Source organism: Aeromicrobium sp. EU05-FHT14F07 (assembly GCF_058790455.1).
Window position 1 is genome coordinate 1 of sequence record NZ_JBYTCR010000020.1, and the last position, 56276, is coordinate 56276.

The following is a 56276-nucleotide window of genomic DNA, read 5'->3' on the forward strand; positions in this document are numbered from 1 at the left end:
CTTGCGTCCAACGCGGGCCACAGCCCGAGAACCCAGCCCACCGGCCCGCCAGCCGCCCGGTCGAGGCCCTTTCGGAGCGCAGGTCGACGAGAAGCCGCGCCAGCGCAGCCCCACCCGATCGAGAAGCCACGCCAACGCAGCCCCACCCGACCGAGAACCCGCACAGCGCACCCCCACCCGACCGAGAAGCCGCACCAACGCAGCCGCAGGACGAGCGGGGGGAAAGCACCAGACCCCCCGACCGAGGGCCGGGGGGTCTGGGCTGGTGCTGGTAGCCCCGACGGGATTCGAACCCGCGCTACCGCCTTGAGAGGGCGGCGTGCTAGGCCGCTACACAACGGGGCCACGGTCCACGAGGGACCATGTGAGCAGTGCTGCCGCGCCGAGGCGCGGACGGACTGTCTCGTACCCCGTACCGGATTCGAACCGGCGATCTCCGCCTTGAGAGGGCGGCGTCATAACCGCTAGACCAACGGGGCGCGGACCGGGCGCAAACCCGATCTTCGCTGGGGTACTAGGACTCGAACCTAGAATGGCGGTACCAGAAACCGCTGTGTTGCCAATTACACCATACCCCATGGGGGTATCGGATCCCGCTCTCTCGACCGGTGTCCGAACCAGGGAGAAACCTTACCCGACGTCGTCTCGGACTCTCAAACCGGGTCCCGGGGCGACGCCGGCCGGCCTCAGAGGACGGCTCGCAGCCGCTCCAGGGTGCGCGTGCGGCCCAGCAGCTCGAGCGACTCGAACAGCGGCGGGGAGATCCGGCTGCCCGTCGCGGCCACCCGTACCGGCCCGAACGCGACCCGAGGCTTGAGACCGAGGTCGTCGATCAGCGCCGCGCGCAGCGCCCCCTCGATCGTCGGCGTCGACCACTCCACCGTCGAGCCGATCGACTCCAGCGCCGCGAGCGCGGCGCGGACCACGTCGAGACCCTTCTCGTCCAGCTGCTTGGCGGCGTCGGCCTCGTCGATCGTGAAGACGGCGTCGTCGACGAACAGGAAGCGCAGCATCGCCACCGCCTCGGTGAGCAGCGCCATCCGCTCGTGCACGAGCGGCACGGCCGCCGCCAGCATCGCCGCCTCCGACTCCGTCGGCGGGTCCTGCACCAGGCCCTCCTCCACGAAGAACGGCACCAGACGGGCGCGGAGCTCCTCGTCGGACAGCAGTCGGACGTGGTCGCCGTTGATCGCCTCGCACTTCTTCAGGTCGAACCGAGCGGGGTTCGGGTTCACCCGGGAGATCTCGAACGCCTCGACCATCTCCGCCAGCGTGAAGACGTCCTTCTCGACGCCGTCGACGGCCGGGAGCGACCAGCCGAGCAGCGCCAGGTAGTTCAGGAGCCCCTCGGCGAGGAAGCCCTGGTCGCGGTAGCCGAGCAGGTTCGACTCCGGGTCTCGCTTCGACAGCTTCTTGTTGCCCGCGCCCGTCACGTACGGCAGGTGCCCGAAGCGCGGGACCATGCCGTGACCGAGGCCGATCTGCGCGAACGCCTCGTACATCGCGATCTGGCGCGGTGTCGAGCTGAGGATGTCCTCCCCGCGCAGGACGTGCGTGATGCCCATGAGCGCGTCGTCCGTCGGGTTGGTGAGCGTGTAGAGCGGCTGGCCGTTGGCGCGGACGATGACGAAGTCCTGCACGTTGTCGGCGCCGAAGGTGATCGGGCCGCGCACGAGGTCGTCGAACGTCCAGTCCTTGGCGGGCATCTTGAAGCGGATCACCGGCTGGCGACCCTCGGCCTCGTAGGCCGCCTGCTGCTCGGGGGTGAGATCGCGGTGCAGGCCGTCGTAGCCGCTCGGGCGACCCGCCGCGCGGGCCGCGTCACGACGCTGCTCCAGCTCCTCGGCGGTGTCGTACGCCTTGTACGCGAGACCGGCGTCGAGCAGACGCTGCGCGACGTCGGCGTACACGTCCATCCGCTGGCTCTGGCGGTAGGGCCCGTTCGGGCCGCCGACCTCGACGCCCTCGTCCCAGTCCAGGCCCAGCCAGCGCATCACGTCGACGAGCAGGTCGTAGGACTCCTCGCTGTCGCGGCTCGCGTCGGTGTCCTCGATCCGGAACACGAAGCGACCGCCGCGGTGCCGCGCGTACGCCCAGCTGAACAGGGCCGTGCGGGCCATGCCGACGTGCGGGTTGCCGGTGGGCGAGGGACAGAACCGGGCCACGACGGGGACGTCGTCACCGACCGTCGGGATCGACGCGGTACTGACGTCACGCGCGACGAGGGGGCTGTCAGTCATGGGAGACCACCTGGTTGGAGAGGGTGCCGATGCCCTCGACGGTCACGCTCACCGTGTCGCCCACCTGGACGGGGCCGACGCCCTCGGGCGTGCCGGTGAGGATGACGTCGCCGGGCAGCAGCGTCATGAAGGAGGAGACGTAGGCGACGATGTCGGCCACCGAGAAGACCATGTCGCTCGTGCGACCGTCCTGGCGCAGCTCACCACCCACCTCGCAGGTGACCCGCAGGTCGGCGGGGTCGAGGTTGGTCTCGATCCAGGGGCCCAGCGGGCAGAAGGTGTCGAAGCCCTTCGCGCGGGCCCACTGGCCGTCGGTGCGCTGGAGGTCGCGGGCGGTGACGTCGTTCGCGGCGGTGTAGCCGAACACGACCTTGTCGACGTCCTCGACGGCGACGTCCTTGCAGATCCGTCCGATGACCACGGCCAGCTCGGCCTCGTGGTGCACCTCCGAGCTCTGCGCCGGGTAGACGACGGGGTCGCCCGGACCCACGACGCTGGTGTTGGGCTTGAGGAAGACCAGCGGCTCCGCCGGCACCTCGCCGCCCATCTCAGCGGCGTGCGCGACGTAGTTCTTGCCGACGCACACGACCTTGCTGCGCGGGATGACCGGCGCCAGCAGCCGCACGTCGTCGACGGCGATCTTCTGTCCCGTCAGCTCGTACCCCGCGTACAGCGGGTCACCCTTCAGGACGGCGATCGTGGGCGTCCCGTCCTCGTCGCCGACCAGACCGAATCGGGGGTCGTCGTCCCCCGCGAACCTCGCAACACGCATGCCCCGACCCTACCGAGCGGGGGCCCGGGCTACTCGACCGGACGGGCCGACTCGATCGTGATCGGCTTCGCGGGCGCGCCGTCGCCCACGCCACCCTCGGCGCCCACCGCCGCGACCTTCTTCAGCGCCGCCATCCCCTCGGGCGACATGGTGCCGAGCACCGTGTAGTCCGGCGGGAACTGCGAGTCCGCGAAGTTCAGGAAGAACTGCGACCCGTTCGTGTCGGGGCCGGCGTTCGCCATCGCGACGCTGCCCGCCGGGTAGGTCTCACCACCCGTCAGCTCGTCGGCGAAGGAGTAGCCGGGACCGCCGCTGCCCGTCCCGGTCGGGTCGCCGCACTGGACGATGCCGTAGGGCACCTGGGCGGGGTCGCTCACGCGGCTGCAGGGCGCGTCGTCGTAGTAGCCCTGCTCGGCGAGCGAGGTGAACGACGTCGCGGCGCAGGGTGCCTTCGTGTTCAGCTCGACCGGCACCTCCGCGCCGTTGATCGTGAGGACGACCGAGGTCGCCGGCTTCGCGTCGGCCGCGGGCGGGTCGACCTTCTTGGCCGCCTCTCCCCCGCGCACCCAGTCGCACGCGCCCGACGACGCCGCCCCGTCGGCGTCGTCCTTCGAGCTGGACGAGTCGTCACCACCGCAGCCGCTGAGGGCGACGGAGGCGGTGAGGGCGAGCAGGACGGCAGTTCGACGCAGGCGCATGACGGGATCGTAGAAGACGCGGGTCAGAGTCGGGCGTGCACCGCGCGGAAGCGCTCGACGGACGGGGCGTCCGGGTCGGGCCCGGCCTCGACCACGACCTCCACCAGCCCGGGCGCGAGATCGGGCGGGGCCGGCGCGTCGTCGACGACCACCAGCAGACCCGCCTCGGCGACGCACGGGACGACCTGCGCCGACGTCGCCGCGTCGGCGACGACGAGCGCGAAGCGTCCGTGCCACGCGTCGGGGAGGTCGCCGGCGGCGAGGTCGACCACGTGCACGGGGGGCGGGGCGGCGTCGTCCGGGGTGACCGGGTCGAGCACGAACACCTCGTAGCCGAGCGTGGCCAGGTGGATCGCGTCGGCCACGGAGTCCGCCGCGGCGACGAGGGCTGCGAGGCCGTCGCCGGCGACGCCGGCTGTGGTGGTCCAGTCGGTCAGCAGGCGGCGCGGTGCCGCCTTCGGTCCTCGCACAGGGGCTCCTCCTCGTCCGGTCATGCCGATCCGAACCGTCGTTGACGTCGGGCGTACTCCTCGACCGCGGCCCACAGGGCGAGCCGGTCGACGTCGGGCCAGGCGATGTCGGAGAACACCAGCTCGGCGTAGGCCGACTGCCAGGGCAGGAAGTTGCTCGTGCGCTGCTCGCCGGACGTGCGCCAGAAGAGGTCGACGTCGGGCAGGTCGGGCTCGTCGAGATACCGGGCGAAGGTGCGCTCGGTGACGCGGTCGGGGTCGACCTTCCCGGCCTTGACGTCGCGCGCCAGGGCCGCGGCGGCGTCGGCGATCTCGGCGCGTCCGCCGTAGTTGACGCACATGGTCAGGCTGAGGGTGTCGTTGTGCCGTGTGAGCCGCTCGGCGTGCTCGAGCTCGTTGATGACGCTGCGCCACAGCCGACGCGGACGACCGGCCCAGCGCACGCGGACGCCGAGCTCGTGCATCTCGTCGCGGCGACGGTGCACGACGTCGCGGTTGAAGCCCATGAGGAAGCGCACCTCCTCCGGCGAGCGCTTCCAGTTCTCGGTGGAGAACGCGTACACGCTGACCGCCTCGATGCCGAGCTCGATGGCCCCCTTGACGACGTCGAGCAGCGCGAACTCACCGCGCTTGTGACCCTCGGTGCGGGGCAGGCCGCGCTCCTTGGCCCAGCGCCCGTTGCCGTCCATGACGACCGCGACGTGGCGCGGCACCTGGTGCGGCTCGAGCTGCGGCGGTCGCGCCCCGGACGGGTGCGGCTCGGGTGCGCGCGGCGCCGGGCGGGCGCTCGGGGGACGTCGGGGTGCGGGGGTCATGGCTCCAGGGCGTTTCTCAGCGGTCGACGTGCCCCATGGAGCGCAGTCCGTGCTCCAGGTGCCACGACAGGTACGCGCTGACGATACCGGCGGCCTCACGTCGGGTGCGGTCGTCGGCCTGCTCGACGACGGGCCAGTCGCCCGCGAGCAGCGCCGCGAGCAGCGTGAGGGTGACGGCCGGGGGTGCCGACGAGCCCGGGAGCCGGCAGCCGTCGCACAGCACGCCGCCGGACGGGACGTGCAGGTTGCGGTGCGGACCCTCCAGCCCGCACCGGGCGCATGCCGAGAAGCTCGGCGCGTAGCCGGCGACCGCCAGGGCCCGCAGCTGGTAGGAGTCGAGCAGCGTGCTCGGCGGCTGTCGCCGCGCGGACAGCGCGGCGAGGGCGCCCACGAGCAGCTGGTACTGCTGCACGGCCGGCTCGCCGTCGTGGGGCGTCAGCCGCTCCGCCGTCTCGAGGATGGCGGTGCCTGCGGTGTAGGCCGGGTAGTCGAGGCCGAGGTCGCGGGCGAACGCCGAGAGGGTGACCACCTGGGTGATGACGTCGAGCGTGCGCCCCTCGGCGAGCTGGAGGTCGACGTGCATGAACGGCTCGAGACGTCCGCCGAACCGCGACGACGTCTTGCGCACCCCCTTCGCGGCAGCACGGACCAGGCCGCGCTGACGCGTGAGCAGCGTGATGATCCGGTCGGCCTCGCCCAGCTTGTGGGTGCGGAGCACCACACCTTGGTCGCGGAAGAGGCTCACTCCCCCATTCTGCCGTCCGACGCCCACGGAACCGGGCCGCCACCAGCCCTCCGTGCCACGATGCAGCCGTGACCTCGCCCGCACCGACCCCCTCCGCCGCGGCCGTGATCGGCGTCGACGGGTGCCGCGCCGGCTGGGTGGGCGTGCGCTGGTCCGCCGACGGCGGGACGTCGGTGCACGTGGCCGGCACGCTCGGCGACCTCGTCGGGGGTCTCGTGGCCGCGCACGGACCGGTCGACGTGGTGGGCGTCGACATCCCCCTGCACCTGCCGACGGACGCGCCGCGGGCCGCGGAGCGCGAGGCGCGGCGGCGGCTGCCGGGTCGGGCGTCGACCGTGTTCGGGTCCCCGTCCTCGGCCGCCATCGACGCGCCCGACTACGCGGAGGCGAACCGGCTCAACCGCGAGGCGATGGGGCTGGGGCTGAGCCGTCAGGCCTTCGGGCTGTTCCCGGCCATCCGCGACGCTCGCGCGTGGCTCGCCGGCTCGCCGGGCGTCCGTGTGGAGGAGGTGCACCCGGAGTCGAGCTTCGCCACCCTCGCGGGCGAGCCGCTGCTGGAGCGCAAGAAGACCGCGGACGGCGCCGCGCGACGTCGCGCCCTGCTCGCCGAGGTCGGGCTCGGACTCCCGCTCGTCGCGCCCCGGGGCGCCGGTCTGGACGACCTCCTCGACGCCGGCGCCGCCGCGTGGTCGGCGCGTCGGGTCGCGCAGGGCACCGCCGTCCGGCTCCCGGAGGACCCGGCCGACGGCGCCCCGATCTGGGTCTGACTCAGCGCGCGGCGAAGCGTCGGTCGAAGCGGTCGACCTCGGCCCGGTCGGAGGTGTCGATGCCGAGCCGCTGCGCGGCGCGCTGGACGCGCGGGCTGTCGAGGTCGGGTGCGCGGAACTCCTGCGGCTCGATGCGGCGGTCGGCCGTCGTGTGGGTGCGAGCCCGGTCGGTGAGCTCGCCGGACATCGCGTCGGCCTCCTCCTCGGTGGCGGAGGTGACCCGCACCGCCGTGGACGCGACCCGGGACCCCACGAGCGGCGCGTAGCCGTCGCGGTGGCCGAGGACGTTCGGGTGGTAGGACTCGTCCACCGGGTTCGACAGGCCGTTCAGCCACTCCGGGTCGTCGCAGACGGCGTGGCCCGTGAACGCCGACGTGGGGTTGGCGAACCGGAACCCGGCCGCCGACGCCCGTGCCGACAGCAGGCTGTTGAGACGGTCCGCGGTCGCGTTGAGGCGGGTCTGCTCCTCGGGCGAGAACCAGGTGAGGGCGTTGCAGTCCTCCCCCATGAAGACCCGCGGGTACCCGACCACGACGACGTCTGCCGACGGTGCGCGCGTGTCGACCTGCGCGTACAGCGAGGCCAACGCCGACGGCAGCGTGCCGCTGATGGTGGCCTGCGCCTGGTCGATGGCCGCGTCGCAGTCGCTCGCCCAGGCGGGCAGCGCGCACTCGGTGAGCACGTCGGCGAAGCCCGCGTCGTTGCCGCCGACCGAGATCGTCACCTTCTGCGTGGCGGCCGACAGCGCCCCGAGCTGGGTCGCGCGGACGTCGGGGATGGTGGCGCCGGAACAGGCGCGCAGGTCGAGCGACCAGCCGCGCGCCGCGGCGACGAGCGCCGGGTAGGACTGCGCCGAGCGTCGGCACTCGGTGCCGTCGTCGAGGTAGGACCGGGTGCCGAGCCCGGAGGAGTAGGAGTCGCCGAGCGCGACGTAGGTGACGGCCTGCGCGCTGCTCGGCGCGACGGTCAGCCCCAGGGCGAGGACCGGGCCGGCGCACCAGGCGGCGAGCCTGACGAGTCGTGACGGTGGACGTGTGGTGGTGTGCATGATCCCCCCGAACCATGTGACGTGTCTGACACGTTCAACGTAGGCGCGGGGTCGGACAGCGTCCAGGTCGCGCGGGTGAACAGTCCGTGCCCAGCAGCGCCCCGCTGGTCGAGTAGGCCGAGCGAGCTTGCGAAGCTCGGGCGTATCGAGACCACCCGGCAACGGATCAGCGTGGACCGGCCCCCAGCGACCGCCTGGAATGGTCTCGACCTCCGCCAGCTCCTTCGTCGCGGCGTCGACCACTAGACAAGCGGAGGGTTCTGCTGGTCGAGTAGCGGGCACGCGCGAGGAACGAGCGCCGTGCCGCGTATCGAGACCACCCGGCAACGGATCAGCGTGACCCGCTCCCCAGCGACCGCCTCGAATGGCCTCGATACGCCTCCGCCAGCTCCTTCGTCGCGGCGTCGACTACTCGACCAGCGGAACCCTCCGCTGGTCGAGTAGTAGCGACGGCGAGCGCAGCGAGCTCGTCGCTACGTATCGAGACCACCCGGCAACGGCTCAGCGCGGGTGGGACGTCAGGACGGGGGGAACCGGTACACCTCGCCGGAACGCTCGGCGTCGTACAGCGCGTACGGGTCGTGCAGCGTGCGGCCGAGCGCCTCCTGCATCCAGGCGGCGTCGCGGGCCGCCGCACGCTGCCGGGCGTCGGCCGTGCCGTCGCTGGTGAGGTTCGACGCGAAGATGCCCGCCGCCGACTTCGGCAGGAAGTCCTCGTAGACGATCGGCTGCAGCCGACCCCGGTCGTCGCGCCGGTAGTACGCGAGGCCCTGCGCGTGCAGCTCCTCCTCGGTGCGGGGGAAGGCGCGGAAGCCTCGGCTGTCGTAGAGGTCGCGGCCCGCGGGCGTCAGGGCCACGCCCCGGGCCTCGACCTCGCCGAACCGCACGCGCAGGTGCGCGTCGACGACCGAGCCGTCGGGCTCGCGGAACCGACGGGGCTCGGCCAGTGCGCGGAACGACGTCTGGCGCAGCAGCACGTCGACCCCCTCCCCCGGCTCGACCCGCGGGGGGCCCTGGATGCGGTCGATCATCTCGACGCCGAGCTCGCCCATGCGCGCGTAGAGCGCGTCGATGTCGAGCACGCGGGGCGTCAGGTGGTTGATGTGCGTGGACCCGACGCCGCCGATGTCGGCCGCGACGCTCGAGATCGACTCGAGGTGCTCGTACCAGGCGCGGTCGACCGGCTCGTCGGACAGCGCGAACGACGCGGTCGCCAGCTCGAGGAACCGGTCGGCCCGCTCGTGCGTCAGGTCGCCCTCGGACTCCATGCGGTCCGCGAGCTCGAGCAGCTCGGCGGGGAAGAGCGTGCGGGCGTCGAGGAACTCGCGCAGCCGCGCCTCGGTGCGCTCGTCGAAGAAGCGGCGGTCGTCGACGACGAGCACCGAGGTGAAGACGCGGAACGGGTTCTCGGCCAGCTCGGCGCCCGCGAGGGGTCGGAAGGCCGTGCTGACCACCGGGATCGGCGGGGTCGCCTCGCGCAGGTCGTAGAACCCGACGGGATGCATGCCGCAGGCGCCGAAGATCCGCGCCACCTGCGCGAGCTCCGCCTCGGTACCCACCCGGATCGCCCCGTGCCGCTCGGCCGTGACGCGACGGATCGAGCCGAGCCGTTCGGCGTCGTCACCGCGGCGGGCGAGCACGTCGGCATTGACCTGCTCGCACGCCTCGACGAGCGTCGTGTACGCCGGCACCTCGGAGCCGTAGAGCTCGGACAGCGCGGCGGCGAACCGGGCGCGCAGCTCCGTGGCACCGACGCGGCTCACACGAACTCCACGCCCTGGGCCAGCGGCAGCTCGGTGGAGTAGTTGACCGTGTTCGTCGCGCGACGCATGTAGGCGCGCCACGCGTCGGAGCCGGACTCGCGACCGCCGCCGGTGTCCTTCTCGCCGCCGAACGCGCCACCGATCTCGGCACCCGACGGGCCGATGTTGACGTTGGCGATGCCGCAGTCGGAGCCGACCGCCGACACGAACGTCTCCGCCTCGCGCACGTCGAGGGTGAAGATCGACGACGACAACCCCTGGGCGACGTCGTTGTGCAGCGCGAGCGCGTCCTGGAAGGAGGAGTAGGTCAGGACGTAGAGGATCGGTGCGAACGTCTCCTCCTTGACGACGTCGGTCTGGCCGGGCATGTCGACGATGGCGGGTTGCACGTAGTAGCCGCCGCCGGTCGCGTCGCTGGCGGCGACGTCCTGCGCGCCGCCGGTGACGAGCGTGCCCCCGTCGGCCTGGGCGCGGCTGATCGCGTCGCCGAACGCCCGGAACGACGCCTGGTCGACCAGCGGGCCGACGAGCGTGGTCGGCTCCAGCGGGGAACCGACGGGCAGCGTCGCGTACGCCTTGGCCAGACGCTCGACGAGCTCGTCCTTGATGCTCTCGTGGACGATCACACGACGCAGCGACGTGCACCGCTGGCCGGCCGTGCCCACGGCGGAGAACACGATGCCGCGCACCGCGAGGTCGAGGTCGGCGGACGGCGCGACGACGGCTGCGTTGTTGCCACCCAGCTCGAGCAACGAGCGGCCCAGGCGGGCGGCGACGCGCGGAGCGACCTCCTTGCCCATGCGCGTCGACCCGGTGGCCGAGACGAGCGGCACGCGCGGGTCGTCGACGAGCGCCTCGCCCACCTCACGGGCGCCGAGCACGACCTGCGACAGGTGCTCCGGCGCGCCCGTGCGGCGGGCCGCCTCGGCGGCGAGCGCCTGGCACGCGAGCGCGGTGAGCAGCGTCTTCTCCGACGGCTTCCACACCACGGCGTCGCCGCACACGAACGCGAGCGCGGCGTTCCACGACCACACCGCCACCGGGAAGTTGAAGGCGCTGATGACGCCCACGACGCCGAGCGGGTGCCACTGCTCCATCATCCGGTGGCCGGGCCGCTCCGTGGCGATCGTCAGGCCGTGGAGCTGCCGGGAGAGTCCCACCGCCAGGTCGCAGATGTCGATCATCTCCTGCACCTCGCCGAGACCCTCGCTGAGGATCTTCCCGGCCTCGATGCTGACGAGCGCCCCAAGGTCGTCCTTGTGCTCGCGGAGCAGCTCGCCGAGCTCGCGCACGAACTGGCCGCGCACCGGTGCCGGGACGGTCCGCCACTGCAGGAACGCCTCGTGGGCGCGGCCCACCACGTCGGCGACGTCGGTGGCGGTGTGCGACGCGAGCCGGCCGATCTCGTGCCCGTCGATCGGCGACGTCGCGGACAGGTCGGCCTGCACCCCGTCGGGCACGGCGTCGAAGGGGTTGCCGGCGCCGAGTCGCTGCAGGATGTCGAGGGCGCGGGTGGTGACGTCGCTCATGCGGGAGAGACCTTTCCGTGGGAGGCGAACAGCTGTCCGGAGGTGGTGGCGAAGAGGTCGGCGAGGCGGATGTCCTCCTGCGCGACGAAGCCGGCGTGCGGCAGGACCCCGTCGGCGACCAGCTCGACGACGGAGACGGCGGACGCGGCCGTGGTCCAGCTGATGGCGCGCCAGGTGCGGCCCTCGATCTCGATCGGCAGGTAGCCGCGGACGTAGTTCTCGCGGAACGGCTGACCGGCCTTCGTCCCCTCGACGGCGGCGTGCAAGTAGACGATGTCGTCGTTCACGGGCGGCTTGGCGTCGACGAGGATCCGGCCGACCTCCTCGCGACGCTCGCGCAGGTTGAGCTCGTCGAAGAGGAAGTGCATCTGGTCGAAGTGCCCGGGGTAGCGCAGGGTCTTGTAGTCGAGCCTGCTCACGCGGCCCTCGTAGGTCTGGCACATCGTGCCGAGACCGCCGGACGTCAGCGCGGCCTCGAGCTCGATGCCGCCGATGAACACGCGCTCCTTCTCGGTCATGGCGGGCACCATCTGGCGGCGGCCGGAGCGCAGGACCTCGCAGTCGTTGAGGTACTCGTTGACGACGCCCTCGGCCGACCAGTTGAACGCGTAGCCGAGCAGGCCGGTGGGGTTCTGCGGGAGGGCGCCGACCTTGAGCTCGATGTTGCGGATCCGCTCGAAGCCCTGGGCGAGCGACGCACCGACGATGCCGATGAGGCCGGGGGCCAGGCCGCACTGCGGCACGAACGCCGACTCCGGTCGCTGCCTGCTCAGCTCGACCACGCGGTTCGTGGTGGGGACGTCCTCGGTGAGGTCGAAGTAGTGCGTGCCGGTGTCGTAGGCGGCCTCGGCGACGGCGATGTTCAGGTGGTAGGGCAGGCAGGACACGACGGCGTCGACGTCGGTGAGCGCCTTGCGGACGGCGGTGGCGTCGGCGACGTCGACGACGTGCGACGCGAAGTGGAGGTCGTCGCGCGGGACGGCGTCGTAGCCGACGACGTCGAACTGGGCGCGGACGAGCAGGTCGGCCACCAGCTCTCCGACCTTCCCCAGACCGAACACCGCGACGGTGTTGAGCGAACGGGACACGGGACCTCCTGTGGCCGGCGACGGATCGCGTCGCGTGGGTGAGGCGTCGAGGGGTGCTCGACGTCACACGATGCTAGCCAGCAGGAGGGCCCGTGTCTGTACCGGCTGGACGGTCCAGCGGTGACGATCCGGTGAAGTTCGTCGGACGGACCACCCTCCCCCGCTGAGCGTGACGTTCGCGGGCCGGATCGGGTCGCGACGACCCCGAAACGTCACACTCAGCGGGGAGGGGGGGCGGCCTGGCGGGCGTGCCGGGCCGTGGGCGGCGTGCTAGACGGTCGGGATGGTCTGCGCCTCGGCACGGTTGGCGGCGGAGACGACGGCCCGCAGCGAGGCGGTGACGATGTTGGCGTGGATGCCCACGCCCCACACGATCTCGCCGGCGATCTCCGCCTCGACGTAGGCGGCGGCGAGGGCGTCGCCACCTGCCGAGAGCGCGTGCTCGGTGTAGTCGAGGACGCGGATGTCGGCGCCGGCCTGGCGCATCCCATCGACGAACGCGTCGACCGGACCGTTGCCCTCGCCCTTGAAGGAGCGCTCCTCGCCACGGACGACGAGGTCGACGACCTGCTGGTCGTGGCCGTCGGACGACGTGGTGGACGTGAAGGTCACGAGGGAGTACGGCTCCTCGCGCTCGAGGTACTCCTGACTGAACGCCGTCCAGATGCCGTCGGCGGAGATCTCGCCGGCCTCGCCCTCGGTGAGGCTCTGCACGACCCGGCTGAACTCGATCTGCAGGCGACGCGGCAGGTCGAGCTGGTGCTCGGTCTTCAGCAGGTAGGAGACGCCGCCCTTGCCGGACTGGCTGTTGACGCGGATGACGGCCTCGTAGGTGCGGCCGACGTCGTGCGGGTCGATGGGCAGGTAGGGCGCCTCCCACGGCACCTCGGACACGTCGACGCCCTGCTCGGCGGCGATCCGGTCGAGGTCCTCCAGGCCCTTCTTGATGGCGTCCTGGTGGGAGCCGGAGAAGGCCGTGTAGACGAGGTCGCCCGCGTACGGGTGGCGCGGGTGCACCGGCAGGCTCGTGCAGTACTCGACGGTGCGGCGCACCTCGTCGATGCCGATGCCCCCGGCCGTGAAGTCGATCTGCGGGTCGATGCCCTGGCTGAACAGGTTCATGCCGACGGTGACGAGGTCGACGTTGCCGGTGCGCTCGCCGTGGCCGAACAGGCAGCCCTCGACCCGGTCCGCCCCGGCCATCAGGGCCAGCTCGGTGGCAGCGACGGCGGTGCCGCGGTCGTTGTGCGGGTGCAGGCTGATCGCGACGTTCTCGCGGTGCTCGACGTTGCGGCCGAACCACTCGATCTGGTCGGCGTACGTGTTGGGCGTGGCCATCTCGACGGTGGCCGGCAGGTTGAGGATGATCTCGCGACCGTCCTCGGGCTGCCAAACGTCCATGACCGCGTTGCAGACCTCGACGCTGAACTCCAGCTCGGCGCCGGTGAAGATCTCGGGGCTGTACTGGTACCCGAACGCGGTGCCGGGCATGTGCTGCTCGGCGTGCTTCATGACCAGCTCGGTGCCGCGCGTGGCGATGGCACGCACCTCGTCCTTGGAGGCGTTGAACACGACGCGACGGAAGAGGGGCGCGACGGCGTTGTAGAGGTGGATGTTCGCGCGGCGGGCGCCGGTCAGCGCCTGCGTGGTCCGCTCGATGAGGTCCTCGCGCGCCTGGGTCAGCACCGAGATCGTGACATCGTCGGGGATGACGTCCTCCTCGATCAACGAGCGCACGAACGCGAAGTCGGTCTCGCTGGCCGACGGGAAGCCGACCTCGATCTCCTGGTAGCCCATGCGCACGAGCAGCTCGAACATGCGGCGCTTGCGCACCGGGGTCATGGGGTCGATGAGGGCCTGGTTGCCGTCGCGCAGGTCGGTGGAGAGCCAGCGCGGGGCCTGGGTGATGGTCGCCGACGGCCAGGTGCGGTCGGGCAGGTCGATGGGCGCGAACGGGCGGTAGCGCCCGAACGGCATGGGCGAGGCCTTCTGCGGCGAGACGACGTTGTTGGGCAGGGTCATGATCGGTGTCTTCCTCGGGGTGCTCGTCAGGGGTCGTGCGGTCGGTGCATGACGAACTCCGCGCCGAGGGGCCCGACCTAGTGGACCTCGACGCGGCAGAGAAGGAGTCGGCTCGCGTACATCGCGGCCAGCCTACCCCACCGTCCGCGGCGACCACCACGCTGCGGCCGTGGGCGGCCTCGGACAGACTGGGGCCATGAGCAGCGACACCAGCAGCGACGACCAGTCCACGGCGGGCTCCTACGTCACGAGCGGCGAGGAGTTCGACCGCGACATGAACTACATCCCCGACCGCATCACGCGGCAGGGGGGCGCCCCGGTCGACGACCGCGCGGGCACCGGCAAGCCGCCCGTGGACGACGCGCCGACCTGGCCCGTGGAGGCCGGCCGGTACCGGCTCGTCGCCGCGCTCGCGTGCCCGTGGGCGACCCGCACGGTCATCGTCCGCCGCCTGCTGGGGCTGGAGGACGCCCTGTCGCTCGGGCTCGCCGGACCGACGCACGACAAGCGCAGCTGGACCTTCGACCTCGATCCCGACGGGGTCGACTCGGTGCTCGGCATCCCGCGCCTGCAGGACGCGTACTTCGCGCGCTACCCCGACTACCCGCGCGGTATCACCGTGCCTGCCGTCGTCGAGATCGAGAGCGGGAAGGTCGTCACGAACGACTTCCCCTGGATCACCCACGACTTCTTCTTCGAGTGGACCGACCACCACCGCGAGGGTGCACCGGACCTCTGGCCCGACGCGACGCGCGACGAGATGGAGGAGGTCATGCACCGGGTGTTCACCGAGGTCAACAACGGCGTGTACCGCTGCGGCTTCGCCGGCTCGCAGGAGGCCTACGACTCCGCCTACGACCGCCTCTGGACCGCGCTGGACTGGCTCGAGGAGCGGCTGACGACCCGGCGCTACCTGATGGGCGAGACCATCACCGAGGCCGACGTGCGGCTCTTCACGACGCTGGCGCGCTTCGACCCGGTCTACCACGGGCACTTCAAGGCGAACCGTCAGACGCTGGCGACGATGCCGGCGCTGTGGGGCTACGCGCGCGACCTCTACCAGACGCCGGGCTTCGGCGACGCGACGGACTTCGAGCAGATCAAGCAGCACTACTACGTGGTGCAGACCGACATCAACCCCACGAGTGTCGTGCCGAAGGGTCCGGACCTCTCCGGATGGACGACGGCGCACCACCGCGAGCAGCTCGGCGGGTCGCCGTTCGGCGACGGCACGCCGCCCAGCTGAGCGAGCGGGCGAGACGAGCGCAGGTCAGAGGAGTCGGCCCAGGCGCCGGGCCGACTCGACGACCTGCGTCCCGAGCTCCTCGAAGCGCGCCGGGACGATGCGGATCGAGGGCCCGGACACCGACAGCGCGCCCACGACACCGCTGCGCGACACGATCGGTGCCCCGAGCGAGCTGATGCCGGTCGACAGGCCGTTCTCGTTGATCGAGTAGCCGCGTGCGCGCACCGCGGCGAGCTCGGCGCGGATGGCCTCGGGCTCGACGAGCGACGCCGGGGTCCGCGGCTCGAGGGGACCGGCCAGGTAGCGCTCGACCACGTCGTCGGGGCAGGCGGACAGGTAGGCCAGCCCGGTGGCGGAGGCGTGCAGCGGGATCCGCTCCCCCAGCGGCAGGAACGCGCGGAGGGCGTGGGAGGTGTCGAGCCGTTCGAGGAGCACCAGCACGTCGCCGTCGGGCGCGCAGAGGTGGACGGTCTCGGTGGTGACCAGCTGCAGGTCGCTCATGAGCGGCAGCGCGAGGTCGCGCAGGCTCTGGCGGCCCCCTGCGCCGCCGCAGACCGAGAGCGCCCGCAGGCTCATCGACCAGCGTGCGCCCGTGCCTCCGGACGACTCGACCCAGCCGACCTCCTGCAGCGTCTGCAGGCAGCGGTGCACCGTGCTCTTCGGCAGGTCGGCGGCCCGCGCGAGCTCGGACAGCCCGACCGGCTGGAGTTCGGCGACGCGCTCCAGCACCGAGAACGCGGTCACCACGCTGGCCGTCGTCATGCGGTCCTCCTCGGTGATCCGCGCGGCGCGTGGTCGTGTGGTGCTTGCCCTTGGCCGCAGTGTGCTCTACGTTACACGCCCGTCCCGATCTCCGGCCCACTGTTCCATCAGGTGGACCGAACGGGAGCCGTCCCCCACCTGGAGGCGCCATGACCGCCCAGCTCGTCGCCCTCGGCATCTTCGTCGCCGTGTTCGCGATCGCCGCAGCCCGCAACGTCAACATCGGCATCGTCCTGTTCCCCGTCGCCGCGCTCGTCGGCCTGTGGATCGCCGACCTCAGCCTGGAGGAGGTGGTCGCGGGCTTCCCGCTGTCGATCCTCGTGCTGCTCGTGGGGGTCACCTACTTCTTCGGCATCGCCCACAGCAACGGCACCATCGACTGGCTGATCGAGACGTCGCTGGCGCGGGTCGGCGACCGGGACGCCGCCCTGCCCACCACCTTCTTCGCGCTCACGGCGCTGGTCTCGGCGATGGGTGCGCCGCTCGGCGGCCTCGTCATGGCCCCGATGGGCATGAGTGTCGCCCACCGCCGCGGCATCGACCCCATGCTCATGGCCCTGTCGATGGGCTGCGGGCTCAGTGCCGGCGCGTTCGCCCCCACCAGCCTGTTCGGCATCATCACGTGGGGCACGGCCGACGCCGCGGGCATCGCCTTCAGCCCGCTGCTGCTCTTCGCGGTGGCCGTCGTGATCAACGTCGTGCTGCTGGCGGTGGCGCACGTGCTCTTCGGTCGCGGTCGGCGCCGGTCGCGGGCCCCGCGCCTGGAGCGGGTCATGGTCGCGCGTGGCGCCGCGCTGCCGGAGTACGGCCAGTCGTCGCTCTCCCTCGACGACGACGCCCCGGCGGAGGTCCGGTCGCCCGGTCGGGCCACGCCGCACCAGGTGCTCACGCTGGTGCTCATGGTCGCGCTGGTCGTGGCGGTCGTGGTCATGGCCCTCGGGGGCCTCGAGCCGGACATCGGCGTCATCGGCTTCGGCCTGGGCGCGCTGCTGGCGCTGGTCGACCCCGCCGCGGGGAAGGCCGCCATGAGCCGGATCGACTGGGGCTCGGTGCTCCTGGTCGGCGGCATCATCACCTACGTGGGCGTGCTGACGCAGATGGGCGTCATCGACCTGATCGGCGAGCGCGCTGCCCATGTCGGCGCCCCTGTCGTGGCGGCGCTGCTGCTCTGCGCGGCAGCCGGCCTGATCTCGGCCTTCGCCTCGACCACCGGGATGCTCGCCGCGCTCGTGCCGCTCGCCCTCCCGCTCATCGCCGACGGCGGCATCCCCGGCTGGGCGATGATCTGCGCCATCGGCGTCTGCGCGTCGATCGTCGACGTGTCGCCGTTCTCGACCGTCGGTGCGACCTACGTCGCCACGACCGTCGACCCGGAGGCCCGTCCCCGCATGACGAGCCTGCTGACGCGATGGGGGCTGTCGATGGTCGTCGTCGGTCCCGTCGCCCTGACCCTGACCCTCATCCTCCCTGGCATGGTGCTCTCATGACGTCCTCCTCCCCGACGACCTTCCTCCGCGCACTGCGTGACCTCGACCTGCCCGACCACCCGGAGGCCGTGGTGGTCGACGGTCGGGCTCTGTCGCGCGCCGGCCTCCGGGCGGTCGCGGTCGCGTTCGGCGCACGCCTGCCGGACGCCGGACCGGTCGCCGTGTGCGCCGAGCCGACGCTGGAGACCGTCGTGGCCGTGAGCGGCTGCCTGCTCGCCGGCGTGCCCGTGGTGCCGGTGCCGCCCGACGCCGGTCCGGCCGAGACCGCGCACGTCGTGACCGACTCCGGCGCGACCTGCTGGGCCGGGCCGCCGCGCGAGGGCGTGGACCTGCCGGTCGTCGAAGTGCCGACCGTGGCCGACGACGTCCCGGCCCGGGACCGACCCGACGACCTGCCCGCCCCGGTCGCGGAGACCGAGACGGCCATCGTGCTCTACACGTCGGGGACCACCGGGGCGCCGAAGGGCGTGGTGCTGAGCCACCGGGCCCTGCGGACCGGCATCGAGGGGCTCGCCGACGCCTGGGGCTGGACGGGCCACGACGTCGTCGCGCACGGCCTTCCGCTGTTCCACACGCACGGGCTCGTGCTGGGCGTGCTCGGGTCGCTGCACCTGGGGTCGCGCGTCGTGCACACCGGCCGCCCGACGCCGCAGGCCTACGCGGCGACGCCCGCCACGGTCTACTTCGGCGTGCCGACCGTCTGGACCCGCGTCGCGCGCGACCCCGAGGCCGCGCGCGCCCTGTCCGGCGCCCGGCTGCTCGTGTCGGGCAGCGCCCCGCTGCCCGTGCCCGTCTTCGAGCGGCTGCGCGAGCTCACGGGCCACGCGCTCGTGGAGCGCTACGGCATGACGGAGACCATGATCACGCTCAGCACACGCGCCGACGGCGAGCGCCGGCCCGGCTGGGTCGGACTCCCGGTGGGCGAGGCCCGCACCCGCCTGCGTGCCGAGGACGGCCGCGAGGTGCCGGCGGACGGCGAGACCGTCGGCCGGCTGGAGGTCAGCGGCCCGATGCTGTTCGACGGCTACCTGAACCTGCCCGAGACGACCGCCGAGGTGCTGGGCCCCGACGGGTGGTTCGCCACGGGCGACCTCGCCGTCGTGGACGCCGACGGCTTCCACCGGATCGTCGGTCGCGAGTCGGTCGACCTCATCAAGTCCGGGGGCTACCGCATCGGCGCCGGGGAGATCGAGACGTCCCTGCTCGCCCTGCCGGAGGTGCAGGAGGTGGCCGTGCTGGGCCTGCCCGACGAGGACCTCGGCCAGCGCATCGTCGCCTACGCGGTCGTCGCGCCGGAGGATGCGGACGACGCCCTCGCCGCACGCATGGTCGAGCACGTCGCGGCCGACCTGTCGTGGCACAAGCGGCCGCGGGAGGTCCGGTTCGTGCCGTCACTGCCGCGCAACGCCATGGGCAAGGTGCAGAAGAAGCTCATGCTCGACGTGCCGGGCTGAGTCAGCGTCGCCGCAGGAGCGACCGCGGGAGCAGCAGCGCCCGCAGCCGCTCCCCGCGCGACCCGGCCGCGCGGACCCGTTCGACCACCCGGCGGGCGGCGTCGCGCTCGTCGGCGACGTCGGTGCCGGGCCGGGCGTAGCGCGAGCGCTCGACGGCGGTGAGCACCCGGCGCAGGTCCTCGGGATCGGCGCGAGCACCGACGACGTCGACGAGCGCCCGGGGCGTCCCGGACCGTGGGACCTCGAGCCCGACGTCGACGGCCGACGCCTCCACCTCGCGCCACCACGGCTCCGGGTCGGAGGCGGCCAGGCGACGCCGACGCAGCAGGCTGCGCAGCAGACCGGGCAGCAGCGCCGCGAGCAGGAGGACGACCGCGACGGTGAGGGCGGTGCGGGGGGCCGTCGGGGCCTGGGAGTCGGCGGCCGAGGCCTCCGGCGTCACCGAGCCCTCCTCGGCGGCGGCGTCGCTCGGTCGCTGCGAGGGCTGGTCCTGGGGTGCCGCCTGCTCCGCGCTCTCCGGCGTGCCCTCCGGCTCCTCGAAGCCGGTGCGCGAGCCCACGCCCGGCGTCGGCTCGAAGCCCACCCAGCCGACCCCGTCGAAGTAGATCTCGGGCCAGGCGTGGAGGTCGTCGGACGTGACCTCGTACTCGGTGTCGCCGTCGTCGTCGACGCCGGCGGCCTGGCCGGGCGCGTAGCCGACCGCGATCCGCGACGGCATCCCGAGCTCCCGGGCCATGACGGCCATCGCGGAGGAGAAGTGGACGCAGTAGCCGGCCTTCTCCTGCAGGAAGGTGCCCAGCACGCCGACGCCGTTGCCGTCGTAGTCCTCGGCCACCGGGGCGGTCTCGGAGTAGACGAAGTTCTGGCGGAAGTAGTCCTGCAGCGCGAGGGCGCGGTCGTAGTCGTTGGTGGCGTCGGCGGTGACCTCGCGCGCCGTCGAGGCGACGATCGGCGGCACGTCGTCGGGCAGGGCGGTGTAGTCGGCGGGGACGGCGCTCGACGAGGTGACCAGCGCCCGCATCTGCTCGGCCGTCGGCAGGCGCTCGAGGCTCGTGACCGTGTACTGCTGGTCGCGCGTGGTCGAGCTGTCGGAGCTGATGGTCAGGCCCGTGCGACGCAGCGACCACGCACCGCGCAGCCCGTCGACGTCGAGCACCGGGTACGGCACCGGGAGCATGCTGCTGCGCAGGTCGGCGATCCGGACGGTCGTGGTCTCCTCGCTCGTCTCGACCTGGGGCTCGATGCCGATGCGGCTCTCGAACGGGTCGCCGTCGTCGCCCGTGGCGGGACGCCAGGTGCGCCCCCGGAAGTCGCGCAGCGTGGCGACCTTGAGGTACGGCGGGTCCTGCAGCGTGGTCGTGTAGCGGGCGGAGACGGTGGTGCTGTTGCGACGCAGGTTCTGCCCCAGCTGGAGCATCGGGTTGATGCCGCGTCCGAACACCTGGGGCGGCGGCTCGCCCCAGGGCTTCGCGACGGCGGTGACGTCGGGAAGGACGGGCGGCAGCAGCGCGCCGACGAGCAGGGCCGACCCACCGAGCCCGAGGGCCGGCACCAGCGACGCCCAGCCGGCGGACGTCGTCGCGGTGCGGGTGCGCAGGAGCGCGAGCCAGCACGCCGCGGCGCCCGCGAAGACCCAGACCGACGGCGTCTCGCCCGAGACGAGGGCCGGTGCGGCGTACACGGCCACCAGCACGACCCCGGTCAGGAGCACGCCGACGCGGGCGCGGAGCACGACGTCGAGCACCAGGACGAGCAGGCCGAAGGCACCGGCGAGCAGCAGCACGAGCGGACGTGCGGCAGCCGCCGGCGCCGCCTCCTCCATGACGAGCACCTGGGCCCGCGACAGTGCCTCGCCGAGGCCCTGGAAGGTGGCTGCGGTGGGCAGCGGTCCGGCGAACGTCGCGGGCACGAAGACCCACCCGAGCACCACCACGAGCACGAGGAGCCCGACCGGGACGGCGAACCGCGGCGCGAGACTGCCGAGCACGGCGCAGACGAGGGCGACCAGGCCGGCGACGAGCGTCGTGGTCACCCACCAGTCCCGCCCCTCGACGACCGTGTCGTACCCCAGCAGGAGCACGGCGAGGGCGCCGACGACGAGGAGCTGGTCGAGCCAGGGACGTCGCGGCACGGCGGCGGCGCGACGCCGGGTCGAGGCCTCAGGACGCAGCACGGGTGCGACTCACCCCCAGCTGCGACCAGACCTCGGCCACGTCGTCGTGGGCGGTGTACGGGACGTGCCGCCACCCGGCGCGCTCGAGCACCTCGAGCGCAGGCCCGCGCGTCCCGGCGGCCACGAGGGCGAGGACGCTCGTGGCGCCGGCCAGCGCCTCGGTCCAGGCCTGGGCGCGCGCGACGTCGGGGCGGCCGAGCACGGCCACGACGGTCCGCTCCCCCGGGTCGGCATCGGCAGGGTCGACCCCCGCCACCGGCTCGAGGACCGCGAGGTCGACGAGGGCCTCCTCGACGGCCTCGGTGTGGTCGAGCAGCCGGTCGACCGCGTCGTCCGGAGCGCGGAGGGTGACGGCGAAGCCGGCGCGCACGAGGTGGTCCACCATCGAGGCGGCCGCGCTGACCGCCCACTCCAGCTCGGGCGAGTACGACCACCCGTCGCGCTCGCGGGCGGTGCCGAAGGAGGCCGCGTCAGGATCGACGACGACGCCGATCCTCGGGTCGTCCTGCTGCTCCTCCTGGCGCACCATGAGCTCGCCGCGGTGCGCGGTGGCCTTCCAGTGCATCCGCTTCAGCGCGTCGCCGGGCAGGTAGCTGCGGGCGACGAGGTCGTCCTCGCCGATCCCCGCGCGGTGCGCCGCACCCTGCGCGGCGACTCCCTCGTCCAGCCCGCGGGCGGATCCCGCGTCCAGCGCGTGCCGCCGAGGCAGGACCACGAGGTCCTGGGCGTCGCCGAAGGTGTGGCGCCGCAGCACGAGCCCGAACGGGTCGACCACCTCGACCCGCAGCGGACCGAGCGCGTGCCGGCCCCGCCGCAGCCCCTGCACGGGGTAGCGGAACCGCACCCGCGAGCGTCGCGTGCGGCTGCCGCCGAGCGGGGGCAGCACGCCGCTGGCCTCGGCGCTGAGGCCGTACGGGACGGTGTCGGTCCAGCGCGCCTCGAGGGCCGGAAGCATCGACAGGTTCGTCACCTGCACGGTGGCGGTCGTGGTGTCGCCGGGCGAGAGCACCTCCGGGGCGAAGCGGCGCTCGACGACGACGCGTGCCTGACCGACGAGCACGAAGACGGCGGCCAGCACGACGGCGCCGAGCAGCATCGCCGAGACGCTCAGCAGGGCGGGCAGCGACAGCAGCGGTGCCGCCGCGAGCAGCACCGCCGACGTCGCGAGGAACCCGGCGCCGCGACGCGTCAGTCGCAGACCGGGCCGTCGCAGCTGTCGCAGGAGGCTCATGCCCAGGTCACCCGCCGGGGGGTCATCGGGGCTCCACCGCACCCTGCGGGACCGGCGTCTCGGCCACGATGCGACGCACCGTCTCCTCCACGGGCGCCGAGCCCCGGGCCGGGACGAGCCGGTGCGGGAGCACGAGCGGCGCGAGGGCGTCGACGTCGTCGGGCAGCACGTAGTCGCGGTCGTCCAGGAAGGCACGCGCCTTCGCGACCCGCACGAGCTGCAGGGTGGCACGGGGGCTGGCGCCGAGCCGCAGCGCCGGGTCGGCGCGGGTGGCCCGCGTGATCGCCACGCAGTACCGCTCCACCGCCTCCGACGCGAAGACCGCACGGGCCTGCGCGATCATCGCCCGGACGTCGTCGATCGTCACGACCGGCTGGAGCCGGTCGAGGGGGTTGTCGACGTCGCGGTCGCGCAGCATCTCCAGCTCGGCGTCGACGTCGGGGTAGCTCATGGAGATCCGGGCGGTGAACCGGTCGCGCTGGGCCTCGGGCAACGCGTACGTGCCCTCCATGTCGTAGGGGTTCTGCGTGGCGATGACGCTGAACGGCGTCGCCAGCCGGTGGGTGCGACCGTCGACCGTGACCTGGCGCTCCTCCATGGCCTCCAGGAGAGCGGACTGGGTCTTCGGCGAGGCGCGGTTGATCTCGTCGCCGATGACGATGTTGGCGAACACCGCGCCGGGCTTGAACTCGAACTCGCCCTTCTGCTGATTGAAGGCCGAGACGCCGGTGACGTCGGACGGCAGCAGGTCGGGCGTGAACTGGATGCGGCGCACGGAGCCGTCGACGCTGCGCGCGAGGGCGCGGGCGAGCACGGTCTTGCCCACGCCGGGGACGTCCTCGATCAGCAGGTGGCCCTCGGCGAGCAGCACCACGACCGCGGTCTGCACTGCCTCGGGCTTGCCGTCGACGACGGACTCGATGTTCGTGAGGACACGGCGGGCGGCGGCTCGGGCGTCGTCCATGGGACTCCCTCGGTCGGGTGCGGGGGTCGGTCCATCATCCCCTGCCCCCCACAACGCCGCAGGACGACGAGGAGTTTCCGCGTTTCGTGGACTTGGCGACGGTTTCTCGGCCGAGGACCGTCGTCAGGTCCACGAATCGCGCCCCGGGGCGGCGCCAGCGTGACCTCGATCGGCGATACTGACGCGCATGGCTCTCGACACCGGGTCGCCGCGGTGAGCACCCTCCTGCTCGTGCTGCACACGCCCACGACCGCGACCCGTCTCCTCGGCGAGGAGATCGCGGCGGGAGCCCGGGACGACGCGATCGAGGGCGTCGACGTCCGCGTGCTCTCCCCTGACGCGACCTTGGCCGACGACCTCCTCGCGGCCGACGGGCTCGTGCTGCTCTGTCCTGCCAACTTCGGGTACATGTCCGGCCTGCTCAAGGACCTCTTCGACCGCACCTTCCTCGCCGTCGGCGGAGCGCTCGGTGACGACGGCGGCGGGGCGCGGTCCGATGCCGGTGGCGGAGCAGCGGACGCCGGACGCCTGCCGTGGGCGCTGTGCGTGCACGGCCGCTACGACACCGAGGGCGCCGTCCGCTCGGTCGAGTCCATCGCCCAGGCCCTCCCCTGGCGCCGCGTCGCGGCCCCGCTGCAGCTGCTCGGCGACGTCGGCCACGACGAGCGCGCCGCAGCCTACGAGCTCGGCGCGACGGTGGCAGCGCTGCTCGACGTCGGGTGAACGTCACCCGGACCAGTGCGGGCCGCCCTAGGCTGGCGGGATGGACCTGCTCGTCGCCGCGGCCCTGACGGCCGGCCTGCCGTGCGCACTGGCCACGGTCGGCGTCGGACCGGTCGTGGCCGCGCAGGCGCACTCGCGCGGGTGGCGCGTCGCGGTCGTCCTGCTCGCCGTCGGGTCGCTGGTGTCCGCCGGTGTCGTGTGGTGGGCGTGGGGTCGGGGCTTCGACGCCGCCGACGGCCTGCGGGAGGAACCCGCGTCGGTCGAGCCCGCACTGCAGGGCGGCGCCGTCGTCTGGGGCGCGACCACCGTCGCCCTCGGCGTCGTGGCCGTCGCGGCGCACCGACGCCGCCGCGTGGTCGACACGACGGCGCTGGCGCGTCCTGCGACCATGGAGCCATGAACCTCCCCGAGGGGCTGCCCACGCTGACGGCCGGGGCGCACGACGCCGACGCGGGCGAGGCCTGCGTCATGGAGTACGTGTCGGTCCTGGCCGGCGAGCCGTGGAGCGACCGGCCCGAGTGCACCCACCCGCTGCTCGCCCACGAGGCGCGCACGGCCAACGACCTCGCGAGCGACGCCGACCGGCACCGTCTGGTGCCGCTCGTCGGTCGTCTCTTCGGCACGGGCGACGACTCCGTGGAGCTGCGCACCCGGCTGCGTCTCGCGCAGGCGTCGCAGGTGCTCCGCCTCGTGGAGCCGACGGCGCGCGTCAGCGTGCAGGGCTACGCCGACCACGCGCACGTGCTGCTCGCGTCGCACGACGTCGACGCGCTCGACGCCGCCGCACAGGCGCGCGAGGTCGCGGCCGCCTGGGACGTCGCGCGCAGCGCACCGCTGCACGAGGGTGACCTCGACCCTGCGCACGCCGAGCACCACCGCACGGCGTCGCGCGTCATGGCCTTCGCGGCCGGGCCCGACCTGACCGCACCCGAGGCGTGGTCGCTGGCGACCCTGGCCGCCGCGCACCGCGTGGCCGCCGGCGAGTGCCGCGCCGACTGCGGCGACGGCGAGGCCCGCGCCCGACGCATGGTGCGCGAGCTCGGCGAGCTGATCGACGTCTACGACGAGGTGACCGGCCGGGTGGCGGACCCCGTCGCTCCTCGCGACGCCGCCGCGCTCGCGGCCCGGCTCTGACCTACCGCCGACCGGTCCAGGCCAGGAGCTCGTCGAGCGGCCAGGTGGTCACGATGCGCTCGAGCGGGACGCCGAGGGCAGCAGCCCGGGCGCAGCCGTGGTCGAGGAAGTCCAGCTGTCCCGGAGCGTGGGCGTCGGAGTCGATCGCGAACAGGCAGCCGAGGTCGAGCGCGAGCCGCACCAGGTCGTCCGGTGGGTCGGCCCGCTCCGGCCGGGCGTTGATCTCGACCGCGACGTCGTGCTCGGCGCACGCCTCGAACACCCGGCGCGCGTCGAAGCGGCTCGGCGGCCGCGTGCCCCGCGACCCCTCCACCAGCCGGCCCGTGCAGTGCCCGAGCACGTTGGTGGCCGGGTGCCGGACGGCGCGCAGCATCCGTCGGGTCATCGCGATGCTGTCGGCTCGCAGGTCGGAGTGCACGCTGGCCACGACGACGTCGAGCCGCTCGAGGAGATCGTCGTCCTGGTCGAGCGTGCCGTCCTTGAGGATGTCGACCTCGATGCCCGACAGGACCCGCACCCCCTCGACCTCGGCGTCGACCTCGGCGACGAGCTCCAGCTGCGCCTCGAGCCGGTCGGCCGTCAGCCCGTTGGCGACGGTGAGCCGTGGCGAGTGGTCGGTGATCGCGACGTACTCGTGACCGAGCCGCGCTGCGGTGCGCGCCATGGTCGCCAGCGGGGAGCCGCCGTCCGACCAGTCGGTGTGGGTGTGCAGGTCGCCCCGCACGGCGGCGCGCACCTGCTCCCCGCCGGTGACGAGCGGCCCCTCGTTCTCGGCGCGCAGACCCGCGAGGTAGGTCGGGACCGCTCCGCCGACGGCCTCCCGGACGACGCCCGCCGTCCGCTCGCCGATCCCGTCCAGCGAGCGCAGCCGGCCCTGCGCCACGAGGGTCTCGACGTCGTCGCGTCCGCGTAGCACGTCGGCGGCCCGCCGGAACGCCTCGACGCGGTAGGTCGACGCCCTCGACCGCTCCAGCCAGAAGGCGATCTCCTCGAGCGCGTCGACCGGGTGCATGCCTCCATCGTGCCGCGACGTCCCGGATCCGCGCGTCCGGACCTCGGCCGGTCGACGTCGCAGCACCTACGGTGGACGGCATGATCCGTCGCCACGTCGTCGTGTCCGGTCGCGTCCAGGGCGTCTTCTACCGCGCCTCGCTGGAGCGCGAGGCCCACGCCGCCGGCGTGGCCGGCTGGGTGCGCAACCGTGACGACGGCACGGTCGAGGCGGTGCTCGAGGGCGAGCGGGCCGCCGTGGAGCGCGTGCTCGCCTGGTGCCACCAGGGGCCGCCGCGCGCAGACGTCACCGACGTCGCGGTCGACGTGGAGGAGCCGGTCGGCGAGACCGGCTTCACCACGCGCGGCTAGAACCCGAGCTTGCGCAGCTGCTTGGGGTCGCGCTGCCAGTCCTTCGCCACCTTGACGTGCAGGTCGAGGTGCACGGGGGTGCCGAGCAGCCGCTCGACCTGGGTGCGCGAGACGGTGCCGATCTCCTTCAGACGTGCACCCTTGCGACCGATGACGATGCCCTTCTGGCTGTCGCGCTCGACGTAGACGTTGACCCGCACGTCGAGCAGCGGACGGTCGGCCGGTCGGTCCTCGCGCGGCACCATCTCCTCCACGACGACCGCGATGGAGTGCGGCAGCTCGTCGTGCACGCCCTCCAGGGCAGCCTCGCGGACGATCTCCGCGACGATGGTCTCCTCGGGCTCGTCGGTCAGCTGGCCCTCCGGGTACATCGGCGGGCCCTCGGGCAACGTGCCGACGAGCAGGTCGGCGAGCAGGTCGACCTGGTCGCCCGCGACGGCGGAGACCGGCACGAGGTCGCGCCACACGAGCCCGGCGGCGTCCCCGGCGGCCTGGACCGCGAGCAGCTGCTCCCCCACCCGCTCGGGGGCGACGAGGTCGGTCTTCGTCACGACGGCCAGCACGGGCGTGCGCCGGATCTTCGCGAGCTCCTCGACGAGGAAGCGGTCGCCCGGCCCGACCTTCTGGTCGGCCGGGAAGCACATGGCGATGGTGTCGACCTCGGACCAGGTGGTGCGGACGATGTCGTTCAGGCGCTGGCCGAGCGTGTTGCGCGGCCGGTGCAGTCCCGGCGTGTCGACCAGGACGAGCTGCGCGTCGTCGCGGTGCACCAGCCCGCGGATCGCGTGCCGGGTGGTCTGCGGCTTGGAGGAGGTGATCGCCACCTTCTCGCCGACGAGGGCGTTGGTGAGCGTCGACTTGCCCGCGTTGGGACGGCCGACGAAGCAGGCGAAGCCGGAGCGGAACGTCACGTCGTGCTCCCCTCGACGACCGTGCCCGACGCGTCGGCACGGAACACCGGGACGCCCGTGCCGGCCAGGTCGCGCACCGCGCCCACGTCGGGCAGGGCGTCGGCGACGACGAGCGCCGCCTCGAGGCCCCGGGCCCCGGAGGAGACCGCCATGGCGACGGCGAGGTCGAGCGCACCGACGGTCAGCGACGCCAGCGCGACGTCGGCCGCGGCGTAGGTGCGACCGTCGAGGTCGCGCACGGCGGCACCCGCGGGCGCCTGGGTGCGCGCGCGGGTGGCGCGGGCCAGGGTGGCGAGCTTGGCGTCCTCGGGCCCGGGGGCCGGCTCGACCGTGTGGGCAGGGGCGACGGGGGTGGGGTCAGCCACGGGATCCTCCGGGGACGGGGTCGGACGGGACGTCGAGGCGTGAGACGTGCACGCGCCCGATGCGGTTGCGGCGGCCGCTGGGGGCCTCGGCCACGAGCCGCAGGCCCTCGACCTCCACCGTGCTGCCGGGGATGGGGACCTTGCCGAGGTGCTTCGCGAGCAGGCCGCCGACCGAGTCGACGTCCTCGTCGTCGAGGTCGACGTCGAACAGCTCGCCGAGGTCGTCGACGTCGTACCGGGCGCTCACCCGGTAGGAGCCGTCGGAGAGGCTCTCGAGCTCATCGGGCTCGGTGTCGTACTCGTCGGTGATCTCGCCGACGATCTCCTCGAGGATGTCCTCGATCGTGACCATGCCGGACGTGCCGCCGAACTCGTCGACGACGATCGCGACGTGTGTGCGCTGCGCCTGCATCTCCTTGAGGAGGTCGTCGGCGGGCTTCGTGTCGGGCACGAACAGGCACGGACGCATGATGGAGTCGACCCGCTCGGTCGACTCCGCGACGTGGTTGTCGAACACCCGCTTGGTGACGTCCTTGAGGTAGGCCATGCCCAGCACGTCGTCGAGGTTCTCCCCGATGACGGGCACCCGCGAGTAGCCGCTGCGCAGGCACAGCGACATCGCCTGGCGCAGCGTCTTGGACTGCTCGATGAACACCAGGTCCGGACGCGGCACCATGACCTCGCGGACGATGGTGTCGCCCAGCTCGAACACGGACTGGATCATGCGCGACTCGTCGGACTCGATGACGCTGTTCGCGGCGGCGAGGTCGACGAGCTCACGGACCTCGACCTCCGACGCGAACGGTCCCTCGCGGAAGCCGCGTCCGGGGGTGAGGGCGTTGCCGAGCACGATGAGCAGGCGCGGCACCGGCCCGAGCAGGGCGGTGAGCAGACGTACCGGACCGGCCGACGCGAGCGCCACGGCCTCGGAGTGCTGGCGGCCGAGCGTCCGCGGGCCGACGCCGATGAGGACGTAGGAGACGACGACCATGATCGCCACGGCGACCACGATCTGCCACCACAGCCCGTCGACGACGTCGTCGACCACGAGCGCGACGAGGACGACCGCCGCCGTCTCGCACACCACCCGCAGCAGCAGGACGGTGTTGAGGGCCGGGGCGGGGTCCTCGAGGATCCGCCCGAGGGGCACGGCACCGCCACGTCCCTCCTCGCGCAGCTCCGCGGCACGGGCCCGCGAGAACGACGAGAGCGCGGCATCGACGCTCGCCAGCGTGCCCGCGGCGACCGCCAGGACGACCGACGCGACGATCGCGACCGTCATCGCAGGCTGCCTCCGTCGGCGCTCGGCCGAGGCTCGACGACGCCGTCCTCGACGTCGCCACCTGCCGCGACCTGCTGCCACTCCAGCAGCAGCCGACCCTGGATGCCGAACATCTCGGCGTGCTCCTCGGGGGTGGCGTGGTCGAAGCCGAGCAGGTGCAGGATGCCGTGGGTGGTGAGCAGGTCGATCTCGTCGGAGACGTCGTGGCCGGCCGCCGGGGCCTGCTGCGCCGCCACCTGCGGGCAGAGGGCGATGTCGCCGAGGTAGCCCTCGGGCTCCTCCTCCGGCTCGCGGTCGCGACGCCCGGGCGAGAGCTCGTCCATCGGGAAGGACAGGACGTCGGTCGGGCCCTTCTTGTCCATCCACTGCTCGTTGAGCACCGCGATCGTGTCGGTGTCGACGAGGCGGACGGTCAGCTCGGTGGCCGGGTGCAGCCGCATGCGCCGCATGACGAAGCGGCACAGCCGGGTGAGGGCGACGACGTCGACGCCCTGGCCGGACTCATCGAGGACGTCGACGTTCATGGTCCACCTGTCCCGCGGCCGGGGCCGACTCGTTCTCGAACGCGTCGTACGCGGCGACGATGCGCCCGACGAGCTTGTGCCGCACCACGTCGCTCGACGTCAGGGTCGCGAAGTGGATGTCCTTGACGTCCGCGAGGATGTCGCGCACGACCCGCAGGCCGCTCTTCTGGCCCGACGGGAGGTCGACCTGGCTCACGTCGCCGGTGACGACGATCTGCGAGCCGAAGCCGAGGCGGGTCAGGAACATCTTCATCTGCTCGGGCGTGGTGTTCTGCGCCTCGTCGAGGATGATGAAGGCGTCCTGCAGCGTGCGGCCGCGCATGTAGGCCAGCGGGGCGATCTCGATGGTGCCGCTCGTGAGCAGCTTGGGGATCGTCTCGGGGTCGAGCATGTCGTGCAGTGCGTCGTAGAGCGGGCGCAGGTACGGGTCGATCTTCTCGCTCAGGGTGCCGGGCAGGTACCCGAGCCGCTCCCCCGCCTCGACGGCCGGACGGGTGAGGATGATGCGGGTGATCTCCTTGGCCTGCAGCGCCTGCACGGCCTTGGCCATCGCGAGGTAGGTCTTGCCGGTACCGGCCGGGCCGATGCCGAAGACGATGGTGTTCTGGTCGATGGCGTCGACGTACTTCTTCTGGTTCAGCGTCTTCGGCCGGATGGTGCGGCCGCGGTTGCTCAGGATGTTCAGGCTGAGCACCTCGGCCGGGCGCTCCTGCGTCTCGGTGCGCAGCATGCCGATGGACCGCTCGACCGTCTCGGCGGTGAGCCCCTGGCCCGTGCGCACGATGGCGACGAGCTCGTCGAGCAGCCGCTCCACGAGCGCGACCTCGGCGGGCTCGCCGGTGACGGTCAGCTGGTTGCCCCGCGCGTGGACCGCCGCGTCGAAGGCGTCCTCGACGATCCGCAGGTACTCGTCGCCCGGTCCGTAGAGGGAGACGGTGTCGATGCTGGTCGGGACGGTGAACGTGTGGGGACGCCGGTCCCCGAGAGAATCAGGAGTCATGTGTGCGTCCATGGTACGGGGACGCGCCGACACGTCGACAGCGCGCGGACCGGACCGCCGGCGGATCAGCCCGGGGGCCAGCCGAGCGAGCGTCCGGCGAGCACGTGCCCGTGGCAGTGGAACACCGTCTGGTGGGCGTCGGCGCCGGTGTTGAAGACGAGCCGGTAGGAGCCGCCCGCCTCGTCGGCCACGCGACGGGCCAGCCGCAGCAGCCCGACGGCCGCCTCCGGCTCCGCCTCGGCGAGGCTGCCGACGTCGGGCTGGTGCACGCGCGGGATGACAAGGACGTGCGTGGGCGCCTGCGGGCTGATGTCGCGGAACGCCACCGCGTGCTCGTCCTGCGCGACGACGTCGGCGGGCACCTCGCCCTCCACGATCTTGCAGAACAGGCAGTCGGCGCTGGAGCTCATGGGTCCTTCCTACCGCACGCGGCGGCCGACCACGAGGGCACCGCTCAGCGGAACGCGTCCTTGATGCGGCCGAAGACGCTGCCGCGGTGGGTGCTGCCGAGCTGCGCCTCGGGACGCTCCTCGTCGCGGAGGGCGGCCAGCTGCTTCAGCAGGTCGCGCTGCGCGTCGTCGAGCTCGTCCGGGGTCTGCACGACGACCTCGACGACGAGGTCGCCGCGGCCCGGTCCCCGCAGCCGCGGCACGCCCTGGCCGCGCAGCGTCAGCGTCTCGCCCGACTGGATGCCGGCCGGCACCTCCAGGCCCACGACCTCGGGACCGTCCTCGTCGGCGAGGTCGGCCTCCAGCGTGGGCAGGTCGACGTGCGTGCCGAGCGCGGCCGCCGTCATCGGCAGCGTCACCTGGCAGCGCAGCTGGTCGCCCTTGCGGGTGAAGACGGGGTGGCGGGCCACCTCGACCTCGATGTAGAGGTCGCCGGCCGGGCCGCCGCCGGGGCCGACCTCGCCCTCGCCGGCGAGCTGGATGCGGGTGCCCTGGTCGACGCCCGCCGGGATGGAGACCGTGATCGAGCGGCGCGAGCGCACGCGGCCGTCGCCGTGGCACTCGTGGCACGGGTCCTGGATGACGGTGCCGAACCCGTGGCACGTCGGGCACGGACGTGCCGTGCGGACGCTGCCGAGGGGCGTGCGCTGGACCTGCTGGACCTCGCCGTGGCCGTGGCACGTGCCGCAGGTGACGGTGGCCGAGTCGTCCTCGGCGCCGCTGCCCGAGCAGCGCTCGCAGACGACGGCGGTGTCGACCTTGATCTCGCGGGTGACGCCGAACGCGGCCTCCGCGAGGTCGACCTGCAGACGCAGCAGCGCGTCCTGGCCGCGCTGCACGCGCGAGCGCGGGCCACGGCTGCTGCCACCACCACCGCCGAAGAAGGCGTCCATGATGTCGTCGAAGCTGAACCCGGCGCCCCCGCCGAAGCCGCCAGTGCCGCCACCGCCGCCGAGCGGGTTGCCGCCGCGGTCGTACACGGCGCGCTTCTGCGGGTCGGAGAGCACCTCGTACGCCGTCGTGACCTCCTTGAAGCGGTCGGCGGCGTCAGGGGCGTCGTTCACGTCCGGGTGCAGCTGACGTGCCAGCTTGCGGTACGCCTTCTTCATCTCCTCGGGCGTCGCCGACCGGGAGACGCCGAGCAGCGCGTAGTAGTCCTGTGCCATACGTCCTTCGTCCTGTTCAGCCGTCCGCGAGCTGTCGCCCGACGTAGCGGGCGACCGCGCCGACGGCGGCCATGGTTCCGGGGTAGTCCATGCGGGTGGGTCCGAGCGTGCCGAGCATGGCGAGCGCCTGCTCGGAGGAGCCGTACGCAGAGGAGACGACCGCGGTGCCGGGCAGTCCCTCGGTGCCGGTCTCGAGACCGATGCGCACGGTGGGGTCGGTGGTGGCCTCGCCGAGCAGCTTCAGCAGCACGACCTGCTCCTCCAGCGCCTCCAGCACGGGCCGGATGGAGGTGTCGAAGTCGCGACCGAACCGGGCGAGGTTGGCGGTGCCCCCGACGGCGACGCGCTCGTCGCTGCGCTCGTCGGAGAAGACGTGGGTGAGCGTGGTGACCACGGAGGTCACGAGGGGCCGGTCGGCGGGCGCGAACGTCCCGATCACGTCGGCGAGGCGCAGCGACGCCTCGGGCAGACGCTGGCCGACGGCGGCCGTCATGAGCCGCGAGCGGACGTCGGACAGCAGCCCGTCGCTCGGCGTGGACTCGAGCTCGACGATGCGCTGCTCCACGCGACCGCTGCTCGTGATGACGACCACGAGCACCCGGGCGCCCTCGAGCGCCACCACCTCGACGTGGCGCACCGTGGACCGGGTCAGCGACGGGTACTGGACGATCGCGACCTGGTTCGTGAGCTGGGCGAGCACCTTGACGCTGCGCTGCACGACGTCGTCGACGTCGACGGCGCCGGCCAGGAACGTCTCGATGGCGCGGCGTTCCGGCGACGTGAGCGCCTTGACCTGCGAGAGCCGGTCGACGAAGAGCCGGTACCCCTTGTCGGTGGGCACGCGACCCGCGCTCGTGTGGGGCTGGGCGATGAGCCCCTCCTCCTCCAGCACGGCCATGTCGTTGCGGATGGTGGCCGGTGAGACGCCGAGCTGGTGACGTTCGACGAGGGCACGCGAGCCGACCGGCTCCTGGGTCTCGACGTAGTCCTCGACGATGGCCCGCAGGACCTCCAGGCGGCGGTCCTCGGACGGGAGGCGACGTTCCTCCGACACGGCGGTCTCCTCCTCTGGGACGGTCTCGGCTGGACGGTGCGTGGCTCAGGTGCGACGACGCCGGACGGGCTCGGGCGCGCACGGCGCAGACGGGGTCCGTCGGCGCGGCGTGGCGCTTTGGCACTCGCCAGGCGCAAGTGCCAGTCTAGCGCCGTGGGAGCAATCGGGAGCGAGGGTGAGGTCGTCTCGGTCACGGGTCGCTCGCGCACCCTGACGTACCGGCCGCGGCGGGTGACGCTCTCCGACGGCACGTTCCTCCTGCACGAGTCGCGCGGCGGGACGCTGAGCTCCGTGTGGGCCGCCGACCTCGGCGACCTCTTCGTCGAGGTCGTGCACCTCGGGCACGGCCCCGTCGGCGGCGAGCTGGTGCTCGTCGTCCCCGACGGCGACACCGTCGCCCTCGGCGACCTCGTGCCGCCCCTCGACGTCGTCCCGAGCACCGCGCGACTCAGCTGGGCCCAGGCCGTCGACCTGGCCGTCGGGCTGACCCGCTCCTCCACGCGGATCCTCACGAGCAGCGGCGAGATCGGCCGCGACGACCTCGAGGCCTTCCACCAGACGCTCCTGGGCGTGCTCCATGGCTGAGACCCGGGGTCGGGACCGCTACGGCGACGACGTGCTCGCCGGCGACTGGAAGGCACCCCCGCGGGGCCGCTCGACCGAGGTGCCCGCCGAGACGGGCATGGTCGTCGAGGAGGTCACGACGGGCTGGTGCGGTGAGGTGGTGCGCGTCGAGCGCGACCTCGGCACCGTGGCCCTGGAGGACCGGCACCTGAAGGTCAAGGTCTTCCCGCTCGGACCGGGCTTCCTGCTCGAGGGCAGGCCGGTGGTGCTGGTCGCCCCGTCCACCGCCGGCCCGCAGCAGCCCACGCGGACGGCCTCGGGGTCGCGCGCGGTGGCCGGCCAGCGGGCCCGGGTGGCCCTGCCGAGCCGCATCCTCGTCGAGGGCAAGCACGACGCCGAGCTGGTCGAGAAGGTCTGGGGCGACGACCTGCGCGTCGAGGGCGTCGCCGTGGAGATGCTGCACGGCGTCGACGACCTGGTCGGCGTGGTCGACGACTTCGACCCGGGTCCGGACCGCCGGCTCGGGATCCTGGTGGACCACCTCGTGCCCGGCTCGAAGGAGTCGCGCATCGCGGCACGGCTGTCGGGCCGCCCGCACGTGCTCGTGGTCGGCCACCCGTACGTCGACGTCTGGCAGGCCGTGAAGCCCGCCCGGCTCGGCGTGGCCGCGTGGCCCGTCGTCCCCCGCCACCTCGAGTGGAAGCGCGGGGTGTGCGCCGCGTTCGGCTGGCCGCACGCGGAGCAGGCCGACGTCGCACGGGCGTGGCAGCACATCCTCTCGCGGGTCGACTCCTGGACCGACCTCGAGCCGGAGTTCCTCGGCCGCGTCGAGGAGCTCATCGACTTCGTCACCGCGCCGTAGCCGGCGGCTCATCGCGGTACCGCCTGCGTCTGGTCAGCGCGACGGCCCGAGACCACGCGGTTCCGGGCCGTCGCGCCTCCCTCAGTCCTGCAGCACCGTCTCCACCAGCGGCACCGTCGGGGTCGGTGCGGGGACGGGCGGCGTGAGCCACTCCGTCCGCGGCAGCACCCGTCCGAGCACGCTCCCGTCCTCGACGAGGTCGAGGGTGGCGACGCCCAGCAGGGTGTCCTTCCCCCGGGTGCGCTCGGTGTTGTGCGCGTACAGGTAGGCCCGGACAGGTCCCCGCGTCTGCACGGTGCGCCGCCACGTGAACTTGTAGTAGACCGTGCTGAACGAGAAGGTCTCGACGGGCCGCACCCCGTTCGCCGCGTCGAGCGGAGCGCCGAGCGCCACCGTGTAGTCGACCTCCTTGCCCCAGCGGTCGGGCTCGCTGGCCATGCCGCTGACGGAGACCTTGCCGTCCTCGGACCTCATCGACTCGAGCAGGCCCGACGGCGACCCGTCCGACGTCGGGTAGCGGACGAAGCCCGACGGCCACGCCGAGCCGCGACGGACGACGCGCCACATGAACGTGCCGTTGATGTTGTCCTCCGAGACCACGATCGAGCCGTCGGCGCGGACCCGCTCGACGATTGCGACGTGACCCTTCGCACCGGAGTAGCCCTTGTAGGCGTCCCACCAGGCGACGTCGCCGCGACGCGGAAGGTAGGTCCGCACCGGGATGCCGGCCGCCCGGGCCGCGCGGCCCCACGTGCGGGCTGCGTCGGTGCCGGGCGGGCGGGCCACCAGACGGTTCTTCGTCAGCCGGTAGGCGACGTAGTTCGTGCAGTTGCGGCCCGGCGTCTGGTTCCAGTAGGACGTCGACCGGACGGAGCCGTAGCCGCCGTCCGTGAAGCCCTTCGCCTTGCACTGCGCGTAGCTCGTGCAGAGCACGGTCCGTGCCGCGTCCGCCGATGTCGGTATACCAAAAATGACCACCCCGATGACCATGCTGATCACCGTTGGCCAATGCGCGATGCGCATTGCTCCCTCACCAACTCCCCGAGATTGCTTGTTCTCCCAGGGGAACCGTAAGTCCTCGACGAAGGTCCTGCCTCACGAATGACTAAAGTCCCTAAAAGTGAGAGAAACCTCCGTTATGGGGTGAGCTGTCGCACGACGGCGTCGGCGAGCAGCCGGCCCTCGAGCGTGAGGACGAGACGCTCGTCACCGCCGACCAGGCCGCGGTCGCGCAGGTCGGGCACCTCGGCGCGTCCCGCGGGGTCGAGCGCGTCGAGGGGCAGACCCTCGCGCAGGCGCAGCTCGAGCATCACCTGCTCGAGCCGACGACCAGCCGCGTCGACGACCTCGCTGCCCGCCTCGACCGTCTCGCCGCGCTCCAGACGCTGCGCGTACGCGGCCGGGTGCTTGACGTTCCACCAACGCCGGCCCGCCAGGTGCGAGTGCGCCCCAGGGCCCACGCCCCACCAGTCGGCGCCGTGCCAGTACAGCAGGTTGTGGCGGCAGCGGGCGGCGTCGTCACGGGCCCAGTTCGACAGCTCGTACCACCCGAGACCGGCGTCGGACAGAACCGCGTCGGCGAGCAGGTACTTGTCGGCCGTCTCGTCGTCGTCGGGCATGACCACCTCGCCGCGGCGGACCTTGCGGGCGAAGGCCGTCCCGTCCTCGACGATGAGGGCGTACGCGGACACGTGGTCGGGCTCGAGCGCGACTGTGGCGTCCAGCGTGGTGCGCCAGTCGTCGACGGACTCCCCCGGCGTGCCGTAGATCAGGTCGACGCTCACCTGCTCGAAGCCGGCCTCCCGAGCCCAGCGGACCGCCTGCGGCACGCGCGCGGGGTCGTGGGTGCGGTCGAGCGTGGCCAGCACGTGCGGGACCGCCGACTGCATGCCGAACGAGATCCGGGTGAACCCGCCCTCGCGCAGCCGGGCCAGCGACGCGGGCGTGACGCTGTCGGGGTTGGCCTCCGTGGTCACCTCGGCGCCGGGGGCCAGGCCGAGGTGCTCGTCGAGCGCACGGAGCACCCGGACCAGGTCGTCGGCCGGGAGCTGCGTGGGCGTGCCACCACCGAAGAACACGGTCTCGACGGGGCGACGTCCGAGCACGTCCGCCGCGCGGCGCACCTCGGCGAGCGCCGAGGAGCCGTAGGTGGCGCGGGTGGCACCCTCGCCGAGCTCGTCGGCCGTGTACGTGTTGAAGTCGCAGTAGCCGCACCGCACGGAGCAGAACGGCACGTGCACGTACATGCCGAGGGGCCGGTCACGCTCGGTGACCGGCCCCTCGACGTACGACTGCACTGCTCAAGCGTAGAAGGAGTCCAGCAGGTCCTTGTGGTTGGCCTCCACGACCGCGCGCTTGACCTTCATGCTCGGCGTCAGCTCGCCGGACTCGACCGACAGGTCGTGGTCGAGGATCTCCCACTTCTTGATGGTCTCCCAGCGGTTGAGGCGCTGGTTGAGCTCCTCGACCTGCTCGGAGACGATCGCGTGGATCTGCGGCGACTTCACGACCTCGGCGTAGGACTTGCCCTGCATGCCGTGGCTCTCGGCCCACTCGGCGACCGCGTCGGGGTCGAGCGTGATGAGCGCGGAGCAGAAGTTCCGCTCGTTGCCGTGCACGATGATCTGCGACGTCATCGAGCTGATGCCCTTGAACATGCCCTCGATGTGCGGCGGCGCCACGTACTTGCCGCCGGAGGTCTTGAAGAGCTCCTTCTTGCGGCCGGTGATGAAGAGGAAGCCGTCCTCGTCGACACGGCCCTCGTCGCCGGTGTGCAGCCAGCCGTCGTCGGTGACCGTCGCGGCGCTCTCGGACTCGAGGTTGTGGTAGCCCTGCATGACGCCCGGACCCTTGATGAGGATCTCGCGGTCGTCGGCGATCTTGACGTCCGTGCCGGGCATCGGCAGTCCGACGGACCCGATCTTGAACGCGTCGGGGTGGTTGACGAACGACCCGGCGGAGGTCTCGGTGAGGCCGTAGCCCTCGAGGATCAGGACGCCGGCGGCGTGGAACCACTCGGCGATGTCGGACGACAGCGCCGCCGCACCGGAGATGAAGAACCGCACGCGGCCGCCGAAGCGGGCCCGCACCTTGGAGAAGACGAGCTTGTCGGCCACCTTGTGCTTGGCCTTCAGCGCGGGCGAGACCGGCTTGCCCGCGCGGACCGCGCGCGAGTACTCCAGCCCGACCTGCTCGGCCCAGCGGAAGATCTTGAGCTTGGCGCCGCCCTCCTCCTCGGTCATCCCGATGATGCGGCCGTACGCCTTCTCGAAGATGCGCGGCGCGGCACCCATGAAGGTGGGCTTGACGATCGCGAGGTTCTCGACGATCTTCGGCACGCGGCCGTCGATGGCGGCGGCGAAGCCGATCTGCAGCTGCGTCGTGAGCAGCACCTTGCCGAAGGAGTGCGCCATCGGCAGCCAGCGGAACTCCAGGTCGTCGGGCGTGAGGAACCCGCCGGCCGCGACAGCCGCGCCCTCGTAGGTCCACCCGTCGTGGCTCAGGCGGACGCCCTTCGGACGGCCGGTGGTGCCGGAGGTGTAGATGAGGGTCGCGAGGTCGTCGGGCTTGATGGCCGCGACGCGGTCCTTCACGGCGGTGGGGTTCGACGCCAGGTGCTCGGTGCCGAGCTGCTCGAGGTCGGCCAGGGAGATGACCCAGTCGCCGTCGGTGAGGGTGCTGGCGAACGTGACGACCTTGACGACGTCGGGCAGCTCGGAGCGGATCTCGAGCAGCTTCTTGACCTGCTCGTCGTCCTCGGCGAAGACCACTCGGCTCGTGGAGTCGGACAGGATGTACTTCTCGTCGTCGACCGTGGTCGTCGGGTAGACCGTGGTGGTCGCCGCGCCGGCGGCGTTGACGGCCAGGTCGGCGAAGATCCACTCGTAGCGGGTGCCCGAGACGATGGCGACGCGCTGCTCGGGCTCGACGCCCAGCGCGATCAGGCCGGCCGCGATCCGGTCGACCTGCTCCCCGGTCTGGGCCCACGTGAGCGAGTGCCAGACCTCGTTCTCGTCGGGGTAGCGGTAGCCCTCGCGGTTCGGCGTCGCGGCGACGCGGTCGTAGAACATCGCGGCGACGTTGGGCGCGCGGTCCTCGACGATCTTGAGCTGTTCGGGGGTAACGGTCAGCGGCATGGTGTCCGTCCTCACACGACGTTCCAGGGGAATGTGGTGCCGCTCACCCTAACCTACCCGCCGGTCACCCCCGGACCCCCTCCCGGACAGTTGCACGGGGCATCGATCCAGGTCAGCGGGCGATTCACCGTCGGGCCGTCCCCGCGTCCCGTGGACCTTGCGACGGTTCTTCGGCGGAGAACCGTCATCAGGTCGTCACAGCACGGCCTCGGTCACTTGGGGGATGCGTCGCCGGTGGAGAGGGCGGCGATGAACGCCTCCTGGGGGACCTCGACGCGGCCGATGTTCTTCATCCGCTTCTTGCCCTCCTTCTGCTTCTCCAGCAGCTTGCGCTTGCGGCTGATGTCGCCGCCGTAGCACTTCGCGAGCACGTCCTTGCGCATGGCGCGGATGTTCTCGCGGGCGATGATGCGCGCGCCGATGGCGGCCTGGATCGGCACCTCGAACTGCTGTCGCGGGATGAGCTCCTTGAGCTTGCCCGCGAGCATCACGCCGTAGGCGTAGGCGGAGTCGCGGTGGACGATGGCGCTGAACGCGTCGACCACCTCGCCCTGCAGCATGATGTCGACCTTCACGAGGTCGGCCTGCTGCTCGCCGGCGAGCTCGTAGTTCAGCGAGGCGTAGCCCTTCGTGCGGCTCTTCAGCGCGTCGAAGAAGTCGAACATGATCTCGCCCATGGGCAGCGTGTAGCGGATCTCGACGCGGTCCTCGGACAGGTAGTCCATGCCGTTTAGCTGGCCGCGTCGGGCCTGGCAGAGCTCCATGATGACGCCGATGTAGTCCGACGGCGCCAGGATCGTCGCCGAGACGATCGGCTCGTGCACCGAGGCGATCTTGCCGTCGGCGGGGTACTCGCTCGGGTTCGTCACGACGATCTCGCGACCGTCCTCCATGACCACCCGGTACACGACGTTGGGCGCCGTGGAGATGAGGTCGAGGTCGAACTCGCGCTCGAGGCGCTCGCGCACGATCTCCAGGTGCAGCAGGCCGAGGAACCCGATGCGGAAGCCGAAGCCCAGGGCGCCCGACGACTCCGGCTCGTACACGAGTGCGGCGTCGTTGAGCTGCAGCTTCTCCAGAGCCTCGCGCAGGGTCGCGAAGTCGTCGCCGTCGATCGGGTACAGGCCCGAGAAGACCATGGGGTTGGGGTGCGCGTAGCCGCCGAGCGGCTCGTCGGCCGGGCGCGCGTTCGACGTGACGGTGTCACCGACCCGCGACTGACGCACCTCCTTCACGCCCGTGATGAGGTAGCCGACCTCGCCGACGCCGAGGTGGTCCGCCTTGACCGGCTCGGGGCTGATCACGCCGACCTCGAGCATCTCGTGCACCGCGTTGGTCGACATCATCTTGATCTTGTCGCGGTGGCTGAGCCGACCGTCGACGACGCGGACGTACGTGATCACACCGCGGTACGTGTCGTAGACGGAGTCGAAGATCAGCGCGCGGGGCGGGCCGTCGGCGTCGCCCTCCGGCGGGGGCACCTCGTCGACGATGAGGTTGAGCAGCGCCTCGACGCCCTGGCCGGTCTTGGCCGAGACGCGCAGCACGTCGTCGGGGTCGCCGCCGATGATGCCGGCGATCTCCTCGGCGTACTTCTCCGGCTGCGCGCCGGGCAGGTCGATCTTGTTGAGCACGGGGATGATGTGCAGGTCGGCGTCCATCGCCAGGTACAGGTTGGCCAGCGTCTGCGCCTCGATGCCCTGGGCGGCGTCGACGAGCAGGATGGCGCCCTCGCACGCCTCCAACGAACGGCTCACCTCGTAGGTGAAGTCGACGTGGCCGGGCGTGTCGATCATGTTCAGCACGTAGTGCGTCCCGGCGTCGTCGCCCGCGCTCTTGGTGAACGGCATGCGGACGGCCTGGCTCTTGATCGTGATGCCGCGCTCGCGCTCGATGTCCATGCGGTCGAGGTACTGCGCCCGCGCGGCACGTTCGTCGACGACGCCGGTGAGCTGCAGCATGCGGTCGGCCAGGGTCGACTTGCCGTGGTCGATGTGCGCGATGATGCAGAAGTTGCGCAGGAGGGACGGGTCGGTCGAACCCGGCTGGGGCGCCGCGCCCGGCGTCGTGGTGCTCGTCATGGTGCCCCCATCCTCCCATCCGGGGCGACGCCCGTGAGCACGCCCACCGGGGCGTGCCCGCCCGGGGTCACGTCCAGAGGTAGGCGATGGCGACGTTGACCACGACCAGGCCGGCCACGACGTGCGCGAACGGGTTCGGCGTGGCGCGACGTCGCGTGCCGTGCGCGAGACCCACTGCGACGAAGGCGATGGCGAGCTTGAGCCCGATCTTGGCGTAGTTCAGGTCGACGTCCGCCGCGGGCGCGACGCCGGTGAGCACGACGCCGAGCACGAAGGCCGCCGTCACGCCGACGACCATCGCGAGGTTGAGCTGCGGCCGGCGGATGGTGGTCACGTAGCCGACGAGGGCCACGACCCAGCTGAGGACGTGGAGCCAGACCAGGACGTCGTAGAGCGTCTGCATGCCTGGGATCGTAGGCGGCGTCGACACCCGCGCACCGGTGAGCGTGCCCTCACCCGCCTCCCACCCTCCCCCTGTCCCGCGTTTCGTGGAGCTGACGACGGTCTCTGCGGGCGTTTCCGTCACGACGTCCACAGAACGCGGGACAGGTGGAGGGTGGACGGTGGACGGCGGGGCTGATTTGGGTCCGCAGGACCGTCGCTGGTACTGTGGGTGGTCGCGTGCTCGCACGCACGCCCTCACACTTTGCAGCACATTCCTTCACGCACGAGAGAACAGGTCAGCCACGTGGCGAACATCAAGTCGCAGATCAAGCGGAACCGTCAGAACGAGGCCGCTCGCGAGCGCAACAAGGCGGTGCGTTCCGCGCTGAAGACGGCCGTCCGTCGCTTCCACACCGCCGTCGAGGCCGGTGAGACCGACCAGGCCAAGGCGTACGCCGCCGAGGCGGGCAAGAAGCTCGACAAGGCCGCCAGCAAGGGCGTCATCCACAAGAACCAGGCGGCGAACCGCAAGTCGTCCATCGCCAAGAAGGCCGCGTCGCTCTGACCGCAGCCCCGCAGCGACAATGAAGGCCCCCGGCACCGCCGGGGGCCTTCGTCGTGCTCGGGCACGGACGACCGGGCCGGACCGCCCCGCGAGTCCTCGCGCTCAACGCCGACGTGCGGCCGCCACCTGCAGCACCATGCGCTCGACGGCGTACGCCGGATCGGCCGCTCCGCCCTTGACGTCGATGTCGGCCTGCGCGACGGCGTCGAGCGCGCGGGCCAGGCCTGCCGGCTCCCACCCCTGCAGCTGGCGCCGCAGGACGCGCACCTTGAACGGCGGTGCACCGACGTGGCGGGCGAGCTCGCCCTCGCCCAGGCGGGCGGGCGCGTCGGCGAGACGTGCCAGCTGGCGCAGGCCCGCGGCCAGAGCGCTCGTGATGAGCACCGGCGCGACCTTGGCGGTCTCGGCCCAGCGCGCCTGCTCGAGCGCGACGTTGATCCGGCCCTCGATGGCGGCGTCGGCGATCTCGTAGCCGCGCACGTCGGCGCGACCGCCGAAGTAGCGGCGCACGACCTCGACCGTGACCTCGCTGCCGGAGTCGAGGGTCGCGGCCAGCTGGTCGGCGGCGCCGGCCAGGGCCCGCAGGTCCTGGCCCACGGCGGCGACCAGGAGGGTCGCGGCCTCCTCGTCGATGCGGGTGCCGAGGTCCCGCAGCTCCGTCGCCACCCAGCGGGCGTGGTCACGCTCGTACTTGGGCGCCTCGTTCTTGACCTCGTGGACCGCCGCCTGCGCGCGCAGCTTGTCGAGCAGGCCCTTGCCCTTCTGCCCTCCCCCGTGCACGAGCACGACGGCGACGTCGGGGCTGGGCTCCTTGGCGTACGCGAGCAGCTCGCCCTGGGCGACGTCGGGCAGGTCCTGCAGCTCGGTCAGGACGAGGGCGCTGGCGGAGCTGAACAGCGACGGACTCGTGAGTCCGGCGATCTCGCCCGCCGCAAGCCCACCGGACGTGGCCGTGGCGACCTCGCACTCGGGGTCGGCGGCCTTGATGGCGGCCACGGCGCGCGCCCGCGTGCGGTCGGACAGGTACTCCGAGCTCCCGGTGATGAGCAGGATCTTCCCGAACGGCGACGCCACGCGCCCAGCGTAGTGGTCCGCTCCGACGAGCCCGCCCGGCGACGCGGGCGTACGCTCTCGCCATGCCGCTCGACGCCGACGACGTCGTCGCCCATGCCGACGACGCGTGGGTGGACCACCTCGTCCGCTTCGGCTTCGTCGCCTACGGGCTCGTGCACCTCGTGCTGGCGTTCCTCGCGCTGCAGCTCGCCTTCGGGCACCGCAACGGCACGGCCGACACCCGAGGTGCCCTGGCGGAGCTCGCGCAGCAACCGTTCGGCCGGACCGTGCTGTGGCTGGTCGTCGCCGGCATGGCGCTCCTCGTCCTGTGGCGGCTGCTCGAGGCGGCCGTCGGGCACCGCGACGACGAGGGCGCCGCGCTCTGGGCGGGTCGCGGGGCCGACCTGGTCAAGGCCGTCGTCTACGGCGTCGTGGGCTGGAGCGGGGTGCAGGTCCTCACCCGCAGCGGCTCCGGCGGGTCGGGCAGCGAGACCTGGACGGCTCGCGCCCTGGCGCTGCCCGCCGGCGCGGTGCTCGTGGGCGTGGCCGGCCTCGCCGTCGTGGGGTACGGCGCGTGGACGGCGTGGCGTGGGCTCAGCGACCGGCACCGCGAGCACCTCGCGCCCGAGGGCCTGAGCGGCACCTCGGGCGACTGGCTCGTGCGCCTCGGCACGGTCGGGCACGTGGCGAAGGGGGTCGCCACCGGGCTGGTCGGCGCCCTGTTCTGCTTCGCCGCCCTCACACGCGACGCCGACCGCTCCGGCGGGCTCGACGAGGCCCTGCGGACGGTCCTGCAGCAGCCCTTCGGGCCGTGGCTCCTCGGCCTCATCGCGGTCGGGATCGGCCTGTACGGCGTCTGGTGCCTGGCTCGCGCCCGCTACCTCGACCGGTGAGGCGCCGGTCGCGTGACGACGCCCAGCCGTCCGTCGCGCACGACGACCGCGACGTCGCCCTCGCGGTCGGTGCGGTGCACCACCGCGCCGACCTGGTGCAGCATGCGCAGCGCCGTGCCACTGGGGTGCCCGTAGTCGTTGTCGGCCCCGACGGAGACGGTCGCGAGCCGAGGCGCGACCGCCCGCGTGAACCGCCACGACGTGTCGGCGCTGCCGTGGTGCGCCACCTTGAGCACGTCGGCCCGCACGACGCCGCCGGCGCGCAGCACGTGGTCCTGCGCCTCCTCCCCCACGTCGCCGGTCAGCAGCAGCGTCACGCCCCGCACGACCACCCGGAGGACGACGCTGTCGGCGTTGCGGTCGACCTCGACCCTCCGGCTCGTCGCCGTGCCCGGCCGGGCACGCGGCCAGAGCACGTCGGCCGTCACGTCGCCCACCACGACACGATCGCCTCGTGACACCGTGCGCGTGGGGACTCCCGGCACGGTGGGCCCCGGACGCCCGACGAGCACCGCGCCGACCGCGCGACCCCCGACCACGCCCGACCGTCCGCCCACGTGGTCGGCGTCGCCGTGCGTCAACACGAGAGCAGGGACCCGCCGCACCCCCAGCGCACGCAGGCAGCGGTCGACGTCGACGGCCTCGAGACCGGCGTCCACGACCACAGCCTCGCCCGGACCCGAGCGGAGCACGGTCGCGTCGCCCTGGCCGACGTCGCACTGCACCATGACCCACCCGCGCGGGGGCCAGCCGGGGCTGGGTGGCCGGACGGTCGCCAGCACGAGCCCGACCACGAGGCCGACCGCGACGACGGGACGAGCGGCGGCGCGACGACCGAGCCAGAGCGCGACCGGCACGAGCACCAGCAGCCACCACCACGGGTAGGGCCAGACCAGGCTGGCCCCGGGAAGGGCGGCGGCCTGGTGTGCAACGAGCACGATCCAGCCGGCGCACACCGCGGCAGCCGTGCCGAGGACCGCCGCGACCGACGGGAGGACGAGGTCGAGGAGCCCGGCGACCAGGCCCAGCACGGTCGCGGGCGCCACCGCGGGCGCGGCGAGGAGGTTCGCGACGACGGCCACGACGGACACCTCGGACGAGAGCGCCGCGATGACCGGAGTGCACGCGGCCTGGGCCGCGAGCGGCACGGCGACCGCGACGGCCACCCACCGCGGCGTCCACCGCTCGAGTGCCCGCACGAACGGGGGTGCGAGCAGCAGGATGCCCGCCGTCGCGCTGACCGACAGCACGAAGCCCGCCGCGCGCGAGAGCCAGGGGTCGCAGAACAGCAGGGCGACCACGGCAACGCTGAGCGTGCGCACGCCGCCTCGCGTCCCCAGACCGAGGGCCGCGAGACCGACGACCCCCATGCCGGCGGCACGGAGCACGCTCGGCTCGGGCCGTGCCAGCAGCACGAAGCCGACGACGCCGAGCAGGCCCACCGCCAGGAGCACCCGCGGTGGCGCGCGGCCCGCTCGTGCCACCGCCAGCACCAGCGCGAGCACGATGGTCAGGTTCGTCCCCGAGACGGCCAGCAGGTGCGTCAGGCCCGTCCGCCGGAACTCCTCCTCGACCCGCGGCGAGAGGTCGGCGTCGTCACCGACCACGAGGGCCGGCACGAGGGTGGCCGGTGCGCCGGGCACGTGGTCGACGGCATGGCGCACGCCGGCGCGCACGCGCTCGGAGGCCGACCACCACCATGCGCTGCTTTGCACGGCGGAGCGACGCTCGACCCGCAGGGTCGCGGTGTCCCGGTCGTCGTCTGGCGGCGACAGCCGACCGGCGACCGTGAGCCGACGACCGACCACGAGGTCGCGGTGCTCGCCCACGAGGAAGGCCGTCACCGGGTCGCGGACGCCGTGCACCCGACCGTGCTGGTCGCGCAGCCGCAGCACCACGAGACCCACGACCGTGCCAGGACCGCCGACGCCCTCGAAGGTGCGCGCGTCGCGGCTCACCTGCACCTCGAGCGTCACCCGTGCCCGCTGCTCGGCGAGTGCGGCCGTCGGGGTGGCGCGGACGTCGCCGAGCCGCCAGGCCACCGACGTCGCGACGGCGGCCACCGCCACCGCCACCAGGGCGACGCGGGGCCAGCGTCGGGCCGCGCCGCCCGCGACCGCCACGGCCCCGAGCGCCGCCACGACGGTGGCACCGGGTCCCGCCGTCACGCCCCAGGCGGCCACCGCCCACGCCCCGAGCGCCGCCGGCACCAGCCGGACGTCGACGCCGGGGAGCGGCAGGCCCGGGCGTCTCACACGCTCACGCGGTCGCGGAGGTCCTCGAGGGTCTTCTCGCCGATCCCGGCGACGTCGAGCAGGTCGTCGACCGACGTGAAGCGTCCGTTCTCGGTGCGCCAGTCGAGGATGGCCTGCGCGGTGACCGGGCCGACGCCGGGCAGCGCGTCGAGCTCCTCGAGCGTGGCCGTGTTGAGGTTGACGGCGACGCCGGGGCCGCCGGCGCCCGCCGCACCGGAGCCGGTCGCCGCGGCCGCGGGAGGGTCGACGCCGACGAGGATCTGCTCGCCGTCGACGAGCACGCGCGCGAGGTTGAGGGTCGGTTGCTCCAGCGCGCCCTTGATCCCGCCCGCCCGCTCGATGGCCTCGTGGACGCGCGACCCCGCGGGCAGGGTGACGATGCCGGGCCTCCTGACCTGCCCGGCCACGTCGACGACCACCCGCCCGTCGGCCCCTGTTCCGCCCTCGTGCGCCGGCGCAGCGGCGTCGGCGGGATCCGTGCGGGCCGACACCTCGAACGGCCGGTCGACGTCGGACGTGCGCGGACGCTCGGCGAGCAGCCACCAGGTGAGCAGCACACCCGCCGCGACGGCCGCCGTGGCGACCACCCGCAGGTGCACGGCGGACAGTCCCCTGCGCGCTCCCGCGTCGGCGCGACGCCGACCGCCGGCGGGAGTGGGTTCGGCGCGGTCGGCCACGGACGGCGTCGTGCCGGGGGCCTCCTGCGTCGGACCGACGAGGCGGTCGAAGGGGTCCTCGTCGTGCGTGGCCTCGAATGACGCGGCGAGCTGCGCGAGCCGGCGGCGCGCGACCTCCGCGCGGGTCTCCTGGGGCGGTGCGGGACGCGGTCCGTGCCGTGAGGTGCTCACCCCTCGACGCTAGGCACCCCGCGACCTCCCGGGACGGGTCGTCGTGGCGGCTGTGGACGACGGCGGTCGTCGCCGACGGGGCCTGTGGACGGCGCCGGTGGTGTCAGCGCGGCGTGACCGTGACGGCGAGCATGCCCGGGCCCACGTGGGCGCCGATGACCGCCCCGACCTCGTTGACCGGCACGCGGTCGCGGCCGAGCGCCTCGGCCAGCCGCACGGCCACCTGGTCGGCGAGGTCGGGGTTCGCGAGGTGCTGCACGCCGATGTCGTAGCCGTCGGGCGCGGCCTCGGCCGCCTCGACGACGAGGGCCTCGAGCCGTGCGACCGCCTTGGCGGACGTGCGGACGCGCTCGAGCGGCACCACCACGCCGTCGCGCAGCGTCAGCAGCGGCTTGACCGCGAGGGCCGAGCCGATGAGGGCCGTGGCGGCCCCCACCCGTCCCCCGCGGCGCAGGTACTCGAGGGTGTCGACGTACATGAGCACGCTCGACGACTCCCCCGCCGCCAGGGCGGCACCGACAGCGGCCGCCTCGTCCCCACCGGCACGGGCGACCGCGGCGGCGCGACCTGCGGCGAACCCGGTCGCCACCCCGACCTTGCGGGTGTCGACGCACATGACGGGCACCGGGGCCTCCCGGGCGGCCACCTGCGCCGACTCGAACGTCCCCGAGATCTCGGCGCTCAGGTGCACGGAGACGATCGCGTCGTGACCCTCCTGCGCGAGTCGCCCGTAGACCGCGGCGAACTCCTCCGGCGTCGGACGCGACGTGCTCACCGGCACGAAGTCCTTCAGCGCCTGCGCCACGTCCTGCGACGTCGCGTCGACGCCCTCCGTGAAGGTGGCCGCCCCGATGACGAGCTTGAGGGGCACGACCGTGATGCCCTCACGCTCGGCGTCGGCCGGGTCGAGGGAGGCGGTGGAGTCGGTCACCACCGCGATGCGTCGCGCCCCCATGTCGGTCCCGTCCCCCTCAGACCACGACGTTGACGAGCTTCGGGGCGCGCACGATCGTCTTGCGCACCTCGCGGCCGTCGATGGCCCGCTGCACGTTCTCCTCCGCCAGCGCGAGCAACGTCAGCTCCTCCTCGGACACGTCGGGCGCGACATCGAGCTTCGCGCGGACCTTGCCCTGCACCTGCACGACGCACGTGACGGTGTCGGCCACCAGCAGGCTCGGATCGGCCTGCGGGAACGGCGCGTGGGCGAGCGAGGCGTCGTGCCCGAGCCGTGACCACAGCTCCTCCGCGACGTGCGGGGCGAACGGCGCGAGCATCAGCACGAGCGGCTCGAGCACCTCACGGCTGGTCACCGAGGACTTCGTGCAGTGGTTGGTCAGCTCGATCAGCTTCGCGATCGCCGTGTTGAACCGCAGACCGTCGAGGTCGCCCGCGACGCCGTCGATCGTGCGGTGCAGGACCTGCAGCGTCGCACGGTCGGGCTCGCCGCCGTCGGCGCGGGTCCCGCCGCTCTCCTCGTCGACGACGAGACGCCACACCCGCTGCAGGAACCGCTGCGCACCGACGACGGCCCGCGTCTCCCACGGCCGGGACTGGTCGAGCGGTCCCATGCTCATCTCGTAGACGCGGAAGGTGTCGGCGCCGTACTCGTCGTACATCTCGTCGGGCGTGACGACGTTCTTCAGGCTCTTGCCCATCTTCCCGTACTCGCGGGTGACCGGGGCGCCCTCGTAGGTGTACGTGGTGCTGCCGTCGTCCGCGACGTGCTCCTCGACCTCGTCGGCCGGCACGTACGTGCCGCGTGCGTCGGTGAAGGCGTACGCCTGGATGTAGCCCTGGTTGACCAGCCGGTGGAAGGGCTCGGCGCTGCTCACGTGGCCGAGGTCGAACAGCACCTTGTGCCAGAAGCGCGCGTACAGCAGGTGCAGCACCGCGTGCTCGACGCCGCCGACGTACAGGTCGACGCCTCCGGTCGTCTTGGCGCCCGTGGGTCCCATCCAGTAGGCCTCGTTGGCCGGGTCGACGAGCGCGTCGGCGTTGTGCGGGTCGAGGTAGCGCAGCTGGTACCAGCTGGACCCGGCCCAGTTCGGCATCGTGTTGGTGTCGCGACGGTAGCGACGCGGGCCGTCGCCGAGGTCGAGCTCGACCTCGAGCCACTCGTGCGCCCGGCCCAGCGGCGGCTCCGGCTCGCTCGTGACGTCGTCGGGCTCGAACGTGCGCGGCGAGTAGTCGGGCACGTCGGGCAGCTCGACGGGCAGCAGGTGCTCGGGCACGGCGTGCGGGTGGCCCTCGTCGTCGAACACGATCGGGAACGGCTCGCCCCAGTAGCGCTGGCGGGAGAACAGCCAGTCGCGCAGGCGGTAGGTGGTGGTGCCCGTGCCGAGCCCCTTCTCCTCCAGCCACGCGATGATGCGGGCCTTCGCCTCGGCGACGGGCAGACCGTCGAGGCTCACCTCCTCGTTCGACGACGCCGTGGCGACGCCCTCGCCCGTCCACGGCAGCTCGTCCCCGCCCGTCACGACGCGCGGCGTGGGCAGGCCGAAGGCGGTGGCGAACGCGAAGTCGCGCTCGTCGTGCGCGGGGACGGCCATGATGGCGCCCGTGCCGTAGCCGACGAGGACGTAGTCGGCGACGAACACCGGCACCTGCTCGCCGTTCACCGGGTTCACCGCGTAGGCGCCCGTGAAGACGCCCGTCTTCTCCTTGCTCTCCTGGCGCTCGACGTCGGTCTTGCGCGCCGCCGCGTGCCGGTACGCCGCGACCGCCTCGGTCGGCGAAGCCGCGCCGCCGGTCCAGCGGTCGTCGGTGCCCTCGGGCCACGTGTCGGTGACGATCGCGTCGACCAGCTCGTGCTCGGGTGCCAGCACCATGTAGGTGGCGCCGAACAGCGTGTCGGGACGGGTCGTGAACACGCGGATCGCCGCGTTCTCGACCGTGGGCACGTCGAACTCGACCTCGGCGCCGTGCGAGCGCCCGATCCAGTTGCGCTGCATGAGCTTGACCGGCTCGGGCCAGTCGACGGTCTCGAGGTCGTCGAGCAGCCGGTCGGCGTACGCGGTGATGCGCATCTGCCACTGGCGCAGGTTGCGCTGGAACACCGGGAAGTTGCCGCGCTCGCTGCGACCCTCCGCGGTGACCTCCTCGTTCGACAGCACCGTGCCGAGCGCCGGGCACCAGTTGACCGGCGACTCGCTGACGTAGGCCAGGCGGTGCGGGTCGATGACGGCCGGGTCGTCGGTGCCCAGCTTCTCGCGCAGCTCGGCGATGGGTCGCGCGCGACCTTCCTCCTCGTCGTACCAGGCGTCGAAGATCTGCAGGAAGATCCACTGCGTCCACCGCACGAAGTCGGGGTCGATGGTCGCGAAGGAGCGGCGCTGGTCGTGGCCGAGACCGAGGCGGCGCAGCTGGCGGCGCATGTTCGCGATGTTCGCGAGGGTGTTGGCGCGCGGGTGCTCGCCGGTCTGGATCGCGTGCAGCTCGGCCGGCAGGCCGAACGCGTCGTAGCCGAGGGTGTGCAGCACGTTCTTGCCGAGCATCCGCTGGTGGCGACCGACCACGTCGGTGCCGATGTAGCCGAGCGGGTGACCGACGTGCAGGCCGGCGCCCGACGGGTACGGGAACATGTCCATGAGGTAGTACGTCGACGCCGGCAGCTCGCCGTCGCCCGCGAGCTCGCCGGTCGGGTTCGGGGCCTCGAACGTGCCCTCGCGCTCCCAGCGCTCCTGCCAGCGTGCCTCGATCTCGGCGGCGAGGGCGGCGGTGTAGCGGTGGGTGTCGGGACGGTCGGTCGGGTCGGCGCGGTCGGCAGTGCTCACCGGACGATGCTACCGACGTGGCGCGGACGGGCCGACGCGTGGCGCACCCGCACGGCTACGCTCGCCCCATGCGCCGTCGTCTCGCTCGCCTCGTCATCCGTCGGATGGGCTACACGATGGTGGGTGAGACACCCTCGCGCGGCATCCTCGTCGGGGCGCCGCACACGTCGAACTGGGACTTCGTGACGATGCTGCTCGTCATGTGGCACGACGGGGCCCACCCGCGTGTGCTCGTGAAGAAGGAGCTGTTCAAGGGGCCGCTCGGATGGCTGCTGCGGGCGCTCGGCGGGGTGCCGCTCGACCGGCGCGACGCCGCCGGCGTCGTCGGCGAGCTGGCGGCGGAGGCGAAGGCCGGCGAGGACTTCCGGCTGGTGATCGCGGCCGAGGGCACCCGCTCGCGCGGGGAGTACTGGAAGTCCGGCTTCCACCGGTTGTCGCGCGAGACGGGACTGCCGATCACGCTGGCGTTCTTCGACCCGCCGACGAGGACCATGGGCTACGGCCCGACGTTCGTCGCCTCCGACGACGTCGCCGCTGACATGGACGTCGTGCGCGCCTTCTACGCCGACAAGCTCGGCATCAAGCCCGACAACGCCACCGTCCCGCGCCTGCGCGAGGAGTAGGCGCCGAGCCGGCCCGTGCGGTGAGGGGGCGTCTCAGCTGCCGTCGGACGTGCCGTCGGCGGGTGACGACGTCGGCTCGGCGGGGACGACGAGCGGGCGCAGGCGCACCCAGGTCAGGAACGCGGCAGACACCACGAGCATGCCGATGCCGGCCCAGAGGTTGATGTTGAGGCCGTCGCCGCGGGCCAGCTCCGCCTCGGTGGCGCGGAACAGGCCCAGGCCGGTGAGGATCAGTCCGTAGACGCCGAGCAGGCCGCCGATGAGGGTGCGGACGTCGAACGCGCCCGCGGTGTGCTTCTCGCTCATGCTGTGCTCCTACCGGAAGATCACGTTGAGGACGACGACGAGGACCAGGCCGATGCCGGCGAGCTTGACCGGCGACTGGTACCAGGGCAGCGTGCCCTCGTCGGGGTCGACGAGGTCCTCCTGGGGCGTCAGGGAGTACACGAGCCCGACGAGCTCCTTCTCGGGCTTCGGGGCGGTCACGAGGGTGACGGCGACGCTCACGAGGATGTCGACGGCGAAGGCGGCACCGGCGGCGACGAACGACGCGCCCTGCCCGGACAGGCCGATGACGCCGATGCTGGCGGGGCCGAGGGCGTCCTCGCTGAGGACGGCCACGAGCACGGCGGCTCCCGTGCCCGCGACCAGGCCGGACCAGCCGGCGGTCGCGGTCATGCGCTTCCAGAACATGCCGAGGATGAAGGTCGCGAACAGCGGGGCGTTGAAGAACCCGAAGAGCGTCTGCAGGTAGTCCATGAGGTTGTCGTAGTTCGACGCGATGAGCGCGGTGCCGATCGCGACGACGGTGGCGCCGACCGTGGCGATGCGTCCGACCCTCAGGTAGTAGCCGTCCTCCCTGTCCTTCACGACGTACTGCTGCCAGAGGTCGTAGCTGAAGACGGTGTTGAACGCGGAGATGTTGGCGGCCATGCCGGCCATGAACGACGCGAGCAGGCCGGCGAGGGCGACGCCGAGCATGCCGTTCGGCAGCAGGTCGCGCATGAGCAGCAGGATGGCGTCGTTGTAGGTGACGCCCTGCGCGTCGCCGCCGGACTTCAGCGCGGCGAGCTCGGGGACGACGATCGCGGCGATGATGCCGGGGATGATCACGACGAACGGGATGAACATCTTCGGGAACGCACCGATGATCGGCGCGCGACGGGCCGCGGACATCGACGACGACGCCATGGCGCGCTGGACCTCGACGAAGTTGGTGGTCCAGTAGCCGAACGACAGGACGAAGCCGAGGCCGAGCACGAGCCCGACGACGGACCAGAAGGGGTTGTCGATGCCGGTCAGGTCGGTGCCCGGCCAGGACGACAGCTGCTCCGGTCCGGGCTGGACCTTGTCGACGACGCCCTGCCACCCGCCGACCTTGTGCAGGGCGATGATGGTGAGCGGCACGAGGGCGGCGACGATGACGAAGAACTGCAGGACCTCGTTGTAGATCGCCGCCGAGAGTCCGCCGAGTGCCGTGTAGCTGAGGACGACGGCGGCGGCCACGACCAGCGACACCCACAGCGGCCAGCCGAGCAGCCGGTTGACGATCGTCGCGAGCAGGAACAGGTTGATGCCGGCGATGAGCAGCTGGGCGACCGAGAAGCTCAGGGCGTTCACCAGGTGCGCGCCGGTGCCGAAGCGTCGGCGCATGAACTCGGGGACGCTGCGCACGCCGGAGCCGTAGTAGAACGGCATCATCACGACGCCGAGGAAGAGCATGGCGGGGACGGCGCCGATCCAGAAGTAGTGGACGGTCGCCATGCCGTACTGCGCACCGTTCGCGCTCATGCCCATGATCTCGACCGCGCCGAGGTTCGCGGCGATGAACGCCAGGCCCGTCACCCACGCCGGCAACGACCGCCCCGACAGGAAGAAGTCGATGCTCGTCGACACCTGGCGCCGCGCCAGGAAGCCGATGCCCAGCACGACCGCGAAGTAGATCGCGACGATCGTGTAGTCGAAGACGTCCGCGTCGAGCCGGAACGACCCGTCCGCGGCCGCGAGCGTCGTGGTCATGGCCTGCATCCTCTTCCCCCAGATGGTTCCCGTGGACAACCGGATGGTCCTCCCGCACCGTACGCCTCCCCCGCCGTCCTCGCGCGCCGGGTGGGGTGGGGGTGGGTCTTACTGCTCGGGTGGGGTGCGGTGGGGTGGCTTCTCTTTCGGGTGGGGGTGCGCTGGCGCGGTCTCATGGTCGGGTGAGGCTGCGCTGGCGCGGCTTCGACTCGTCCTGCGCTCCGAAAGGGCCTCGACCGGGCAGCTGGGCGGGAGCTGGGCTGGGTTCTCGGGCTGTGGCCCGCGGTGGACGCAAGAATCTGCGTTCGTGTGCCGGGACTCGAAGGATTCTGCGTTTGCTACGGGATCCCGTCGTGAACGCAGAAGCGTTCCGATCCCAGCACGCGAATGCAGAATCTTGGGTGCCCTTTGCGTTGGGGAGACGAAGGATTCTTCTTTCTCGTGGACCGTTCCACGAGAAAGAAGAATCCTTCACACGTCTGGCCCCCGCGTCGGTGGATCTGCCACCTGTACAGCGCTCAGAAGGTGGCGGATCCACCGCCGGGCCGCGCAAACGCAGAACCTTGCGTCCACAGCGCGAGCCACACCCCGAGAACCCAGCCCAGCCCGCCCGCCAGCCGCCCGGTCGAGGCCCTTTCGGAGCGCAGGTCGACGAGAAGCGGCGCCAGCGCAGCCCCACCCGAACGAGAAGCCGCGCCAGCGCAGCCCTACCCGAGAGACAAGCCACGCCAGCGCAGCCGCAGGACGACGGAGCAGCAGCCCCTCACCCCAGCGCGCAGTACTCCTCGACCTTGGAGGTGGGGCCGGAGACGATCAGCTCGTCGCCGGTGGTGACGAAGGTGTCGGCCTGGGCGTAGGTGAAGTCCTGGCCGCGGGTCTTCACGCCGACGATGGTGACGCCGTACTTGCGGCGCACGTCGGAGTCGGTGAGGGTGCGGTCGACGGTGCACTCGGGTGCGCGGGTGCGGGCGATGGCGAAGCCGTCGTCGAACTCGATGAAGTCGGTCATGGTGCCGGTGACGAGGTGGGCGACGCGCTTGCCCATCTGCGACTCGGGTCGGATGACGTGGGTGGCGCCGACGCGCTCGAGGATGGCGGCGTGCTTGCCGCTGATCGCCTTGGCCCACACCTCCTTGACGCCGAGGTCGAGCAGGCCGAGGACCGTCAGCACGCTCGCCTCGATGTCGGTGCCGATCCCGACGACGGCCACCTCGAACTGCTCGGCGCCGATCTGGCGCAGCGCCTCCGTGTCGGTCGTGTCGGCGGCGACGACGTGCGTGAAGTCGCTGGCGTAGCGCTGCACGATCTCCGGGCGCTCGTCGACGGCCAGGACGTCGTGCCCCAGGTGCACGAGGGAGCGCGCCACGGCGGTGCCGAAGCGGCCCAGCCCGAGGACGATGACGGGCGCGTTGGGTGCGGTGTCCTTCTTCTTAGCCAATGATCGGTTGCTCCTCGGGAAGGTGGTAGCGCGGTGCACGCCGTCTCAGGACGAACGCCGACGCCGCCGCAATCGTGCCCACTCGGCCGATGAACATCAAGACGGCGAGCACCAGCTTGGCGCTGTCGGGGAGCTGCGGGGTCAGTCCGGTGCTCAGCCCGACCGTGGCGAACGCCGACGTCGTCTCGAACAGCACCTCGTCGAACGGGAAGTCGGTCAGGATCATGATGAGCAGCGTCATCGACGTCACGAGCATCACCGAGAGCAGCGCGATGCTGAGCGCCGTGCGCACCACGGCGGGGCCGACCGACCGGTTGCCGACCGTGACCTCGGGGTCGCCGCGCAGCTCCGCGAGGATGACGAACGCGAGCAGCAGGAACGTGGTCACCTTGATGCCGCCTGCGGTGCTGGCGCTGCCGCCACCGATGAACATGAGGATGGTGCCGATGGCGAGGGTCTCCCCCGACACCGCGCCCCAGTCGAAGCTGTTGAGACCGCCGGACCGCGGCATGATGCCGCCCTCGACGCCGGTCACGAGCTTGTCGTGCACCGACATCGGCCCGAGGGTGTCGGGGTTCGCCCACTCCAGCGCCAGGAAGGTGAGCGCACCGAAGACGAGCAGCCCCAGGGAGCCCCACACCGTCAGCCGGGTGTGGATCGTCCAGCGGTCGGGCGTGCGCCACTCCTTGAACAGCTCGGCCAGCACCGGGAAGCCCATCGCGCCGATGAACACCGCGACGCAGATGGGGATGATGATGAGGCCGTCGCCGGCGTAGCCGACCAGGCTGTCGCTGTTGAGCGAGAACCCGGCGTTGTTGAAGGCCATCACCGAGTCAAACACGCCGTGCCAGAGCGCGGTCGGGAGGTCGTCGAAGTAGGCGAGCCGGTACCGCGTCGTGAGGATGGCCGCGATGACGGCCTGGAACCCGAACATCGTCACGGCCACGCGACGGAACAGGGGCCGTACCTCGCCGATGTTGACGACGTGCATGTCGGCCTGGGCGACGAGCCGCGTCCGCAGGCCGAGGCGGCCACCGATGAACAGCCCCAGCACCGTGGCGAGCGCGACGATGCCGAGGCCGCCGATCTCGACGAGGACGAGGATGATCGCCTGGCCGGTCGGGCTCCAGTAGGTCGAGGTGTCGACGCTGGCCAGCCCGGTGACCGTCACCGCCGACGCGGACGTGAAGAAGGCGTCCACGACGTCGGCCCGACCCTCGGCGCTGCGCGCGACGGGCAGGAGCAGCAGGAAGGTGCCGAGCACGACCAGGGCGAAGAACGTGAGGGGCAGCAGACGCACGGGGTGCGCGATGGCAGCCGGGATCCTCGGTCGGGGCACGGGACGACGGTACCTGCCCCACCCGGCCACCTGGCCCGGATCGGCCGATAGTCTGACGCGGATGTCCGACGTCCCCGCCTCGCCTGCCGCCCGGCTGGCCATCGTCATCGTCACCTACAACAGGTCGACGTACCTGGCCGACCTGCTGCGCAGCGCCACCGCGCTCACCGTGCCGCCGTGGCGCATCGTGGTCGTCGAC

At 72.5% G+C, this 56276-nt stretch carries 52 protein-coding genes and 3 tRNA genes (1 of these 55 running past the window's edge); 14 read left to right on the top strand and 41 right to left on the bottom strand.

Annotated elements, in window-relative coordinates; genetic code table 11:
- Positions 1 to 269: 269 nt before the first annotated feature.
- The 9 genes from AC3WRM_RS15710 to recO all read right to left on the bottom strand — a co-directional run bounded on the left by AC3WRM_RS15710 (position 270) and on the right by recO (position 5740).
- Positions 270 to 345 (bottom strand) — tRNA-Glu (locus tag AC3WRM_RS15710).
- A 61-nt stretch (positions 346 to 406) separates the two neighbouring features.
- A tRNA-Glu gene (locus AC3WRM_RS15715) sits at positions 407 to 479 on the bottom strand.
- A 27-nt stretch (positions 480 to 506) separates the two neighbouring features.
- Positions 507 to 578 (bottom strand) — tRNA-Gln (locus AC3WRM_RS15720).
- A 108-nt stretch (positions 579 to 686) separates the two neighbouring features.
- Entirely contained in the window at positions 687 to 2240 is a 1554-nt protein-coding gene (gene gltX / locus AC3WRM_RS15725) for a glutamate--tRNA ligase (protein WP_492249443.1), read from the bottom strand.
- Positions 2233 to 3012, bottom strand: a complete 780-nt coding sequence (locus AC3WRM_RS15730; protein WP_492249444.1) for a fumarylacetoacetate hydrolase family protein — start codon at positions 3010 to 3012, stop codon at positions 2233 to 2235. Before AC3WRM_RS15730 ends, gltX begins: the two co-directional genes overlap by 8 nt.
- Positions 3013 to 3041: 29 nt before the next feature.
- A complete protein-coding gene (locus AC3WRM_RS15735; RefSeq protein ID WP_492249445.1) occupies positions 3042 to 3710 on the bottom strand; it encodes a peptidylprolyl isomerase in 669 nt (222 codons plus the stop codon).
- A gap of 23 nt (positions 3711 to 3733) precedes the next feature.
- A complete protein-coding gene (locus tag AC3WRM_RS15740; RefSeq protein WP_492249446.1) occupies positions 3734 to 4180 on the bottom strand; it encodes a hypothetical protein in 447 nt (148 codons plus the stop codon).
- A gap of 20 nt (positions 4181 to 4200) precedes the next feature.
- Entirely contained in the window at positions 4201 to 4995 is a 795-nt protein-coding gene (locus AC3WRM_RS15745; RefSeq protein WP_370189429.1) for an isoprenyl transferase, read from the bottom strand.
- Positions 4996 to 5011: 16 nt separating this feature from the next.
- The gene (recO, locus tag AC3WRM_RS15750) at positions 5012 to 5740 is read right to left on the bottom strand and encodes a DNA repair protein RecO (RefSeq protein WP_253024257.1); all 729 of its coding nucleotides are present in this window, start codon (positions 5738 to 5740) and stop codon (positions 5012 to 5014) included.
- Positions 5741 to 5808: 68 nt separating this feature from the next.
- On the opposite strand from recO, the gene AC3WRM_RS15755 reads away from it, so the two are divergent.
- Positions 5809 to 6507 carry a DUF429 domain-containing protein gene (locus AC3WRM_RS15755; protein WP_492249447.1) on the top strand — a complete coding sequence of 233 codons (699 nt, stop codon included), beginning with the start codon at positions 5809 to 5811 and terminating at the stop codon, positions 6505 to 6507.
- A 1-nt stretch (position 6508) separates the two neighbouring features.
- On the opposite strand, the gene AC3WRM_RS15760 is transcribed toward AC3WRM_RS15755, so the two are convergent.
- The 5 genes from AC3WRM_RS15760 to leuA all read right to left on the bottom strand — a co-directional run bounded on the left by AC3WRM_RS15760 (position 6509) and on the right by leuA (position 13957).
- Positions 6509 to 7555 carry an SGNH/GDSL hydrolase family protein gene (locus AC3WRM_RS15760; RefSeq protein WP_492249448.1) on the bottom strand — a complete coding sequence of 349 codons (1047 nt, stop codon included), beginning with the start codon at positions 7553 to 7555 and terminating at the stop codon, positions 6509 to 6511.
- Positions 7556 to 8073: 518 nt separating this feature from the next.
- Complete coding sequence (gene hglS, locus AC3WRM_RS15765) at positions 8074 to 9318, bottom strand: 2-oxoadipate dioxygenase/decarboxylase (protein ID WP_492249449.1); 1245 nt, start codon at positions 9316 to 9318, stop codon at positions 8074 to 8076.
- Positions 9315 to 10847: an L-piperidine-6-carboxylate dehydrogenase gene (amaB, locus tag AC3WRM_RS15770; protein WP_492249450.1), complete on the bottom strand. Its 1533-nt coding sequence runs from the start codon at positions 10845 to 10847 to the stop codon at positions 9315 to 9317. Before amaB ends, hglS begins: the two co-directional genes overlap by 4 nt.
- The gene (locus AC3WRM_RS15775; RefSeq protein WP_492249451.1) at positions 10844 to 11935 is read right to left on the bottom strand and encodes a saccharopine dehydrogenase family protein; all 1092 of its coding nucleotides are present in this window, start codon (positions 11933 to 11935) and stop codon (positions 10844 to 10846) included. Before AC3WRM_RS15775 ends, amaB begins: the two co-directional genes overlap by 4 nt.
- A 270-nt stretch (positions 11936 to 12205) precedes the next feature.
- Complete coding sequence (gene leuA / locus AC3WRM_RS15780; RefSeq protein WP_492249452.1) at positions 12206 to 13957, bottom strand: 2-isopropylmalate synthase; 1752 nt, start codon at positions 13955 to 13957, stop codon at positions 12206 to 12208.
- A gap of 196 nt (positions 13958 to 14153) precedes the next feature.
- Between leuA and AC3WRM_RS15785 the strand changes: the two genes are divergently transcribed.
- Positions 14154 to 15203: a glutathione S-transferase C-terminal domain-containing protein gene (locus AC3WRM_RS15785; RefSeq protein ID WP_492249453.1), complete on the top strand. Its 1050-nt coding sequence runs from the start codon at positions 14154 to 14156 to the stop codon at positions 15201 to 15203.
- Positions 15204 to 15227: 24 nt separating this feature from the next.
- Here the strand turns inward: AC3WRM_RS15785 and AC3WRM_RS15790 are convergent, their stop codons facing one another.
- Complete coding sequence (locus tag AC3WRM_RS15790) at positions 15228 to 15965, bottom strand: IclR family transcriptional regulator (protein ID WP_492249454.1); 738 nt, start codon at positions 15963 to 15965, stop codon at positions 15228 to 15230.
- Positions 15966 to 16114: 149 nt separating this feature from the next.
- Between AC3WRM_RS15790 and AC3WRM_RS15795 the strand changes: the two genes are divergently transcribed.
- Both AC3WRM_RS15795 and AC3WRM_RS15800 read left to right on the top strand, forming a co-directional pair.
- Positions 16115 to 17452: an SLC13 family permease gene (locus tag AC3WRM_RS15795; RefSeq protein ID WP_492249455.1), complete on the top strand. Its 1338-nt coding sequence runs from the start codon at positions 16115 to 16117 to the stop codon at positions 17450 to 17452.
- A complete protein-coding gene (locus AC3WRM_RS15800) occupies positions 17449 to 18906 on the top strand; it encodes an acyl-CoA synthetase (protein ID WP_492249456.1) in 1458 nt (485 codons plus the stop codon). The genes AC3WRM_RS15795 and AC3WRM_RS15800 overlap by 4 nt, the downstream gene beginning before the upstream one ends.
- 1 nt (position 18907) lies before the next feature.
- Here AC3WRM_RS15800 and AC3WRM_RS15805 read toward each other — a convergent pair whose 3' ends face one another.
- The 3 genes from AC3WRM_RS15805 to AC3WRM_RS15815 are packed head-to-tail and all read right to left on the bottom strand — an operon-like array spanning position 18908 to position 23274.
- Positions 18908 to 21079: a transglutaminase TgpA family protein gene (locus AC3WRM_RS15805; protein ID WP_492249457.1), complete on the bottom strand. Its 2172-nt coding sequence runs from the start codon at positions 21077 to 21079 to the stop codon at positions 18908 to 18910.
- Complete coding sequence (locus AC3WRM_RS15810) at positions 21066 to 22310, bottom strand: DUF58 domain-containing protein (RefSeq protein WP_492249458.1); 1245 nt, start codon at positions 22308 to 22310, stop codon at positions 21066 to 21068. The genes AC3WRM_RS15805 and AC3WRM_RS15810 overlap by 14 nt, the downstream gene beginning before the upstream one ends.
- A 22-nt stretch (positions 22311 to 22332) precedes the next feature.
- Positions 22333 to 23274: an AAA family ATPase gene (locus AC3WRM_RS15815; protein WP_492249459.1), complete on the bottom strand. Its 942-nt coding sequence runs from the start codon at positions 23272 to 23274 to the stop codon at positions 22333 to 22335.
- Between the two features lie 213 nt (positions 23275 to 23487).
- Between AC3WRM_RS15815 and AC3WRM_RS15820 the strand changes: the two genes are divergently transcribed.
- Genes AC3WRM_RS15820 through AC3WRM_RS15830 form a run of 3 tightly spaced genes read left to right on the top strand, consistent with a single transcriptional unit; the run spans position 23488 to position 25131 of the window.
- Positions 23488 to 23997, top strand: coding sequence for a flavodoxin family protein (locus tag AC3WRM_RS15820; protein WP_492249460.1), 510 nt, complete (start codon positions 23488 to 23490; stop codon positions 23995 to 23997).
- A gap of 40 nt (positions 23998 to 24037) precedes the next feature.
- A complete protein-coding gene (locus AC3WRM_RS15825) occupies positions 24038 to 24397 on the top strand; it encodes a hypothetical protein (RefSeq protein ID WP_492249461.1) in 360 nt (119 codons plus the stop codon).
- Positions 24394 to 25131, top strand: a complete 738-nt coding sequence (locus tag AC3WRM_RS15830) for a hypothetical protein (protein ID WP_492249462.1) — start codon at positions 24394 to 24396, stop codon at positions 25129 to 25131. The genes AC3WRM_RS15825 and AC3WRM_RS15830 overlap by 4 nt, the downstream gene beginning before the upstream one ends.
- A gap of 1 nt (position 25132) precedes the next feature.
- On the opposite strand, the gene AC3WRM_RS15835 is transcribed toward AC3WRM_RS15830, so the two are convergent.
- On the bottom strand, positions 25133 to 26143 hold the full coding sequence (locus tag AC3WRM_RS15835; RefSeq protein ID WP_492249463.1) for a PHP domain-containing protein: 1011 nt from the start codon (positions 26141 to 26143) through the stop codon (positions 25133 to 25135).
- Between the two features lie 80 nt (positions 26144 to 26223).
- Here AC3WRM_RS15835 and AC3WRM_RS15840 point away from each other — a divergent pair, with 80 nt between their 5' ends.
- A complete protein-coding gene (locus AC3WRM_RS15840; protein WP_492249464.1) occupies positions 26224 to 26493 on the top strand; it encodes an acylphosphatase in 270 nt (89 codons plus the stop codon).
- Here AC3WRM_RS15840 and era read toward each other — a convergent pair.
- Genes era through hrcA form a run of 8 tightly spaced genes read right to left on the bottom strand, consistent with a single transcriptional unit; the run spans position 26490 to position 33244 of the window.
- Positions 26490 to 27404 (bottom strand): GTPase Era, encoded by a 915-nt coding sequence (gene era, locus AC3WRM_RS15845; RefSeq protein WP_492249465.1) that lies wholly within the window; start codon positions 27402 to 27404, stop codon positions 26490 to 26492. The two genes, AC3WRM_RS15840 and era, sit on opposite strands and share 4 nt — an antisense overlap.
- On the bottom strand, positions 27401 to 27769 hold the full coding sequence (locus AC3WRM_RS15850) for a cytidine deaminase (protein WP_492249466.1): 369 nt from the start codon (positions 27767 to 27769) through the stop codon (positions 27401 to 27403). Before AC3WRM_RS15850 ends, era begins: the two co-directional genes overlap by 4 nt.
- Positions 27762 to 29051: a hemolysin family protein gene (locus AC3WRM_RS15855; protein ID WP_492249467.1), complete on the bottom strand. Its 1290-nt coding sequence runs from the start codon at positions 29049 to 29051 to the stop codon at positions 27762 to 27764. Before AC3WRM_RS15855 ends, AC3WRM_RS15850 begins: the two co-directional genes overlap by 8 nt.
- Complete coding sequence (ybeY, locus tag AC3WRM_RS15860) at positions 29048 to 29575, bottom strand: rRNA maturation RNase YbeY (RefSeq protein WP_492249468.1); 528 nt, start codon at positions 29573 to 29575, stop codon at positions 29048 to 29050. Before ybeY ends, AC3WRM_RS15855 begins: the two co-directional genes overlap by 4 nt.
- Entirely contained in the window at positions 29553 to 30587 is a 1035-nt protein-coding gene (locus AC3WRM_RS15865) for a PhoH family protein (protein WP_492249469.1), read from the bottom strand. The genes ybeY and AC3WRM_RS15865 overlap by 23 nt, the downstream gene beginning before the upstream one ends.
- 53 nt (positions 30588 to 30640) lie before the next feature.
- Positions 30641 to 30985, bottom strand: coding sequence for a histidine triad nucleotide-binding protein (locus AC3WRM_RS15870; protein ID WP_492249470.1), 345 nt, complete (start codon positions 30983 to 30985; stop codon positions 30641 to 30643).
- A gap of 44 nt (positions 30986 to 31029) precedes the next feature.
- The gene (gene dnaJ / locus AC3WRM_RS15875; RefSeq protein WP_492249471.1) at positions 31030 to 32190 is read right to left on the bottom strand and encodes a molecular chaperone DnaJ; all 1161 of its coding nucleotides are present in this window, start codon (positions 32188 to 32190) and stop codon (positions 31030 to 31032) included.
- A gap of 16 nt (positions 32191 to 32206) precedes the next feature.
- Positions 32207 to 33244 carry a heat-inducible transcriptional repressor HrcA gene (gene hrcA, locus AC3WRM_RS15880; RefSeq protein ID WP_492249472.1) on the bottom strand — a complete coding sequence of 346 codons (1038 nt, stop codon included), beginning with the start codon at positions 33242 to 33244 and terminating at the stop codon, positions 32207 to 32209.
- Positions 33245 to 33397: 153 nt separating this feature from the next.
- Between hrcA and AC3WRM_RS15885 the strand changes: the two genes are divergently transcribed.
- Positions 33398 to 33829: a hypothetical protein gene (locus AC3WRM_RS15885; protein WP_492249473.1), complete on the top strand. Its 432-nt coding sequence runs from the start codon at positions 33398 to 33400 to the stop codon at positions 33827 to 33829.
- A complete protein-coding gene (locus AC3WRM_RS15890; RefSeq protein ID WP_492249474.1) occupies positions 33822 to 34670 on the top strand; it encodes a DUF3097 domain-containing protein in 849 nt (282 codons plus the stop codon). The genes AC3WRM_RS15885 and AC3WRM_RS15890 overlap by 8 nt, the downstream gene beginning before the upstream one ends.
- Positions 34671 to 34751: 81 nt before the next feature.
- Here the strand turns inward: AC3WRM_RS15890 and AC3WRM_RS15895 are convergent, their stop codons facing one another.
- The 5 genes from AC3WRM_RS15895 to AC3WRM_RS15915 form a co-directional block, all read right to left on the bottom strand.
- Entirely contained in the window at positions 34752 to 35660 is a 909-nt protein-coding gene (locus AC3WRM_RS15895; RefSeq protein WP_492249475.1) for a CHAP domain-containing protein, read from the bottom strand.
- A 146-nt stretch (positions 35661 to 35806) separates the two neighbouring features.
- On the bottom strand, positions 35807 to 36916 hold the full coding sequence (gene hemW, locus AC3WRM_RS15900) for a radical SAM family heme chaperone HemW (RefSeq protein WP_492249497.1): 1110 nt from the start codon (positions 36914 to 36916) through the stop codon (positions 35807 to 35809).
- Between the two features lie 54 nt (positions 36917 to 36970).
- Positions 36971 to 38806 carry an AMP-dependent synthetase/ligase gene (locus AC3WRM_RS15905; protein ID WP_492249476.1) on the bottom strand — a complete coding sequence of 612 codons (1836 nt, stop codon included), beginning with the start codon at positions 38804 to 38806 and terminating at the stop codon, positions 36971 to 36973.
- Positions 38807 to 39018: 212 nt separating this feature from the next.
- Complete coding sequence (gene lepA / locus AC3WRM_RS15910; RefSeq protein WP_492249477.1) at positions 39019 to 40887, bottom strand: translation elongation factor 4; 1869 nt, start codon at positions 40885 to 40887, stop codon at positions 39019 to 39021.
- A gap of 67 nt (positions 40888 to 40954) precedes the next feature.
- Positions 40955 to 41290 (bottom strand): hypothetical protein, encoded by a 336-nt coding sequence (locus tag AC3WRM_RS15915; RefSeq protein WP_492249478.1) that lies wholly within the window; start codon positions 41288 to 41290, stop codon positions 40955 to 40957.
- Between the two features lie 285 nt (positions 41291 to 41575).
- Between AC3WRM_RS15915 and rpsT the strand changes: the two genes are divergently transcribed.
- Complete coding sequence (gene rpsT, locus AC3WRM_RS15920; RefSeq protein WP_492249479.1) at positions 41576 to 41836, top strand: 30S ribosomal protein S20; 261 nt, start codon at positions 41576 to 41578, stop codon at positions 41834 to 41836.
- 102 nt (positions 41837 to 41938) lie between these two features.
- On the opposite strand, the gene holA is transcribed toward rpsT, so the two are convergent.
- Positions 41939 to 42910, bottom strand: a complete 972-nt coding sequence (gene holA, locus AC3WRM_RS15925; protein WP_492249480.1) for a DNA polymerase III subunit delta — start codon at positions 42908 to 42910, stop codon at positions 41939 to 41941.
- A gap of 62 nt (positions 42911 to 42972) precedes the next feature.
- On the opposite strand from holA, the gene AC3WRM_RS15930 reads away from it, so the two are divergent.
- Positions 42973 to 43782 carry a DUF1206 domain-containing protein gene (locus tag AC3WRM_RS15930; RefSeq protein WP_492249481.1) on the top strand — a complete coding sequence of 270 codons (810 nt, stop codon included), beginning with the start codon at positions 42973 to 42975 and terminating at the stop codon, positions 43780 to 43782.
- Here AC3WRM_RS15930 and AC3WRM_RS15935 read toward each other — a convergent pair.
- From AC3WRM_RS15935 to leuS, 4 genes are all read right to left on the bottom strand, one after another.
- Positions 43767 to 46037 (bottom strand): ComEC/Rec2 family competence protein, encoded by a 2271-nt coding sequence (locus AC3WRM_RS15935; protein WP_492249482.1) that lies wholly within the window; start codon positions 46035 to 46037, stop codon positions 43767 to 43769. The two genes, AC3WRM_RS15930 and AC3WRM_RS15935, sit on opposite strands and share 16 nt — an antisense overlap.
- On the bottom strand, positions 46034 to 46885 hold the full coding sequence (locus tag AC3WRM_RS15940; RefSeq protein WP_492249483.1) for a helix-hairpin-helix domain-containing protein: 852 nt from the start codon (positions 46883 to 46885) through the stop codon (positions 46034 to 46036). The genes AC3WRM_RS15935 and AC3WRM_RS15940 overlap by 4 nt, the downstream gene beginning before the upstream one ends.
- Positions 46886 to 46988: 103 nt before the next feature.
- Positions 46989 to 47840: a DegV family protein gene (locus AC3WRM_RS15945; RefSeq protein WP_492249484.1), complete on the bottom strand. Its 852-nt coding sequence runs from the start codon at positions 47838 to 47840 to the stop codon at positions 46989 to 46991.
- A gap of 16 nt (positions 47841 to 47856) precedes the next feature.
- On the bottom strand, positions 47857 to 50658 hold the full coding sequence (gene leuS / locus AC3WRM_RS15950) for a leucine--tRNA ligase (protein WP_492249485.1): 2802 nt from the start codon (positions 50656 to 50658) through the stop codon (positions 47857 to 47859).
- 68 nt (positions 50659 to 50726) lie between these two features.
- Here leuS and AC3WRM_RS15955 point away from each other — a divergent pair, with 68 nt between their 5' ends.
- The gene (locus tag AC3WRM_RS15955) at positions 50727 to 51281 is read left to right on the top strand and encodes a 1-acyl-sn-glycerol-3-phosphate acyltransferase (RefSeq protein ID WP_492249486.1); all 555 of its coding nucleotides are present in this window, start codon (positions 50727 to 50729) and stop codon (positions 51279 to 51281) included.
- 33 nt (positions 51282 to 51314) lie between these two features.
- Here the strand turns inward: AC3WRM_RS15955 and AC3WRM_RS15960 are convergent, their stop codons facing one another.
- The 4 genes from AC3WRM_RS15960 to AC3WRM_RS15975 all read right to left on the bottom strand — a co-directional run bounded on the left by AC3WRM_RS15960 (position 51315) and on the right by AC3WRM_RS15975 (position 56077).
- Positions 51315 to 51587, bottom strand: a complete 273-nt coding sequence (locus tag AC3WRM_RS15960; protein WP_492249487.1) for a hypothetical protein — start codon at positions 51585 to 51587, stop codon at positions 51315 to 51317.
- A 9-nt stretch (positions 51588 to 51596) separates the two neighbouring features.
- The gene (locus AC3WRM_RS15965) at positions 51597 to 53300 is read right to left on the bottom strand and encodes a sodium:solute symporter family protein (protein ID WP_492249488.1); all 1704 of its coding nucleotides are present in this window, start codon (positions 53298 to 53300) and stop codon (positions 51597 to 51599) included.
- Positions 53301 to 54063: 763 nt separating this feature from the next.
- Positions 54064 to 54738, bottom strand: a complete 675-nt coding sequence (locus AC3WRM_RS15970) for a potassium channel family protein (RefSeq protein ID WP_067858832.1) — start codon at positions 54736 to 54738, stop codon at positions 54064 to 54066.
- Positions 54731 to 56077, bottom strand: a complete 1347-nt coding sequence (locus AC3WRM_RS15975; protein ID WP_492249489.1) for a TrkH family potassium uptake protein — start codon at positions 56075 to 56077, stop codon at positions 54731 to 54733. The genes AC3WRM_RS15970 and AC3WRM_RS15975 overlap by 8 nt, the downstream gene beginning before the upstream one ends.
- A 61-nt stretch (positions 56078 to 56138) precedes the next feature.
- Between AC3WRM_RS15975 and AC3WRM_RS15980 the strand changes: the two genes are divergently transcribed.
- On the top strand, positions 56139 to 56276 hold the beginning of the coding sequence (locus tag AC3WRM_RS15980; protein ID WP_492249490.1) for a glycosyltransferase. It continues 843 nt past the right edge of the window; the window shows 138 of its 981 coding nt (coding positions 1-138); the start codon lies at positions 56139 to 56141; the stop codon falls past the right edge of the window.

Excerpts from the sequence above, each read along its gene's own strand:
- gltX (WP_492249443.1), bottom strand. The coding sequence starts at position 2,240 with ATGACTGACAGCCCCCTCGTCGCGCGTGACGTCAGTACCGCGTCGATC.
- AC3WRM_RS15730 (WP_492249444.1), bottom strand. The coding sequence starts at position 3,012 with ATGCGTGTTGCGAGGTTCGCGGGGGACGACGACCCCCGATTCGGTCTG.
- AC3WRM_RS15735 (WP_492249445.1), bottom strand. The coding sequence starts at position 3,710 with ATGCGCCTGCGTCGAACTGCCGTCCTGCTCGCCCTCACCGCCTCCGTC.
- AC3WRM_RS15745 (WP_370189429.1), bottom strand. The coding sequence starts at position 4,995 with ATGACCCCCGCACCCCGACGTCCCCCGAGCGCCCGCCCGGCGCCGCGC.
- AC3WRM_RS15760 (WP_492249448.1), bottom strand. The coding sequence starts at position 7,555 with ATGCACACCACCACACGTCCACCGTCACGACTCGTCAGGCTCGCCGCC.
- amaB (WP_492249450.1), bottom strand. The coding sequence starts at position 10,847 with ATGAGCGACGTCACCACCCGCGCCCTCGACATCCTGCAGCGACTCGGC.
- leuA (WP_492249452.1), bottom strand. The coding sequence starts at position 13,957 with ATGACCCTGCCCAACAACGTCGTCTCGCCGCAGAAGGCCTCGCCCATG.
- AC3WRM_RS15785 (WP_492249453.1), top strand. The coding sequence starts at position 14,154 with ATGAGCAGCGACACCAGCAGCGACGACCAGTCCACGGCGGGCTCCTAC.
- AC3WRM_RS15790 (WP_492249454.1), bottom strand. The coding sequence starts at position 15,965 with ATGACGACGGCCAGCGTGGTGACCGCGTTCTCGGTGCTGGAGCGCGTC.
- AC3WRM_RS15795 (WP_492249455.1), top strand. The coding sequence starts at position 16,115 with ATGACCGCCCAGCTCGTCGCCCTCGGCATCTTCGTCGCCGTGTTCGCG.
- AC3WRM_RS15800 (WP_492249456.1), top strand. The coding sequence starts at position 17,449 with ATGACGTCCTCCTCCCCGACGACCTTCCTCCGCGCACTGCGTGACCTC.
- AC3WRM_RS15810 (WP_492249458.1), bottom strand. The coding sequence starts at position 22,310 with ATGAGCCTCCTGCGACAGCTGCGACGGCCCGGTCTGCGACTGACGCGT.
- AC3WRM_RS15815 (WP_492249459.1), bottom strand. The coding sequence starts at position 23,274 with ATGGACGACGCCCGAGCCGCCGCCCGCCGTGTCCTCACGAACATCGAG.
- AC3WRM_RS15825 (WP_492249461.1), top strand. The coding sequence starts at position 24,038 with ATGGACCTGCTCGTCGCCGCGGCCCTGACGGCCGGCCTGCCGTGCGCA.
- AC3WRM_RS15830 (WP_492249462.1), top strand. The coding sequence starts at position 24,394 with ATGAACCTCCCCGAGGGGCTGCCCACGCTGACGGCCGGGGCGCACGAC.
- AC3WRM_RS15835 (WP_492249463.1), bottom strand. The coding sequence starts at position 26,143 with ATGCACCCGGTCGACGCGCTCGAGGAGATCGCCTTCTGGCTGGAGCGG.
- AC3WRM_RS15840 (WP_492249464.1), top strand. The coding sequence starts at position 26,224 with ATGATCCGTCGCCACGTCGTCGTGTCCGGTCGCGTCCAGGGCGTCTTC.
- AC3WRM_RS15855 (WP_492249467.1), bottom strand. The coding sequence starts at position 29,051 with ATGACGGTCGCGATCGTCGCGTCGGTCGTCCTGGCGGTCGCCGCGGGC.
- ybeY (WP_492249468.1), bottom strand. The coding sequence starts at position 29,575 with ATGAACGTCGACGTCCTCGATGAGTCCGGCCAGGGCGTCGACGTCGTC.
- AC3WRM_RS15865 (WP_492249469.1), bottom strand. The coding sequence starts at position 30,587 with ATGGACGCACACATGACTCCTGATTCTCTCGGGGACCGGCGTCCCCAC.
- AC3WRM_RS15870 (WP_492249470.1), bottom strand. The coding sequence starts at position 30,985 with ATGAGCTCCAGCGCCGACTGCCTGTTCTGCAAGATCGTGGAGGGCGAG.
- dnaJ (WP_492249471.1), bottom strand. The coding sequence starts at position 32,190 with ATGGCACAGGACTACTACGCGCTGCTCGGCGTCTCCCGGTCGGCGACG.
- AC3WRM_RS15890 (WP_492249474.1), top strand. The coding sequence starts at position 33,822 with ATGGCTGAGACCCGGGGTCGGGACCGCTACGGCGACGACGTGCTCGCC.
- AC3WRM_RS15895 (WP_492249475.1), bottom strand. The coding sequence starts at position 35,660 with ATGGTCATCGGGGTGGTCATTTTTGGTATACCGACATCGGCGGACGCG.
- hemW (WP_492249497.1), bottom strand. The coding sequence starts at position 36,916 with ATGTACGTGCACGTGCCGTTCTGCTCCGTGCGGTGCGGCTACTGCGAC.
- AC3WRM_RS15905 (WP_492249476.1), bottom strand. The coding sequence starts at position 38,806 with ATGCCGCTGACCGTTACCCCCGAACAGCTCAAGATCGTCGAGGACCGC.
- lepA (WP_492249477.1), bottom strand. The coding sequence starts at position 40,887 with ATGACGAGCACCACGACGCCGGGCGCGGCGCCCCAGCCGGGTTCGACC.
- AC3WRM_RS15915 (WP_492249478.1), bottom strand. The coding sequence starts at position 41,290 with ATGCAGACGCTCTACGACGTCCTGGTCTGGCTCCACGTCCTCAGCTGG.
- AC3WRM_RS15930 (WP_492249481.1), top strand. The coding sequence starts at position 42,973 with ATGCCGCTCGACGCCGACGACGTCGTCGCCCATGCCGACGACGCGTGG.
- AC3WRM_RS15945 (WP_492249484.1), bottom strand. The coding sequence starts at position 47,840 with ATGGGGGCGCGACGCATCGCGGTGGTGACCGACTCCACCGCCTCCCTC.
- AC3WRM_RS15955 (WP_492249486.1), top strand. The coding sequence starts at position 50,727 with ATGCGCCGTCGTCTCGCTCGCCTCGTCATCCGTCGGATGGGCTACACG.
- AC3WRM_RS15960 (WP_492249487.1), bottom strand. The coding sequence starts at position 51,587 with ATGAGCGAGAAGCACACCGCGGGCGCGTTCGACGTCCGCACCCTCATC.
- AC3WRM_RS15965 (WP_492249488.1), bottom strand. The coding sequence starts at position 53,300 with ATGACCACGACGCTCGCGGCCGCGGACGGGTCGTTCCGGCTCGACGCG.